This window comes from Neobacillus dielmonensis (assembly GCF_000612665.1).
GTDB classification, from domain to species: Bacteria; Bacillota; Bacilli; order Bacillales; family Cytobacillaceae; genus Neobacillus; species Neobacillus dielmonensis.
Genome location: NZ_HG942051.1, coordinates 1 through 55,387 on the forward strand (window position 1 = coordinate 1; position 55,387 = coordinate 55,387).

The 55,387-nt window shown below is 39.4% G+C and carries 70 protein-coding genes, 2 tRNA genes and 2 other annotated features (1 of these 74 cut by a window edge); of the genes, 18 read left to right on the forward strand and 54 right to left on the reverse strand.

The features are described from left to right. Positions 1–122: 122 nt before the first annotated feature. The gene (locus tag BN2425_RS08050; protein WP_042457408.1) at positions 123–326 is read right to left on the reverse strand and encodes a DUF6501 family protein; all 204 of its coding nucleotides are present in this window, start codon (positions 324–326) and stop codon (positions 123–125) included. Positions 327–551: 225 nt separating this feature from the next. Here BN2425_RS08050 and sda point away from each other — a divergent pair, with 225 nt between their 5' ends. Then, positions 552–677, forward strand: a complete 126-nt coding sequence (gene sda, locus BN2425_RS08055; RefSeq protein ID WP_406603187.1) for a sporulation histidine kinase inhibitor Sda — start codon at positions 552–554, stop codon at positions 675–677. 58 nt (positions 678–735) lie between these two features. Here the strand turns inward: sda and mnmH are convergent, their stop codons facing one another. The 9 genes from mnmH to trpE all read right to left on the reverse strand — a co-directional run bounded on the left by mnmH (position 736) and on the right by trpE (position 8,969). Further along, positions 736–1,809, reverse strand: a complete 1,074-nt coding sequence (gene mnmH / locus BN2425_RS08060; RefSeq protein WP_042457413.1) for a tRNA 2-selenouridine(34) synthase MnmH — start codon at positions 1,807–1,809, stop codon at positions 736–738. 183 nt (positions 1,810–1,992) lie between these two features. Continuing rightward, the gene (locus tag BN2425_RS08065) at positions 1,993–2,436 is read right to left on the reverse strand and encodes a hypothetical protein (RefSeq protein ID WP_042457416.1); all 444 of its coding nucleotides are present in this window, start codon (positions 2,434–2,436) and stop codon (positions 1,993–1,995) included. 141 nt (positions 2,437–2,577) lie between these two features. Beyond that, positions 2,578–3,363: a tryptophan synthase subunit alpha gene (gene trpA, locus BN2425_RS08070; protein WP_042457419.1), complete on the reverse strand. Its 786-nt coding sequence runs from the start codon at positions 3,361–3,363 to the stop codon at positions 2,578–2,580. Continuing rightward, the gene (gene trpB / locus BN2425_RS08075) at positions 3,356–4,567 is read right to left on the reverse strand and encodes a tryptophan synthase subunit beta (protein WP_042457421.1); all 1,212 of its coding nucleotides are present in this window, start codon (positions 4,565–4,567) and stop codon (positions 3,356–3,358) included. The genes trpA and trpB overlap by 8 nt, the downstream gene beginning before the upstream one ends. Continuing rightward, entirely contained in the window at positions 4,564–5,187 is a 624-nt protein-coding gene (locus BN2425_RS08080; protein WP_042457424.1) for a phosphoribosylanthranilate isomerase, read from the reverse strand. Before BN2425_RS08080 ends, trpB begins: the two co-directional genes overlap by 4 nt. After that, entirely contained in the window at positions 5,184–5,975 is a 792-nt protein-coding gene (trpC, locus tag BN2425_RS08085; protein WP_042457427.1) for an indole-3-glycerol phosphate synthase TrpC, read from the reverse strand. The genes BN2425_RS08080 and trpC overlap by 4 nt, the downstream gene beginning before the upstream one ends. Then, positions 5,976–7,001 (reverse strand): anthranilate phosphoribosyltransferase, encoded by a 1,026-nt coding sequence (gene trpD / locus BN2425_RS08090; protein WP_042457430.1) that lies wholly within the window; start codon positions 6,999–7,001, stop codon positions 5,976–5,978. Then, a complete protein-coding gene (locus BN2425_RS08095; RefSeq protein WP_042457433.1) occupies positions 6,973–7,584 on the reverse strand; it encodes an anthranilate synthase component II in 612 nt (203 codons plus the stop codon). The genes trpD and BN2425_RS08095 overlap by 29 nt, the downstream gene beginning before the upstream one ends. Further along, positions 7,581–8,969: an anthranilate synthase component I gene (gene trpE / locus BN2425_RS08100; RefSeq protein WP_042457436.1), complete on the reverse strand. Its 1,389-nt coding sequence runs from the start codon at positions 8,967–8,969 to the stop codon at positions 7,581–7,583. Before trpE ends, BN2425_RS08095 begins: the two co-directional genes overlap by 4 nt. A 60-nt stretch (positions 8,970–9,029) precedes the next feature. Next, positions 9,030–9,276: a binding site (T-box leader), on the reverse strand. A gap of 41 nt (positions 9,277–9,317) precedes the next feature. Further along, positions 9,318–9,566 (reverse strand) — a binding site (T-box leader). A 186-nt stretch (positions 9,567–9,752) separates the two neighbouring features. Here trpE and BN2425_RS08105 point away from each other — a divergent pair. The 3 genes from BN2425_RS08105 to BN2425_RS08115 all read left to right on the forward strand — a co-directional run bounded on the left by BN2425_RS08105 (position 9,753) and on the right by BN2425_RS08115 (position 11,312). Further along, on the forward strand, positions 9,753–11,045 hold the full coding sequence (locus BN2425_RS08105) for an MFS transporter (protein WP_042457439.1): 1,293 nt from the start codon (positions 9,753–9,755) through the stop codon (positions 11,043–11,045). A gap of 92 nt (positions 11,046–11,137) precedes the next feature. Continuing rightward, positions 11,138–11,211: transfer RNA gene (locus BN2425_RS08110), tRNA-Gly, on the forward strand. Between the two features lie 9 nt (positions 11,212–11,220). Then, a tRNA-Ser gene (locus BN2425_RS08115) sits at positions 11,221–11,312 on the forward strand. 48 nt (positions 11,313–11,360) lie between these two features. Here the strand turns inward: BN2425_RS08115 and BN2425_RS08120 are convergent. The 4 genes from BN2425_RS08120 to BN2425_RS08135 form a co-directional block, all read right to left on the reverse strand. Further along, positions 11,361–12,260: a 4Fe-4S dicluster domain-containing protein gene (locus tag BN2425_RS08120; RefSeq protein WP_042457441.1), complete on the reverse strand. Its 900-nt coding sequence runs from the start codon at positions 12,258–12,260 to the stop codon at positions 11,361–11,363. 70 nt (positions 12,261–12,330) lie between these two features. Beyond that, positions 12,331–12,918 (reverse strand): DMSO/selenate family reductase complex B subunit, encoded by a 588-nt coding sequence (locus BN2425_RS08125; RefSeq protein WP_042457443.1) that lies wholly within the window; start codon positions 12,916–12,918, stop codon positions 12,331–12,333. A gap of 12 nt (positions 12,919–12,930) precedes the next feature. Then, entirely contained in the window at positions 12,931–15,324 is a 2,394-nt protein-coding gene (locus BN2425_RS08130) for a DMSO/selenate family reductase complex A subunit (RefSeq protein WP_074433025.1), read from the reverse strand. A gap of 1 nt (position 15,325) precedes the next feature. Then, positions 15,326–15,979 carry a TorD/DmsD family molecular chaperone gene (locus tag BN2425_RS08135; protein WP_052352810.1) on the reverse strand — a complete coding sequence of 218 codons (654 nt, stop codon included), beginning with the start codon at positions 15,977–15,979 and terminating at the stop codon, positions 15,326–15,328. A 207-nt stretch (positions 15,980–16,186) separates the two neighbouring features. On the opposite strand from BN2425_RS08135, the gene BN2425_RS08140 reads away from it, so the two are divergent. Then, complete coding sequence (locus BN2425_RS08140; RefSeq protein ID WP_042457445.1) at positions 16,187–16,474, forward strand: DUF6509 family protein; 288 nt, start codon at positions 16,187–16,189, stop codon at positions 16,472–16,474. Positions 16,475–16,512: 38 nt separating this feature from the next. On the opposite strand, the gene BN2425_RS08145 is transcribed toward BN2425_RS08140, so the two are convergent. From BN2425_RS08145 to ku, 3 genes are all read right to left on the reverse strand, one after another. Next, positions 16,513–16,782: a cold-shock protein gene (locus BN2425_RS08145; RefSeq protein ID WP_081798030.1), complete on the reverse strand. Its 270-nt coding sequence runs from the start codon at positions 16,780–16,782 to the stop codon at positions 16,513–16,515. Between the two features lie 17 nt (positions 16,783–16,799). Beyond that, positions 16,800–17,000, reverse strand: a complete 201-nt coding sequence (locus BN2425_RS08150) for a cold-shock protein (protein WP_042457452.1) — start codon at positions 16,998–17,000, stop codon at positions 16,800–16,802. A gap of 190 nt (positions 17,001–17,190) precedes the next feature. Next, a complete protein-coding gene (gene ku / locus BN2425_RS08155; RefSeq protein WP_042457455.1) occupies positions 17,191–18,090 on the reverse strand; it encodes a non-homologous end joining protein Ku in 900 nt (299 codons plus the stop codon). Positions 18,091–18,218: 128 nt separating this feature from the next. Here ku and BN2425_RS08160 point away from each other — a divergent pair, with 128 nt between their 5' ends. Next, positions 18,219–20,051, forward strand: coding sequence for a DNA ligase D (locus BN2425_RS08160; RefSeq protein WP_042457458.1), 1,833 nt, complete (start codon positions 18,219–18,221; stop codon positions 20,049–20,051). Between the two features lie 11 nt (positions 20,052–20,062). Here the strand turns inward: BN2425_RS08160 and dapF are convergent, their stop codons facing one another. The 4 genes from dapF to BN2425_RS08180 form a co-directional block, all read right to left on the reverse strand. Next, positions 20,063–21,046, reverse strand: coding sequence for a diaminopimelate epimerase (gene dapF, locus BN2425_RS08165; protein WP_042457460.1), 984 nt, complete (start codon positions 21,044–21,046; stop codon positions 20,063–20,065). A gap of 78 nt (positions 21,047–21,124) precedes the next feature. After that, positions 21,125–21,907, reverse strand: a complete 783-nt coding sequence (locus BN2425_RS08170; protein ID WP_042457463.1) for a hypothetical protein — start codon at positions 21,905–21,907, stop codon at positions 21,125–21,127. A gap of 105 nt (positions 21,908–22,012) precedes the next feature. After that, positions 22,013–22,867 (reverse strand): patatin-like phospholipase family protein, encoded by an 855-nt coding sequence (locus BN2425_RS08175; protein WP_042457627.1) that lies wholly within the window; start codon positions 22,865–22,867, stop codon positions 22,013–22,015. 129 nt (positions 22,868–22,996) lie between these two features. After that, positions 22,997–23,320, reverse strand: a complete 324-nt coding sequence (locus tag BN2425_RS08180) for a DUF4870 domain-containing protein (RefSeq protein WP_042457466.1) — start codon at positions 23,318–23,320, stop codon at positions 22,997–22,999. Positions 23,321–23,779: 459 nt separating this feature from the next. Between BN2425_RS08180 and BN2425_RS08185 the strand changes: the two genes are divergently transcribed. After that, on the forward strand, positions 23,780–24,340 hold the full coding sequence (locus BN2425_RS08185; protein WP_042457469.1) for a GNAT family N-acetyltransferase: 561 nt from the start codon (positions 23,780–23,782) through the stop codon (positions 24,338–24,340). Positions 24,341–24,410: 70 nt separating this feature from the next. On the opposite strand, the gene BN2425_RS22715 is transcribed toward BN2425_RS08185, so the two are convergent. Together BN2425_RS22715 and BN2425_RS08190 are read right to left on the reverse strand one after the other, a co-directional pair. Then, a complete protein-coding gene (locus BN2425_RS22715) occupies positions 24,411–24,569 on the reverse strand; it encodes a hypothetical protein (protein WP_195891914.1) in 159 nt (52 codons plus the stop codon). Positions 24,570–24,662: 93 nt separating this feature from the next. Beyond that, positions 24,663–25,436, reverse strand: a complete 774-nt coding sequence (locus BN2425_RS08190; protein WP_042457472.1) for an SDR family oxidoreductase — start codon at positions 25,434–25,436, stop codon at positions 24,663–24,665. Positions 25,437–25,613: 177 nt separating this feature from the next. On the opposite strand from BN2425_RS08190, the gene BN2425_RS08195 reads away from it, so the two are divergent. From BN2425_RS08195 to BN2425_RS08215, 5 genes are all read left to right on the forward strand, one after another. Then, positions 25,614–25,856: a spore germination protein gene (locus tag BN2425_RS08195; RefSeq protein ID WP_042457475.1), complete on the forward strand. Its 243-nt coding sequence runs from the start codon at positions 25,614–25,616 to the stop codon at positions 25,854–25,856. Positions 25,857–25,874: 18 nt separating this feature from the next. Continuing rightward, positions 25,875–26,117, forward strand: a complete 243-nt coding sequence (locus BN2425_RS08200) for a spore germination protein (RefSeq protein ID WP_042457479.1) — start codon at positions 25,875–25,877, stop codon at positions 26,115–26,117. A 21-nt stretch (positions 26,118–26,138) separates the two neighbouring features. Continuing rightward, positions 26,139–26,615: an Hsp20/alpha crystallin family protein gene (locus tag BN2425_RS08205; RefSeq protein WP_042457483.1), complete on the forward strand. Its 477-nt coding sequence runs from the start codon at positions 26,139–26,141 to the stop codon at positions 26,613–26,615. A gap of 75 nt (positions 26,616–26,690) precedes the next feature. After that, complete coding sequence (locus BN2425_RS08210) at positions 26,691–27,152, forward strand: Hsp20/alpha crystallin family protein (RefSeq protein ID WP_042457486.1); 462 nt, start codon at positions 26,691–26,693, stop codon at positions 27,150–27,152. A gap of 9 nt (positions 27,153–27,161) precedes the next feature. After that, positions 27,162–27,545, forward strand: coding sequence for a hypothetical protein (locus BN2425_RS08215; RefSeq protein WP_042457487.1), 384 nt, complete (start codon positions 27,162–27,164; stop codon positions 27,543–27,545). 72 nt (positions 27,546–27,617) lie between these two features. On the opposite strand, the gene BN2425_RS08220 is transcribed toward BN2425_RS08215, so the two are convergent. Then, positions 27,618–28,079: a FixH family protein gene (locus BN2425_RS08220; protein WP_042457490.1), complete on the reverse strand. Its 462-nt coding sequence runs from the start codon at positions 28,077–28,079 to the stop codon at positions 27,618–27,620. Between the two features lie 145 nt (positions 28,080–28,224). On the opposite strand from BN2425_RS08220, the gene BN2425_RS08225 reads away from it, so the two are divergent. Then, positions 28,225–28,470 carry a hypothetical protein gene (locus BN2425_RS08225; RefSeq protein ID WP_042457493.1) on the forward strand — a complete coding sequence of 82 codons (246 nt, stop codon included), beginning with the start codon at positions 28,225–28,227 and terminating at the stop codon, positions 28,468–28,470. Between the two features lie 73 nt (positions 28,471–28,543). On the opposite strand, the gene BN2425_RS08230 is transcribed toward BN2425_RS08225, so the two are convergent. The 3 genes from BN2425_RS08230 to deoD all read right to left on the reverse strand — a co-directional run bounded on the left by BN2425_RS08230 (position 28,544) and on the right by deoD (position 31,898). After that, positions 28,544–29,365, reverse strand: coding sequence for a hypothetical protein (locus tag BN2425_RS08230; protein ID WP_042457496.1), 822 nt, complete (start codon positions 29,363–29,365; stop codon positions 28,544–28,546). Between the two features lie 144 nt (positions 29,366–29,509). Next, positions 29,510–30,973, reverse strand: coding sequence for a lmo1851 family serine protease (locus BN2425_RS08235; RefSeq protein WP_042457630.1), 1,464 nt, complete (start codon positions 30,971–30,973; stop codon positions 29,510–29,512). A gap of 217 nt (positions 30,974–31,190) precedes the next feature. Further along, positions 31,191–31,898, reverse strand: a complete 708-nt coding sequence (deoD, locus tag BN2425_RS08240; protein ID WP_042457499.1) for a purine-nucleoside phosphorylase — start codon at positions 31,896–31,898, stop codon at positions 31,191–31,193. A gap of 229 nt (positions 31,899–32,127) precedes the next feature. Between deoD and BN2425_RS23325 the strand changes: the two genes are divergently transcribed. Next, complete coding sequence (locus tag BN2425_RS23325; protein WP_264757802.1) at positions 32,128–32,256, forward strand: hypothetical protein; 129 nt, start codon at positions 32,128–32,130, stop codon at positions 32,254–32,256. Between the two features lie 73 nt (positions 32,257–32,329). On the opposite strand, the gene BN2425_RS08245 is transcribed toward BN2425_RS23325, so the two are convergent. From BN2425_RS08245 to BN2425_RS08315, 15 genes are all read right to left on the reverse strand, one after another. After that, entirely contained in the window at positions 32,330–32,650 is a 321-nt protein-coding gene (locus BN2425_RS08245; protein ID WP_042457501.1) for a YodL domain-containing protein, read from the reverse strand. A gap of 115 nt (positions 32,651–32,765) precedes the next feature. Further along, entirely contained in the window at positions 32,766–33,536 is a 771-nt protein-coding gene (locus BN2425_RS08250; protein ID WP_042457503.1) for a sporulation protein, read from the reverse strand. Next, entirely contained in the window at positions 33,523–34,335 is an 813-nt protein-coding gene (locus BN2425_RS08255; protein WP_042457506.1) for a serine/threonine protein kinase, read from the reverse strand. The genes BN2425_RS08250 and BN2425_RS08255 overlap by 14 nt, the downstream gene beginning before the upstream one ends. Positions 34,336–34,341: 6 nt before the next feature. After that, on the reverse strand, positions 34,342–34,524 hold the full coding sequence (locus tag BN2425_RS22855; RefSeq protein ID WP_074433026.1) for a hypothetical protein: 183 nt from the start codon (positions 34,522–34,524) through the stop codon (positions 34,342–34,344). 157 nt (positions 34,525–34,681) lie between these two features. Then, positions 34,682–34,855, reverse strand: a complete 174-nt coding sequence (locus BN2425_RS08265) for a YozD family protein (RefSeq protein ID WP_074433027.1) — start codon at positions 34,853–34,855, stop codon at positions 34,682–34,684. 336 nt (positions 34,856–35,191) lie between these two features. Then, on the reverse strand, positions 35,192–35,887 hold the full coding sequence (locus BN2425_RS08270) for a hypothetical protein (RefSeq protein WP_042457509.1): 696 nt from the start codon (positions 35,885–35,887) through the stop codon (positions 35,192–35,194). Positions 35,888–36,013: 126 nt separating this feature from the next. After that, positions 36,014–36,235 carry a YozE family protein gene (locus BN2425_RS08275; protein WP_042457513.1) on the reverse strand — a complete coding sequence of 74 codons (222 nt, stop codon included), beginning with the start codon at positions 36,233–36,235 and terminating at the stop codon, positions 36,014–36,016. A gap of 99 nt (positions 36,236–36,334) precedes the next feature. After that, positions 36,335–36,622 (reverse strand): YokU family protein, encoded by a 288-nt coding sequence (locus tag BN2425_RS08280; RefSeq protein ID WP_042457516.1) that lies wholly within the window; start codon positions 36,620–36,622, stop codon positions 36,335–36,337. A gap of 15 nt (positions 36,623–36,637) precedes the next feature. Further along, a complete protein-coding gene (kamA, locus tag BN2425_RS08285; protein ID WP_042457519.1) occupies positions 36,638–38,035 on the reverse strand; it encodes a lysine 2,3-aminomutase in 1,398 nt (465 codons plus the stop codon). Positions 38,036–38,166: 131 nt separating this feature from the next. Beyond that, positions 38,167–39,555, reverse strand: a complete 1,389-nt coding sequence (locus tag BN2425_RS08290; protein WP_042457522.1) for a sigma-54 interaction domain-containing protein — start codon at positions 39,553–39,555, stop codon at positions 38,167–38,169. Positions 39,556–39,617: 62 nt separating this feature from the next. Next, positions 39,618–40,472: a putative beta-lysine N-acetyltransferase gene (ablB, locus tag BN2425_RS08295; RefSeq protein ID WP_042457525.1), complete on the reverse strand. Its 855-nt coding sequence runs from the start codon at positions 40,470–40,472 to the stop codon at positions 39,618–39,620. Between the two features lie 69 nt (positions 40,473–40,541). Continuing rightward, entirely contained in the window at positions 40,542–41,831 is a 1,290-nt protein-coding gene (locus BN2425_RS08300) for a peptidase (RefSeq protein WP_235714585.1), read from the reverse strand. Beyond that, positions 41,831–42,496: a 3-oxoacid CoA-transferase subunit B gene (locus tag BN2425_RS08305; RefSeq protein ID WP_042457527.1), complete on the reverse strand. Its 666-nt coding sequence runs from the start codon at positions 42,494–42,496 to the stop codon at positions 41,831–41,833. The genes BN2425_RS08300 and BN2425_RS08305 overlap by 1 nt, the downstream gene beginning before the upstream one ends. Continuing rightward, positions 42,481–43,173, reverse strand: coding sequence for a CoA transferase subunit A (locus BN2425_RS08310; protein WP_042457530.1), 693 nt, complete (start codon positions 43,171–43,173; stop codon positions 42,481–42,483). The genes BN2425_RS08305 and BN2425_RS08310 overlap by 16 nt, the downstream gene beginning before the upstream one ends. Then, the gene (locus BN2425_RS08315; protein ID WP_154663478.1) at positions 43,174–44,532 is read right to left on the reverse strand and encodes an aspartate aminotransferase family protein; all 1,359 of its coding nucleotides are present in this window, start codon (positions 44,530–44,532) and stop codon (positions 43,174–43,176) included. It lies immediately after the preceding gene. A 200-nt stretch (positions 44,533–44,732) separates the two neighbouring features. On the opposite strand from BN2425_RS08315, the gene BN2425_RS08320 reads away from it, so the two are divergent. Next, complete coding sequence (locus BN2425_RS08320; RefSeq protein WP_042457533.1) at positions 44,733–46,094, forward strand: TrkH family potassium uptake protein; 1,362 nt, start codon at positions 44,733–44,735, stop codon at positions 46,092–46,094. 40 nt (positions 46,095–46,134) lie between these two features. Here BN2425_RS08320 and BN2425_RS23510 read toward each other — a convergent pair whose 3' ends face one another. After that, positions 46,135–46,308: a YjcZ family sporulation protein gene (locus BN2425_RS23510; protein WP_074433028.1), complete on the reverse strand. Its 174-nt coding sequence runs from the start codon at positions 46,306–46,308 to the stop codon at positions 46,135–46,137. A gap of 118 nt (positions 46,309–46,426) precedes the next feature. On the opposite strand from BN2425_RS23510, the gene BN2425_RS08330 reads away from it, so the two are divergent. Continuing rightward, the gene (locus tag BN2425_RS08330) at positions 46,427–47,032 is read left to right on the forward strand and encodes a DUF502 domain-containing protein (protein WP_042457536.1); all 606 of its coding nucleotides are present in this window, start codon (positions 46,427–46,429) and stop codon (positions 47,030–47,032) included. Positions 47,033–47,042: 10 nt separating this feature from the next. Here BN2425_RS08330 and msrB read toward each other — a convergent pair whose 3' ends face one another. From msrB to BN2425_RS08355, 5 genes are all read right to left on the reverse strand, one after another. After that, positions 47,043–47,483, reverse strand: coding sequence for a peptide-methionine (R)-S-oxide reductase MsrB (msrB, locus tag BN2425_RS08335; protein WP_042457539.1), 441 nt, complete (start codon positions 47,481–47,483; stop codon positions 47,043–47,045). Next, positions 47,473–48,018: a peptide-methionine (S)-S-oxide reductase MsrA gene (gene msrA, locus BN2425_RS08340; protein WP_042457542.1), complete on the reverse strand. Its 546-nt coding sequence runs from the start codon at positions 48,016–48,018 to the stop codon at positions 47,473–47,475. The genes msrB and msrA overlap by 11 nt, the downstream gene beginning before the upstream one ends. Before the next feature lie 143 nt (positions 48,019–48,161). After that, entirely contained in the window at positions 48,162–48,740 is a 579-nt protein-coding gene (locus tag BN2425_RS08345) for a YpmS family protein (RefSeq protein WP_042457545.1), read from the reverse strand. A 5-nt stretch (positions 48,741–48,745) separates the two neighbouring features. Then, positions 48,746–49,570 (reverse strand): SGNH/GDSL hydrolase family protein, encoded by an 825-nt coding sequence (locus BN2425_RS08350; protein WP_042457546.1) that lies wholly within the window; start codon positions 49,568–49,570, stop codon positions 48,746–48,748. A 111-nt stretch (positions 49,571–49,681) separates the two neighbouring features. Next, complete coding sequence (locus BN2425_RS08355) at positions 49,682–50,260, reverse strand: SCO family protein (protein WP_042457549.1); 579 nt, start codon at positions 50,258–50,260, stop codon at positions 49,682–49,684. A gap of 165 nt (positions 50,261–50,425) precedes the next feature. On the opposite strand from BN2425_RS08355, the gene BN2425_RS08360 reads away from it, so the two are divergent. Then, complete coding sequence (locus BN2425_RS08360; protein WP_042457552.1) at positions 50,426–51,316, forward strand: MBL fold metallo-hydrolase; 891 nt, start codon at positions 50,426–50,428, stop codon at positions 51,314–51,316. An 80-nt stretch (positions 51,317–51,396) separates the two neighbouring features. Here BN2425_RS08360 and BN2425_RS22990 read toward each other — a convergent pair whose 3' ends face one another. The 3 genes from BN2425_RS22990 to tatA form a co-directional block, all read right to left on the reverse strand. After that, positions 51,397–51,537 (reverse strand): hypothetical protein, encoded by a 141-nt coding sequence (locus BN2425_RS22990; protein ID WP_319922069.1) that lies wholly within the window; start codon positions 51,535–51,537, stop codon positions 51,397–51,399. Between the two features lie 549 nt (positions 51,538–52,086). Next, positions 52,087–52,824, reverse strand: coding sequence for a twin-arginine translocase subunit TatC (tatC, locus tag BN2425_RS08375; protein ID WP_042457555.1), 738 nt, complete (start codon positions 52,822–52,824; stop codon positions 52,087–52,089). Between the two features lie 114 nt (positions 52,825–52,938). Further along, positions 52,939–53,133 (reverse strand): twin-arginine translocase TatA/TatE family subunit, encoded by a 195-nt coding sequence (gene tatA, locus BN2425_RS08380; protein WP_042457559.1) that lies wholly within the window; start codon positions 53,131–53,133, stop codon positions 52,939–52,941. Positions 53,134–53,446: 313 nt separating this feature from the next. Between tatA and BN2425_RS08385 the strand changes: the two genes are divergently transcribed. Next, positions 53,447–53,668: a hypothetical protein gene (locus BN2425_RS08385; protein ID WP_042457562.1), complete on the forward strand. Its 222-nt coding sequence runs from the start codon at positions 53,447–53,449 to the stop codon at positions 53,666–53,668. Positions 53,669–53,734: 66 nt separating this feature from the next. Here BN2425_RS08385 and BN2425_RS08390 read toward each other — a convergent pair whose 3' ends face one another. From BN2425_RS08390 to BN2425_RS08400, 3 genes are all read right to left on the reverse strand, one after another. Then, the gene (locus BN2425_RS08390; RefSeq protein ID WP_042457565.1) at positions 53,735–54,226 is read right to left on the reverse strand and encodes a dihydrofolate reductase; all 492 of its coding nucleotides are present in this window, start codon (positions 54,224–54,226) and stop codon (positions 53,735–53,737) included. Beyond that, complete coding sequence (locus tag BN2425_RS08395) at positions 54,223–55,017, reverse strand: thymidylate synthase (protein WP_042457568.1); 795 nt, start codon at positions 55,015–55,017, stop codon at positions 54,223–54,225. Before BN2425_RS08395 ends, BN2425_RS08390 begins: the two co-directional genes overlap by 4 nt. Positions 55,018–55,160: 143 nt before the next feature. Further along, positions 55,161–55,387, reverse strand: the end of a protein-coding gene (locus BN2425_RS08400) for a TerD family protein (protein ID WP_042457571.1). The gene runs 352 nt beyond the window's last position; 227 of the gene's 579 nt are visible here — the last part of the coding sequence; its start codon lies off the right edge, out of view; its stop codon occupies positions 55,161–55,163.

The following is a 55,387-nucleotide window of genomic DNA, read 5'->3' on the forward strand; positions in this document are numbered from 1 at the left end:
CTATTGTTAATGATATTATATCATATTAACGCGGTGAACTGTTAAAGTAATTAGATGTAATAAGAGGCTGCCGAAGGGTTTTTCGACAGCCTGAGGCTGACATAAGCGTCAGCCTTTTTCTTCTAGGGGTCTACAAAATACTCCTTATAAAAACCGCCCACTTTACCGGAATTATCAATAATATAATAGAACTCTTCTGTTTCGTTTTTCACATCATAAACATGTCCTTCTGTTAATACATTATTCACAATGTATTTCTTTGCATTGGTATGAACACACTTGACCTTTTTAATTGTTTCCCGCTCACGCCATGTTAAATGAATCATTATGACCACCGTTCCTTTATTTATAATCCAGTATCTAGTATAAACAATTGAATCCGACGGAGCAACTATTCATTCCTTTTTCAAGAGTAATGTTCCCAATGAAACATTTTGACAATATCATGAAAAACTTGCAAAAAAGGTTCTCAAAACAGTGAAATTCCATTACAATATTAAAAACTGAATATTCAATCCATTTTCCAAGGAGGCATTCTCAAGTTGAAAATTATGAGTAACGAGCAGTTGATTGTTTCGTATCGAGATGCATTGAAATCTGGTAAGGAAAAGGAATGGATAAAAATATTAAAAGAAGAAATTGAACGTCGGGGTTTAAAACCTTTTAAGAATCGATAGCTATGACAAATAACGTAAACAAACCGCTATTCAATTAGCGGTTTGTTTACGTTCATCTCTAGGACTGAGGTACTCCGATTACTGGTTTAAACCCCAATTCCTCTAATTTCACCACAATTTTTTTAGTGGCATCTTCCGGATCTTGTGCGAAAACATCATAGAACTCGCCTTGATAATCCTGTCTTGCATAATCGTACCGCGGGTCATAATAGTACTCAAGTAGGAGTGGGATTAAGGCCTGATAATCGTGCGCGTTCACTAATTCTGCCATCCTGCTTCTCATTTCCACATTTTTAACTCTCTTTAACACTCTTTCCATACTAACAGCAATCTTTTCATGATACCAAGACTCATGCTGATAGGGTAGTACATATTCATCCACCAGCAACCTCACCCTTTGCTCAAGTGGAGTGTGGATATATATGTTAACCCCTTTAAACTTAATATCCATTAATTTCTCGGGCTGTACTGCTTTTCCAATCCTTTTGCTCTCCGCTTCAACAAGAAAATAATTTGAGCCTGCGATGTCTTGTAGTCCTTTAAACAGCAAGGAATCGAAAGTTTTTTGGTTATGGCCTTCCCCTAAACCGATCGTTCCAAATATCGAGCCGCGATGTCCCGCCATTGCTTCTAGATCAAGGATTGGATAACCCTTTTGTTTCAAAAGCTTCAATACTTCGGTCTTGCCAACCCCTGTCATACCGTGTAAAACAACAGCTTTGTCGGGAATTTGATCTTCCATTATTTCTAGAATATAATGTCGATAGGCTTTATATCCCCCAATCAATTTCCACGCGTAAATACCGGCAAATTCCAAGAAGGTAACAACCGCTTTGCTGCGCATCCCCCCACGCCAGCAATGGATGACTAACTCGCCTTTATCCGAGTAGGATTTTATGGTCTCCATCATTTTGGGGATTTTAGGAGAGACAATTTCCATAGCTCTCCATTTCGCTTCACTTTGTCCTCTTTGTTTATAAATAGTCCCTATTTCCTCCCGTTCAGAATCAGTGAACAGTGGAACATTAATTGCACCAGGTATGGCACCATCCTTGTACTCAACAGGAGAACGGATATCAATGATAATTGGGTTATCTATTTCAAATAAGTTTTCAACAGGTAGTTCTTTCATTTTGATTTCTCTCCTAAGAATTAATCCAACACAACTAAAATATCGATTAAAACGAACAAAACTTCCACACAAGGGAAGTTTTGTCAAAAAAACTGTTTATCAATCAGTGTACGTAAAATTATTATGTTCTTATTATATAGGAGTTAATCAACTGTTTCAAGAGCTTGATACCTCTTAACGAATTTAGACCTGCTCAAGACCAAAAGGAGCCCCGATTAATTTTTCAATCGACTTGCACAGCAGAACCCAATTGCTTGGGAAACACTCTATACCATTACTTTGATAGACCTTTACCTTTGTTTCAAGCTCTACACTCCAATACTTTCCATCTAATATTATTCCATCCTCCTTATAATAAACCGAGTCCCAACTCCAAATATCAAAATTGTATAATTCTCTTTTAAACGTTTCAACACTGCCTGGCAGTCCTAGTGGAAGATTCTCGGAGGAGGGCTTTGAATCGCCAGGGGATCTCCAGACAACAAAAACAAAACGCTTTTTTAAAAAGTCAATCCGAACTTGTTGGGATTCTCCCCCAAACCGCTCAACTTTTACAGTTAAACTCTGAAGAACTCTGGATGGCGGGATGGAAGTTCTCCGGCCGTTTTTGTCAAATAGTCCGTTCATATTACACCCTCCAAACTTTACAGATTCGATACCTTGTTAGTCAAAATTATAGTTAAGATTGCTCGAAACGGCTGTAACAAAAAGCACGTTTGGTGAAGTTGTAAGAAAAAGGTCTACTCCTATACCAGAGTAGACCTTTGCTTAAATATTGGCAGAAGACTTTTTATAAGCCGACATAAAATCTTCCAATTCTTCCAGTCTGTTTTTTGATAATAAGTCAACAATTTTACTTCCGACTACCACACCATCACAGTATTTAGTCATCTCGGCAATTTGTTCGTTATTAGAAATGCCAAACCCTGCAACAACTGGGATTGGGCTCACTTGTTTTACTGAGGATAAAAATGTACTTAATCCACCGTCAAACTCACCTCTAGCACCTGTTATCCCTTTGACGGTTACAGTATACAAGAAGCCATTTCCTCTATTGGAAATTTCCTCGACCCTTTTGATTGGCGTTGTTGGGGTCACAAGCCTAATCAATTCAATTCCAGCTTCTGCAAGCTGCGGTGCAATGATTTCTTCCTCTTCAATCGGCAAATCTGGAATAATGCATCCGTCTATCCCTGCAGTTTGAGCAGCTTCAACAAAGCGATTTATTCCATAAGAATAAATAGGGTTTAAATAAGTCATGAGAATAATAGGGATATGAAGGTTTGCTTTTGCCTTTGTTAACTCGACAAGAATGTCATTAAGACTCGTTCCATCTTTTAATGCTCTGATACCAGCTTGTTGAATGGTGGGTCCATCCGCTACAGGGTCAGAAAACGGCACTCCCACTTCTACAGCGGTTGCATCTAACCTTTCCAATAATTGAAGACGTTCAACAAGGCAAGACAAGCCGCCATCCCCGGCCATGATATATGGAATAAATGCTTTGCCGTTTGTTTCTGTTAACCTTCTGAAGGCTTGTGTAATCCTATTCATTTGTTACTCCCCCTTGCAATCTTGTTTTTACCGCATCAACATCTTTATCTCCTCGTCCCGATAAGCAAACCACCAAATTCTGGCCTGGCTCCATTTCTGCTGCAAGCTTAATCGCAAACGCAACGGCATGCGCACTCTCTAGTGCCGGGATGATCCCCTCAAGTTTCGATAAGAGCTGAAATGCATCTAGAGCTTCCTGATCGGTAATCGAATGGTACTGGGCACGGCCGCTATCCTTTAAATAACTGTGTTCAGGTCCGACACCAGGATAATCTAATCCTGCCGAAATTGAATGGGCTTCCTGGATTTGGCCGTCTTCATCCTGCAACAAATACATTAACGCTCCGTGTAGCACCCCCGGCTTACCCTTTGTTAAGGAAGCCGCGTGGAATGGAGTTTGAATCCCTTGACCAGCAGCTTCCACTCCGTATAAACGAACCTGCTCATCTTTAATGAATGGATAAAACATTCCCATTGCGTTGCTTCCCCCGCCAATGCAGGCTACTACAGCATCTGGAAGCTTTTCATTTCTTCCTAAGAACTGTTCCCTTGTTTCCTTACCAATCACGCTCTGAAAGTCCCGGACAATCATCGGGAATGGATGAGGGCCCATGACTGAACCTAGTAAATAGTGTGTATCATCAACATTTGCCACCCAGTAACGAAGAGCCTCATTTACTGCATCCTTCAAGGTTGCACTGCCGGAAGTGACACTGACTACCTTCGCTCCCAACAGCTCCATCCGAAACACATTAAGTGCCTGGCGTTTGATATCTTCTTCACCCATAAAAACGATACATTCTAAGTTGAGCAAAGCACAAACAGTAGCGGTAGCTACCCCATGCTGTCCAGCGCCTGTCTCAGCTACGACCTTTCGTTTACCCATCCGGACTGCCAGCAGCGCCTGGCCAATTGCATTGTTAATTTTATGAGCCCCCGTATGATTTAGATCCTCACGCTTTAAATAGATATGGGCTCCCCCCGCATATTTCGTTAGATTTTCAGCATAGTACAATGGGGTTTCCCGGCCGACATATTCCTTTAGCAGATCCTGAAACTGTTTTTGGAATTCTGGGTCCGCTTTTGCTTCTCGATAGGCGCTTTCTAACTCCATTACCGCCTTCATCAATGTTTCCGGGACAAATCTCCCTCCAAAAATGCCAAAATGCCCTGTTTCGTCTGGTAATGTATAAGTGCTCTTCATCTTACTTCCTCCTGTCTTGAACTTTTAGCTTGACTAATAAATTTTTTTATTTTGTTCAAATCTTTGATTCCATCCGTTTCGACCCCGGAACTTACATCTACCATATACGGGTTGATCATCTTTATTGCCGACTCTACATTATCTGGGTTAAGCCCGCCGGCAAGAATCAATTTCTTTTCCTTTAACACATTGGTATCAACCTGTTTCCAATCAAATGAGGTGCCATTGCCTCCCCTGTACTTCCCCTTAGGACCGTCCAACAAAAGAAACTCACTAGGGTAGGTATTCAATTCAGCCAGTCGTTCATTGTTTTGAAAATTTATAGCTTTTATAACCGGCAAGGTCAGCGACTCACACATTTCCGCTGTTTCCTCCCCGTGCAGCTGGATATGGGTCAGTCCAACAAACGCGGCAATTCTTTCAATTTCCTCTCCAGATTCATTCACAAAAACGCCAACTTTGAACACTTCTTGGGGCAATCTGTCAATAATCGCTTTTGCTGTTGTTTCTGCCACTTTCCGCTTACTTTCTGCAAAGACAAAGCCGATGGCATCTGCCCCGTATTCAGCTGCTTTAACCCCGGTTTCTACATCTGTGATCCCACATATTTTTATTTTCATTGTTTCGCTCCTTCAGTTAATGACAGGCGAAAATCTGAAAAGGTCTGTTTAACATCAGCACTCTTCATAAAGGCCTCACCGACTAAAATGCCATTTGCCCCTGCCTCTTGGACCCTTTTTACATCAGCTTGTCTGTGAATACCGCTTTCGCTGATTAAAAAAGCGCCAGAACCTTTCACTTGTGCTGCCAGGTTTTCGGTTACATCAAGGGAAACATTAAAGGTTTTTAAATCACGATTATTGACTCCTATTAACTCAGCCCGGGTTTTCAGGGCAATATCTAGTTCCTTTTGATTGTGTACTTCCATCAATACCTCTAAATCTAACTTTTTAGCATAAAGGTAGAGTTCCTGTAAGGTCTCTTCATGTAAGGCTGCCACTATTAACAGAATAATGTCGGCACCATGTGATGCGGCCATATCAATTTGTAATGGGTCGATGATAAAATCCTTACAGAGAATCGGCAAATCAACCGATTCTCGAACAGCCGCCAAATCAGAGTAGGATCCTTTAAAAAAAGTTTCATCAGTTAAAACGGAAATAGCTGAAGCACCATAGCTTTCATACTTAGCAGCCTGTACTTTCGGTTCAACAGCATTATTGATAATCCCTTTTGATGGCGATGCCCGTTTATATTCTGCAATAATCGAAATTTCCTCTGCCTTTTGTAACTTTTCTATGAAAGAATGCTTAACACGTGGCTTTCCTGTGAATGGTAATCCTTGTTCGCGTAGCCGTTTGAGTTCTAATTTCTTTTGTTCAATAATTCGATCTAGAATGGTTTCCATCTATATAGCCTCCCTTTGTACTGCCTGGGATTTTTTTATCAAAACAGCTAGTTTTTCATAGGCTGCTCCCGAGTCTATGACTTCCGCTGCTGCTTTTATTCCGTCCGTTATCGTTAAGGCTTTTCCCGCTGTATATATGCCAAGGCCAGCATTAAGTAATACCGTATCGCGGTAGGCGCCCTTTTCCCCTTTTAAAACATTTACCAGGATATCTGCATTCTCCATGGCATCCCCGCCTTTAATGAATTTGTTATCGTATACCGGCAATCCAACTTCCTCCGGTTGAAAGGAACGACTGGTAATCACACCATCTTCTAAAATCGTTAAATGGTTTTCTCCTTGCAGGGAAGCTTCATCCATATAGCCTGCTCCGTTTAAGACAACAGCTCTTTTACGTCCCAATTGCTTTAATACTTCGGCGAATACGTTCAACAGGTCCCTCCGATAAACACCTAGTAATTGATAATCTAATGAAATAGGGTTGGTCAGTGGACCAATAAAATTAAAAACTGTAGGGATTTTTAATTGACGTCTAACCATAGAAACCTTCTTTAGCTTTGGATGCACATTGGGAGCAAATAGGAAGGCAATACCAATTTCCTCCAGTAATTCTTCAATGCTTTCCGCGGTTAAATTTAAATTAACGCCTAAGTGTTCAAGAACATCGGCACTGCCTGTTTTGCTTGAAATACTTCTGTTGCCGTGTTTTGCCACTGGAATACCGGCACCAGCTATGACAAAGGCTGAGGTTGTGCTTACATTAAAACTTGAAGAGCCATCTCCACCTGTGCCGCAATTATCGATCGCTTCCGGTAATTTCTTTGTAAAGGAAAGTGTCTTTCCCATTAATGCTTTAACGATTCCTACGATTTCATCCACTGTTTCTCCTTTAGATTTAAGTCCCATCAAAAAGGCAGCGATTTCCGATTCCGATACTTCTTCACCTAAAATAAAGTCCATTGCCTCACGCATTTCACTTTCTGAAAACGATTTTTGTTCAGCTAATTGGAGTAAGTAATTTTTCATGTTTCTTCTCTCCCTCGATTTCAAATAAAAAGTTTTTTATGATTTGTTTTCCATCAGGAGTCCCAATCGACTCGGGATGGAACTGCAGGCCATACACAGGATATTGGACATGTTTGACTGCCATTATTTCTTGGTCGTCCAGCGAATAGGCGATTGCTGTCAATTGCTTTGGCAGAGTACTGCTTTCAATAATTAAAGAATGATAACGCATAACCTCAAGCGGTGAGGTTAAATGGTTAAAAACTCCAGTACCATTATGATGAATCAGGGAAGTTTTCCCATGCTTAACTTGAGATGCCCGCTTGATTTCCCCGCCAAATGCTGCTCCAATCGCCTGATGGCCTAGACAAATTCCCAAAATTGGAATTTCTTTAAAAAAGGTTTGGATTAATTCAATACAGATACCGGCATCCTCCGGTCTTCCTGGTCCAGGGGACAGGATAATGGCTGTCGGATGCAAATTTCTTATACTATCTATAGTCAGTTGATTGTTTCGATAAACAGCGGCGGTTTCCCCTAACTCTCCTAAATACTGATAAAGATTAAATGTAAATGAATCAAAATTATCTATGAGCAGAATCACTTCGGCACCTCCAAAAACGATCTCAATTTACTCAAGGTTTCTTGATACTCCGATTCAGGAACAGAATCGTAAACGATCCCGGCACCTGCCTGGATATAAGCATGATGATCTTTTAAAATCATAGTTCGGATGGCTAAGGCAAAATCCATGTTTCCATTTGCTGATAGATAGCCAATGGCACCTGAGTAAAGTCCACGTTTGGATTTTTCAAGGGAATTAATAATCTCCATTGCCCTGACTTTCGGAGCACCAGAAACGGTTCCTGCCGGCAAACAGGCTGCTAGGGCGTCAAGAGAGGTTTTATCGGACTTCAGCCTGCTGCTAACTTCTGATACAATGTGCATCACATATCGGTATTTTTCTATTGCCATATATTTTTCTACCTGAACGGATCCGAACTCACTGACCTTTCCAAGATCATTTCTTCCTAGATCCACCAGCATCTTATGTTCTGCCAGTTCCTTTTCATCCTGTAACAATTCCTGTTCGATCGCCTGATCTTCTGCACTCGTTGTTCCTCTTCGTTTTGTCCCGGCTATGGGGTTGGCAATTACCGTTGTTCCTCTCGTTTTAATGAGGCTTTCTGGTGATGAACCAATCACGGTATAAGCTTCAAATTCGATATAAAACATATAGGGGGTTGGATTATTTGACCTATGACTTCGATATAAAGCTAATGGAGATCCGGTGAAGCCCGCCTTCATCCTTTGCGATAATACCACCTGAAAAATATCACCTGCCAAAATATGTTCTTTTGCAATTTTGACATTATCTATAAACGTTTCCTTGGTCATTTCTGATTGGAACTCCGAAAATTCGTATGATTGCTCCTCTTGATCCTCAAAGGGCTGCTTAAGTTCAAACAAAAGCTGGTTTAGCCTATTTTGAATGCTTGCATCACTACTGTCTGGTAAAAGCGGGATACCAAACAGGAACACCTTTTCCTCCAAATGGTCAAATACGACCATTTCTTCATAGAACATGAGATGAACGTCAGGCATCGATAATCCATTCGGAAATTCCTCTCCAATCTGTTCATATTGCCGAATAATGTCATAACCCACATATCCAATTGCCCCACCTGTGAATGGAAATGGAATTTCATCGGTTTTCAAATCGGGTATTAGACTCTTCACTATTTCAAGCGGATTGCCAGTTAAACTCTGTTTCTGTCCATTTCTAAAAATGAGCTGATTTCTGTCTCCCTGGGCAATTAATTCAAACGCTGGATCTGCGCCTATAAAGGAATACCTCCCCGAGTCATTATATTTATGGGAACTTTCTAATAAAAACTTTTTCTTGCCGCTGACTTTTTGCAAAATGGAAATCGGCGTTAATACATCACCGCTAATCTCTTTAAAAAAATACCCTGTCTTTGTCTTCATACAGCCACTCCTTTCGAAATAAAAAAATCGTCCTCTACATGCCCAGATATTTCTAGGCATATAGAGGACGATTTTAAACGTGGTGCCACCTCTGTTCGAAGCAGTTATTCCTGCTTCCTTTTTCAGATACTGAACAAATACGATCAATATCCTATCCTTTTAACGGCGGAACTCCGTGTATCCCTACTAACGTTCAGGATACCTCTCACAAGCCCATTCCACAATTCCGTTCATATCGGGCTCTCACCTGTCCCCGATTCTCTGTGAAGAACTAAAAATGTGTACTCTTCTTGTTCAACGATTTTTCATGATTATTTATGGAAAAATAAAAAAGGGTCCTCCATCCTCAAAAAGGACGGAAGACCCGTGGTGCCACCTTCATTAGCTAAATCAATAGCTCACTTTACCGATATCGAGCAAATGCTTAATATCTGTCTCATGTAACGATGAGAATTCGCCAAAGCCTACTAATCCCGATTGGATGGTTCGGTTTGGAAGCTCAGAAGTCCATTCACTATTTCATCAACACTGATTTGCACCAACCATCAGCTCTCTGAAGAATCTAAAATAGTTACTACTCTTCATCATTGCCATACTTTAATTACGTTTTATTGGTTTCAATATTATTAAAGTTTTTCTTCAATGTCAAGTGTCTTGTTTAAATTTTCTAAATTAACATAATCTTTCAATGCCATTAAAAGGATACTCTGCTTTCCGTTTTTTTTTCTTTAAAAAAGTCCATATTAAAGGTACAACAACAATGAAAGCGGGATAGATAGAAAAATGGAGCATATCGAACGTTTATCGAATAACCCACCAGCCGCTAAAAGCAAAAACTCTGAGAAAGAGAAAGGCCATAAAAAGTCGAGTGAAATCTCAAAGCAGAAGTGGGCCATTCTTTCAATATCATCTATTCCATTGGTGATGACTTTAGGAAATTCAATGTTAATTCCCGTTCTGCCTGCTTTGGAGGAAGAGTTGGGAGTTACATCTTTTCAATCAAGTTTAGTTATTACAGTGTATTCAATAATTGCGATTTTGCTGATTCCTGTAGCAGGGTATTTATCTGACCATATCGGCAGAAAAAAAGTCATTATCCCCAGTCTTATTATTGCGGCTGCAGGGGGCCTTATTTCTGGTTGGGCTGCCTGGAAATTAGAGAGCGCCTATTGGATTATATTAGCCGGTCGTGCCCTTCAAGGGGTAGGGGCAGCTGGTGCGTTTCCTATTGTGCTTCCACTGGTAGGAGATATGTTTAAAAAAGAGGATGACGTTAGTACATGCTTAGGTTTGATTGAAACATCAAATACATTTGGAAAAGTATTAAGTCCCATTTTTGGAGCTTTTTTAGCTGGATTTGTTTGGTTTTTGCCTTTTTTAGCTTTTCCTGTATTTTGTGCTATTTCGGTTATTATGTTAGTTTTTCTTGTAAAGTCTCCTAAGAAAAAAGAAAAACCGATACCTTTTAAAGATTTCATTGTAAATGTCAAAAAAACATTTACGGAAAACGGCCGCTGGCTGTATGCAATTTTCTTCATTGGCGGAATTCTGATGCTGGTACTGTTTGGAATACTTTTTTACCTCTCTGAAATCTTTGAAAAAGAGTATGAAATAAAAGATATAAAAAAAGGATTTTTCTTAGCTTTGCCCCTTGGGGCTCTTTGTTTGTCATCCTTTATCAGCGGGAAGTTAATTAAAAAGAATAAAATTCTAATGAAATGGCTGACATTTTCCGGGATTTTAGCTGCTGCCTTGTCAATCGCTGCCTTGTGGTTTTCGATCAAGTTATGGTATATGCTTTCGATGTTTTTAATTGCAGGTGTAGGAATAGGTATTAGCTTGCCAAGTTTGGATGCCCTGATCACTGATGGTGTTGAAAAAAAGGAACGGGGGACCATTACTTCTATTTATAGTTCGATGCGTTTTATCGGAGTGGCAGCGGGGCCACCAATTATTGCATTATTAATGAAATATTCCACCCATTGGATTTTTATTTTGTTAAGCGGCTTATCAATCCTTGCTGCCATTGCTACATTATTGGCAGTCAAACCACCACCGAAAGAAGAAGCGTCATGAAGAGCTGAAGTTTCAGCTCTTTTTTCTAATACGTGAATTTTTTTCTTTACATCTCGACTTATTATGTTATAATAATAATCGTCCTTGATGATGCGGGTGTGGTTTAATGGTAGAATTTCAGCTTCCCAAGCTGACGGCGGGGGTTCGATTCCCCTCACCCGCTCCATAAATTTGTGGAGGAGTACCCAAGTGGTTATAAGGGGGCGCACTCGAAATGCGTTAGGGCGGGCAACCGTCGCGTGAGTTCGAATCTCACCTTCTCCGCCATCCATACATAGATTTTGTAAAGCACCAGTCATACTGGTGCTTTTTTTATTATCCTATTGGGCTTAACCACTCAGGATTCCTCTCTTTACAAATATGACAAGCATGCTCACCGTTATGGAATGATGGGAATACTGTCCCGCATTTCTGGCATGTGTGGTAAATCACCGCTATTGAGCTGATTGCCTTTTTCTTTATCTCAGGAATGATCCGTAATGCAGATTGTGGACAGAGATCGGTACAATCCGTACAATTAACACACTTTCCATGGTCAATTTGCAGTGCTGAATCCTCGAGGAGAAACACATTTTGTGTGCAAAAATGAAAACAAGCTTGACATAAGCTACATTTCTCTACGTCCACTTGCACGGTATAAAATTGGTAATCGGAAAAATAATTTGTTAAAATCCACTCACCCGATTGGATTTTCCAAGCAGCAGGCGATAAGTCCTTACCTAATTGCCTGCCTTGCTTTTTAATGAATGAAAAGAGCTCACGTTTCGATAAGTTTCCCCCGTCAGGACCGGTAACCGTAAATGGCCTTTCTTCTAATAAAACCAGTTTTTGATTTGCCTCTTCAATGGCTGAAGTCCATTGTTCGTTTAATCGGGAAACAGTCATAATTGTTTGTATTCCTTTTTCTTTGTATATGAGGAGTTCTTTATCCGAAATCTTATATTGATCACTATATTGTAAGCTCCTGTTATCAAATATCCTTAATACTGAAATGCCTTCAATAGCAGACAGCGGACAGGAAACCATACAGTCGCCACAGCTATTGCATAAATCCAAATCAATGTGGATTTCTTGACCTTCAATAGAGATGGCTCCAGTTTTGCAAGCATCTAAACAAAACTGGCAGCTGGACCTGTGGTTTCTCTTCCGGGAGCATCTTTTTGTAATTTCCATATCAACGTGCATGCTTTCCAGCCATTTTGTTAATATAGACATGTTTACACCTCGTTAAAAAAGGGCTGCAGGCTCCAATTTCATCCTGCAGCACCCATCATTCTTCTTATACTCATGAACTTGACAGTCTTGCATCTTTATGAGGGGTAATTACCAGATTGGGATTTGTGATAGTGTCACTTGGCATCCCTTTAATTTGACTCACATTTCCATATTTTTTCCTCAGCTCGTCGATCGGGCCGAACTCAATCGCCCGCATCGGACAGGTTGCCACGCATACCGGATCCTCGCCTTTTTCTTGAAGATCGATACAAAGATTGCACTTATTAGATTTAAAAACCTTTTTATTATATTGGGGGGCACCATAGGGACAGGCTTTGACGCATAACTGGGTTCCTTGGCATATCTCTTGGTCAATCGTCACCACACCATTGTCTTTATCCTTAAAGATTGCTCCAACCGGACAGCTTGGAAGGCATTTTGGATTGGTGCAATGGTTACAAGAAATACTATAATAAAACGCCTTGATGTTGTGAACAATACCACCGCCGGGCTGTTCCATAAAACTTCCATTTTCATAGGTATAGACTCGCCTAAAGTTAATCCCCACATCGAGATTATTTTTATCTTTACATGAAACACTGCACGCTTTACAGCCGGTGCAAAGGCTCTGATTTATATAAAATCCTAGTTGCCCCAATCTCCTCACTCCCTATGCCTTTGTTACTTCCACCAAATTGGTTAGTTGCGGATTAGCTTTTGCCAGAGGTGTTGGCCGTTGGGAGGTTAACACGTTTACTGCCCCCCGTTGGTCAATGCCATTTTTATCAGGGGAATACCACCCGCCTTGAGGTATGGCACAAACCCCTGGTGTAATTCTAGGCGTTACCTTGACATCAATAACGAGTAACCCCCGATCATTAAATACTTGGACACGATCACCATTTTTAATACCGCGCTGTTCCGCATCCTTCGGGTTCATCCACATTTCTTGTTTGGCCGCTTCATCAAGCCATTCCTGGTTATCATAAGTGGAGTGACATCTCCGCTTGTAATGCCAGCTGGTTAATTGTAATGGATATTTATTGGTTAGCGGATCCTCCGGGCCTTCCCAGGAAGAAATATATCGACCAATTGCTGGAATTTCATCATGCTGATTCATATCCCATAATGCTTTTGAAAATAATTCAATTTTTCCGGATGGTGTTTGGAATGGATGTTTAACGATATCCTCAATCTGTTCTTTGAATGCCACCAGCGGCTCATCAAATTTAAAATGGTGTACACCCATCTTTTTGAACTCTTCATATTCAGGGAATTTAGGATCTATTTCCTTTCTTGTCCGCTCAACACTTTCCTTTACAATATCAAGAGTTGTTTTCCCTTCCGTAAATTGCTCTTTCATCCCAAGTTTTTCAGCTACTGCGGCAAATACATCATATTCATCACGGCACTCATATAACGGTTCGATGACTTTATTCCCCAAAATGACATAGTCGCCTCCTCCCCATGGAAAGCCAATATCATGCCGTTCAAAAAACGTAGTTCCTGGCAATAAGATATCGGCAAATTTAGCACTAGGGGTCATAAAAATATCACTTGCCAGAATGAATTCTACTTTAGATTCATCCTCGAGAAGCTTGGTTGTTTTATTGATATCAGCATGCTGGTTAATCAATGCGTTTCCTGCCAAGTTTACGATAAGCTTTATATTAGAGTTTAATCGGTCCACACCTTGCAAACCGTCAGCTGCTGTCATTTCCGTCCCTTTTTCTACAGCCATCGTCCACAAGAAGCATGGAATTGAAGCCTTCACAGGATTTTGGTATGTTAATGGTTGGATCATTTTGGTGCGGCTCCAGCTGCCTGTGCCGCCTGCCCAGGTACCGAGTTTGCCGACATTTCCAGTCAAACATGCAAGCTGTGCTCCGCCGCGCGTAAATTGCTCACCATACGCCTGGCGCTGTGCCGCCCATCCTTGAATCAAAGCTCCGGGCTTCGTGGTTGCATATTCTCTAGCCAACTGTTTAATTTTATCCGCTGGAACCCGGCAGATTCTCTCAGCCCATTCCGGTGTTTTCGGAACTCCATCTTGTTCCCCTAGCAAATAACTTTTCACAGACTCGATCCCCGGAACCCCTTCTGGCATGTGATCCCTATCAAACCCAATGCAGTACTTGTCCAAAAATGCTTGGTCATGTAACTGTTCTGTGACAATTACATAGGCCATTGCATCCATAAGCGCTGTATCGGTAGTCGGAAGGATTGGAATCCACTCATCAGCAAATGCAATGGCTGTATCAGAGTAGCGAGGGTCAATTACAACTATTTTTGCTCCATTCTTCTTTGCCTGCATTAAATACTCCCGATAAGGTGTGGAATAAATCATCTCGGAAGGATTTTGGCCCCATAAAATAATGTATTTCGAATGCAGTAAAGAATCAAAACTGCTTCCTGTCATGTTGGTACCATATGTATAAGGTGTTGCAGCCTCGGCAGCTCCTGCGCTGTAGTCGAGTCTGTAGTTAAGAAATCCTCCTGTAAGCGATAATAATTTTCTGGCTGAATTTCGACCGCCATGGAGACCGCTGCTTTGGCCAGTTGCATAGTTTACATACCTGGATTCCGGACCATAGGTATCGCCGATTCGCTTAATTTCCTTAGCGATCGTTTCAATAGCTTCGTCCCAAGAGATTCGCTCAAATTTTCCTTCTCCCCGTTTTCCCACCCGCTTCATTGGGTATTTTAACCTGTCTGAATCGTAAAGCATTTTCCGGTAATTCCTGCCTCTTACGCAAGCCCGCAGCGGCGGTGTTGACGGGTCTCCGCCTATTTGGGTATCCGTACTAATCCTCACTACTTTTCCATCTTTTACATGGGCTTTAATGATACATCTGCCACCGCAGTTTGTTATGCTGCAGGTAGAGACGATTTGTTCGGTCTCTTTTGCACTGACAGGTTTCGTTTCGCCCTTCTTCTCAACTAGCATTTTAGTCCCTATCCCACCAGCAATAGCGGGTATGCCAATAGCCCCAGACCACTTTATAAACGACCTTCGCTTCATTTTATTGGTTAATAGATTTTTAAATGGATTCTGTTCAGACATATTATAATGCCTCCCTTGCCTGAGTAAGTGTCTCCAAATCGAACCAGCAAAAGTCTCTCAGAAGCATGGCCGCTCCCGAATAGAAAGGGCTGGTTGTATTTTGAATAATTCTTTCACAAAATTGTGGGATCCAACTCAATAGGTGTTCCTGAAGGAAGTCAATCTGTGTTGTTAACAAGTTTTTTAGATATTCCAAATCTTTCTTTAGCAAACTTTGTTCTGATAGAAAGACCATAAATTCTAATTCCAATGACAAATGGTCATCTGGTTCCTTGTTCTCCATTTTATTCTGTAGACCAAATTGATAAAATAGCTCTCTAATTTGAATCATGCAGTCCTCAAACAGCAGATGATCTTGACTACGGTAGTAAGATTCCCAAGGTGGGGCGCTCATTCCCGGACCGATAAATAGCCGATGAAACTCTTCGATTTGTTCATGGATTAGCTGTTTAGATAAATGATGAAAAAATTGCCTTAGTTTTCTTCCACCATTTTTATGAACTTCCTCCAATCCATTCATATCAATTTCTCTATTTAAATCCCCAAAAAGTGGATTTGCTTTGGGTTCTGTAAACAATAAAGCAAGAAACTGATAAAAATTTCTCCTTGATAATAAAAAGGGCTCAAAGTCCCTTATTTCTCCAATGATGGTCATATATCTCCCTCATGTATTATTGTCATTTGTTCCTCTTCATCTTATCGTAACGCTTAAATTAGGTGTAATAGAATGTGCAATATTTCACATATTTTTCAAATCTTTTGTTACAAAATTGCAATAATTTCATTTTCGATACCATTCTGTTTTTTTTATCGTAAAAAGATGTGTATAATAAAAACGATAAAAAAGCAAAGGATGATTTAATTGAATATATCTGGGCATTCAGTTGAAAAACTGGTAGATCCATTCGGGCTTCTTTCTGGTGACCGCTATGAATTTTTCCTAGACCTTGAGGTTGACGAAGAAGATGAGCTTTACTCAGATAAAGGAGTTGGCTTACGGGTTTTGTTTGTTGTGGACAACGATGTGATGAAAATTTCTAATTATCATTTTTATGAAAAAGAGACAGAAGAAGTTCTCGATTTTGAACTTGAGGAAGATGAGGAACAGCTCGTTTTTGATTATTGTAAGGATCATTATCTGGAAGATTAAAGATTAAAAAAAAAAGCAGGTGTTACCCTGCTTTTTTGCTAGTATGTTTTTTGGCTGTGGTTGTTTATCACCTGGAGTTCCTTGGTGGTTAATATCATTTTACTATTACATATAGGACATAGGGGTTCTGCACTGCTTTTAAAGTTATCTCGAATCCAGCACTTACACACAGTTGAACTGCAAACCCAAACCTTCGTTTCTTCCAATTTGATTTCCTCTGTATTTCTCCTGCCAAAAGTCAAAATTCTCTCCCCCTTTAGGATCAATCTCACACAGTCACTAAAAAAGCGATGCCAAATCAAAAGCATCACTTTCACTAGATCAATTAAGCAATTTTCACGTTGGAAGCTTGAGGGCCACGAGCACCTTCAACAATTTCAAATGTTACTGTCTGTCCTTCGTCTAATGTTCTGAAGCCATCAGATTGTATGGCAGAGAAGTGAACAAATACATCTTGACCTCCATCTGCTTCAATGAAGCCAAATCCTTTTTCTGCGTTAAACCATTTTACCTTACCGTTTTTCATAAAATAAAACCTCCAAAATTTGTTTCACTTTAAGTTGATCTACATTTAATAATAAAAGCCGCACTACACGGGTGGTCATTAGACATCCCCCACAAATCGTGCAGTACGGCGACTAATCCTATAAAATATTTAACGAACTAAAAGCGTAATTTAATCCTAACACACTTTTTACCAATTGTCAATGAGAACCCTAGGCCTCTTTCTTAACCTTTGCAGGTGCTTTTTTTCTCGGGGCCGCTTTTGCAGGTTTTGCTGCGGCTTTGGGAACGTCTGTACCTGTTGCAACCTTGCGTCCTTCTGTAGATGCTGCTTTACCCGGCTTGGTTCGATCTATGGAAGCCTGAAGAGCTGCCATTAAATCAGTCACATTGGAAGGTGTATCTTTTGCTGCAGCTGTAACGAATTCTTTCCCTTGTCGTTTTGATTCAATCAATTCTAGTAATGCAGTGCGGTACTCATCTGTATACTTTTCAGGTTCAAACTCTGAAGTTAACTGGTCAATGAGCATGATGGCAGTGTCCAGTTCCTTCTCGGTCACTTTATCCTCTGCAGGAACATTCGGTACGTCACTTGCTTTTCTCACCTCATCAGGATAATGGATGGTTTCCATGACTAATGTGTTTTCATAAACCCGAATGACCGCAAGCTGCTCTTTAGAACGAATCACGATTTTGGCCAGACCTACTTTTTGAGACTCCTGAAGAGCTTTCCGCAAGAGGGAGTAAGCCTTTCCTCCCCCCTCATTTGGCGACATATAATAACTTCTCTCATAATATATGGGGTCAATTTCTTCCATTTTGACAAAATCAATAATTTCTACCGCTTTGTCTTCATTTTCCTTGCGCAGTTTTTCTAAATCTTCCTCATCTAAAACCACGAATTTCCCTTTTGTATACTCATACGCTTTCACAATATCTTCTGGTTTTACTTCTTCTTCACAAACGGTACAAACCTTTTCATATTTAATCGGGGCATGACATTTATTGTGCAAAGTTCGTAGCTTAATGTCTTTGTCTTCTGTGGCAGTGTGAAGCTTGATTGGAATATTCACCAATCCAAAACTGATACTGCCTTTCCACATTGTATGCATGTTTAAGGTCTCCCATCTTTTTATTTTATTTTGTGCCGCTCACTCGATGGCATTCCTACAATCAGCTGGAAATGGATGATTGTCAAGTTATGAGCCAAAATAAAAATAAAACAAAGGGGAAATGTCTAATGAAACCAATGCTGCCAACGCTTACGTTTGAGCGCCCCATCAAGAAGGGATGGGTATATGAGGTTAAATATGATGGATTTCGAGCTATATTGGAGTGGAATTACCAGGGAATTGATTTAATCAGCCGAAACGAAAAGTCCTTGCTTGAGCAATTTCCAGAAATAAAGAGCTTTATACTATCCTTGGAGGACAAAATTAAGCCGTTTCTTCCTTTGCGGCTCGATGGCGAGTTGGTTTCACTCGAAAACCCATGCAAAGCAAACTTTTCTGCTATTCAAACTCGCGGTCGCTTAAAAGCCAAGAAAAAAATTAAGGAGCTTTCGGAACTTTCTCCTTGCCGGCTAATGGTCTTTGATGTCCTCATTTTAAAAGGGAAACCCTTGCATACTTTTTCTTTTCAACAACGCAAAGAAATGTTGATTGATTTCTTCGAATCACTTGGTCTTGAAACAACGGCTGAACCGGCCAGCCATCAGTTGTTGCAGCCTGTGATCCCCCATAACGATTTTAACGAGTTATGGGAGAAAGTAGTCCTTTATGATGGCGAAGGTATTGTGGCTAAAAACAAAACCAGCGTATGGGAGGAAGGTAAACGTTCATCGAATTGGCTAAAATACAAAAATTGGAAATATGTAAGCTGCTTTGTCACCTCATTTGATAAAACCAACGGTTATTTTTATGTAGGAGTCTATAAAAACGAACAGGTGACTACTATTGGGCAGGTGCTGTTTGGTTTTAAGCCCGATGAAAAGCATGCACTTGGACAGATTGTCAAACAAAACAAAATTAGTGAAGATCAGCAATACATTTATGTAGAACCTGCCATTTGTCTGGAGGTCAAATACCTGGAATTGTACGAAAACCAGCTGCGAGAACCTCATTTCCATCAGTTTCGTTTTGATTTACAGCCATCAGATTGCACGTATGATCATTTTATTTTCCAACAGAAAAATTTGCCTGAAGAACTTGAAATCACTCATCCGGAAAAACCGCTTTGGGAACAGCACGCCATTCGTAAGGCAGACTATATATTATATTTAAGGGAAGTATCACCCTATATGCTGCCTTTTTTAAAAGATCGACCATTGACCGTGATCCGCTTTCCACATGGAATGTTTGGGGAAGCCTTTTATCAGAAAAACTGTCCGGACTATGCTCCAGATTTTGTCCATACTTATGCAACAGAGGACATCAACTATATTTTATGCAATAACCTGAAAACGCTGATTTGGCTTGGAAATCAGTTGGCGATTGAATTTCACGTTCCGTTTCACACCATTTATAGTCAAGGTGCCAGCGAAATCGTTTTTGACCTGGATCCTCCATCGATTGACGACTTTTCTTTGGCTGTGAAAGCTGCCCTGCTGATTAAGGAGGTGCTTGACCAGCTAAAGTTAATTGGTTTTGTCAAGACATCCGGAAATAAAGGGTTGCAAATTTATCTGCCACTACCAGAAGGAAAATTTACTTATGATGATACAAGACTTTTTACCAGCTTTATGGCAGAATATTTAATCTCGAAGGACCCTGATTCGTTTACTATTGAGAGAATGAAAAGAAACAGAGGAAACAGGCTGTATGTTGATTATGTACAGCACGGGGAAGGAAAAACGATCGTTGCCCCCTATTCTATGCGGGGAAATGACCATGCCGGTGTGGCCACACCGCTTTATTGGGACGAGGTGAATGAAAAATTAGAGCCAAGAAATTTCACCCTAAAAACAGCCTTACAGCGGATTAAGCACCAAGGGGACCCATTTAAAAATTACTTTCAAACAAAGGAAATCCAGCCATTTGCACCCGTTTTGGAAATTTTAAAAAAACAAGGATAAGGAACAGGTCCTTATCCTTCTAGGTTTGCCATTAAATACTCCTGTACCTCTGATTGCAATCTATTATAGGAACTTTGTTCTGCGAGGTCTTTTTTGCTAAGAACCGCAAAAGCCCCCTTATCAAAATCGACATCTACACTTGCATTAAATAAATAGGTGGCATTTCCGATTAAATCAATCCGATAATTCTTACCTTGTTGATGAACAATGCACTTCACTTTGCCACCATTGTTATAAACGTCGATTGCTGTCTCAAACTGATTTAGCTGCTGAAGACAAGTGACAAGCGACGAAGCCGACATGGCTGTACCACAAGCATTCGTAAATCCGACACCCCGTTCAAAAGTTCTGACATAAATTTCACCAGTCTGAAGTACCTTTACGAAGCTAACATTCACCCCATCAGGAAATAGCTGATTGGGGCCATTCACTTTTTCACTTAGTAGTTTCTGCGTATCGCTTTTTAAGGTAACCGTATCGACCAGTGTAATCAAATGTGGATTGGGTACAGCTACAGCTGTAAACTCCAATTCCTCTGACAGTTGAGGAATACGTTCATTCATCAATACCGGCTGTGGCAGATTTAGCGGCAAAGCCTTTAAATCAAATAATACCGGAGAAATTTCCACCTGATATGTTTGAATATCCGGATAAAGTTCTTTATACTTGCTGACTTTTAAGTCTGCTTTCATAGTCTCCACTACTGCATGATCAAGACCTTTCGATTCACATAGATAACGTGCTGCCAATCGTAATCCATTTCCGCACATCGAGGCTTCGGACCCGTCTGCATTAAACACTCGCATTTTTCCGTCAGCCCGTTCACTGTTCATGATATATAAAACTCCATCTGCTCCTAGAGATGTTTCCCGATTACATAATAATTTTGCTAGTTCGGACCTTTCCGTTTCTGTAAATGAATACCCAGTAGTGAATTCATCTACTAAGAAAAAGTCATTGCCTGAACCATGTCCCTTAATGATGTCTAGTTTCACTGAATTAACCCCCGTAGCCTGTTTTGAATGTATAGTCTATGATACCAAACAATTAGAATTTGGAAAACCTAAAGACTCCTATCTTTCCACAAAATATTCCTGTATTAAAAACGCCATTCCAAGCAGCTTTTCCGAATCAGGCAAATCTTTTTGGATCGACAAGACTGGTGTATTTGCATCAGGAAATATCGCACTCCACTCCAACGGCATCCACCCGCGTCTAAGCCTCACCACCTCATGATGATTCTGATTTAAAATTTGTTCATCCATAAACATGGAGGAGCCTTCCACTGAACCAATCACTTTACGCTCCTTATCTAGGATTTCTCCTTTAACTTTTTTGCGCACTTTCCGTTTCTCGAAGGAGCCAATATGTCTCAGATTCTGGTCGTAAACGTTAATACGTTTTCCTAGATGTTGGTACAATCCAATTAATTCTTCCTGTTGATTATAAAGGGCAAATGCTTTAGGAACTCTCCATTTCATGAATCCTTTTTGTGGGTATTTTTTTATCACACCAGCTAACATCCCGTCTGGGAAATATAACTGCAACTTTGGCAGCTGGCTGTTTTGGTATAATACCAAAAGCTGGCTCGAATCAAATACAGTACTGTTGCCATTTTCCTGCTTTGCTTCTTTCTTGATATTCTTGCCAATCCTAATCGACTGTTTCATGCGGTAAAGATAGATTTGAAAACAAATAATGCTATAAAGGAGAAACGGAATAGTAAGCTTCATTATATCCGGGTCGTTAAAAATAGCCAGATTGCCAGCTGCTATTAATAGAGAAGGAATCAATGATGCGATACTATCATTCAGACTAATTTTGGCTACTTCTTGATAATAATGATTTATTTTCATCTAGAATACTCCTTATCATTCCTCTTATACTACTCTATTAACTTATGTAACAAAAAATGATAGGAGTTTTCCAAGGAGCAAAAAAAAGAAGAGTCACCTCTCTTCTTAGGATTGAATATAGTTCACGATCTTATCTTTCATGGCTTGTGCATCCTTATAGCCTTGAGTATATAAATCCTCCAATTTTGCAGGATTCCTTTCCATTCTTCCGACCGACAAGGGTTCAGTTGGACGGATAATTAAGACATGCCCTTGTTTTTCTTCTTTCTCAAGATAGGCAAGTGTCTGATTATAAGCCAGATACCGCTCTTTCAAGGCCATTTGCAACCCTTCATAACGAGGATATTTACGCTTTACAAGGAAGTGAAATTTGGATGGCTTCTTTCGATAATCGGCATTTCTGGTGAGAATAACAATATTTTTCGCATAGCCATCTCTCTGCGCTTTTTTAATGGGAATTGGATCACTAATACCGCCATCAAGCAAAGTTTTATTTTGAAATTGAACCTCTGGAGCAATGAATGGAAGCGAACTAGAAGCCCGCAATACTGTTAATAAGTCGGTTTTGTAATCTTGCTTTTTAAAATAAACCGGCTCTCCTGTTATACAGTCAGTCGTTCCCACCACAAACTCAGTAGGACTACTGTAAAAAGTATCATAGTCGTAAGGAACGTGCTGGTTTGGGATTTCATCAAAAATAAAGTCCATGCCAAAAAACTGCCTGTGTTTAAAATAGTTCTTCCAGGATATATATCTGGGATCAGATGCATATTTTATATTAACCGTTTTATTTCTCCCTTTTTGCTTGGATAAATACGATGCAGCATTGCATGCCCCTGCAGAAACACCAATCACATAAGGGAAAAACAGATTTTCTTCTAAGAAGAATTCCAGAATCCCAGCAGTATAAACTCCGCGCATTCCTCCACCTTCCAAAACTAAACCGACTTGTTCTGCCATTTTTTTCGTCCTTCCTTTTGGTTGGTAATAATAGACCATTATAGTCGATTCATCCTGTCTTTGAAAACTAAATTGATTGTAAGCAGAAAAATAGACTGACCCATAGGAGTCAGCCGAACAAGTAAAGATTTATTTAATTAACCGAAAAATCAAAGGGAACCGATATTCCTTTCCTTCAAAAGCTTTAACTGCTGCAATGATATTAAAAACGAATGCTGCAATCCCTACCACCCATAGTAAGAATATACCGATAAGGAGTATTACTAAAATACCACTTACGACAGAATAAATAAAATAAGAGATCGTGAAATTAAAGTATTCCTTCCCATGGAAATCTATAAAGGCGGACTCATCTTTCTTTAACAGCCAGACAATCAACGGACCAATCACCGGGACAAAAAAATTTAGAACATACATGACTGCAGCAAGAATCTTTTCTTCTTTGGTAACCATTCTTAGGCTCCCCCCTTGGGATTTTTAACTTCTTTCTTTTAATGTACGTAAAGAACTGCTAATAGTTTCATAAATTCCTTTATATTCTTATGCTTAGTTTTTTTATACTCCAATAATTTCTCCCCCAATAATATTCATTAAAAACTATGTAGAATTATGAAGAAAAATGGAAAAATTTTTAACAAAAACTACACAAAAAAACTATTTTCTTTTTCAATTTTTTCTTGTATGATACTTTAGGTGACTATTAATTTACGTAATACTTTGGAGGTTTACAACTCTGTAATGTAATGCCGCTAAATCCAAAATAAAATAGGGAAGGCAAATGGTGCGCCACCAGTAAATCTGGTTCTAGTGGGTTCGATTCCCACCCCGAAATTTTTTTTAACTTTAAAAAATTTCGTGGGTGGGCCGTTTCTCTTTATGTGGGATGGTATGCCCCAAATCGGAGGGATATTCATGCTCAAGAAACGTGATCTATATGATAGCCGCGAATTGTACGAACTAATGACGCATCCAGATGTCTTCCCTTTTGTACGTCAAAAAGCTTATTCTTATGAGGAATTTATCTTTATCACTAAGCAGACGATCGAAGCAGAAGAACAAGGACAGTTAATTTCTCGGACCATTCTTGATGAGTGGGGTACACCAATTGGCACTATCAGTTTATTTGATATTATCGATAATGCAGGATTCTTAGGAACCTGGCTCGGAAAGTCATATCATGGAAAAGGGTATAATCAAGCAGCAAAAGCGGCATTTTTCCAAGAACTTTTTTACGAAATTGGTATCGAAACGGTGTTTATGAGGATTCGTAAAGAAAATATCCGTTCAATAAAAGCGGCAGAAAAATTGCCATATGTCATTAAGGCCAATGAAACTAGAAAAACCCTTTACGAGCAACTAAATGCAAATGGAGACATTTACGATTTATATGAAATCCCTAAAGACCTGTATACCTTCCATCTGCAGTGGAGCACTCCTGAAAGTGATACAGAGTCACATCGTTTAGAAGCATAGATTTATATATACCTGCAAAAAAGCAATCGGTTATGAAAACCCGATTGCTTTTTAGTCGTTATATTAATTGTTATTCGACTAAATTTTGGTCAACTACATCGCTGACCTCACTTATTCCCATTTGGAGCAAAAAATCACTTAGTTCCTCATTTGTCAATGTTTCAAAACGTCCATCATGGAAAAAAATTTGGGTTTGATTGGGATTAATGCGGTTGAGGTTAAAACTCATTTTCTTTGCTCCCTTCCATTGATATTTACTTCCTATTATCAACGGTAAAAAGCTCTTTCATACAACATTAACTAATAGCGCAAAAAGTTGACATTACATTTTGAAAACTTTTCCTAATACATCGGTCCCTCCTGTTACAGGAATCACACTGCCAGTAATTAAATCGGACCGCTCATCTATTAAAAACGCAATCACCCGAGCAATGTCTTCACCAGTCCCTTGTCTTTGCATTTCATTGCCAGCATGCAAATTGTCAAGGGCTTCTTTGATGTTTTTCTCTTTCCAATCATGTGTGATATCTCCAGGACAAACCATGTTGGCTGTAATCCCATATTGCGCTTCTTCAATCGCAATCGTCCTTGTCAGGGAAACCAAGCCAGTTTTTGCCGCAGCAAACGCCGAACGGTACACCCATCCTGGGGCAGTTTCTACTCGGTCATAACCCATGGTGATAATCCGGCCCCATTTGTTCCTCCGCATTACAGGAATGACTAGCTTTGACAAATAAAATACAGCACTCAAGTTCCCTTGTATTAGATAATCCCATTCCCCAAATGAGTAATCGGCCATCGTTTTTCGTTCATGTATGTATGGTCCTGCATTATGAATGAGTACATCCACTGATTCATAAGTAGAAAGAGTCTCGTTTACAAGGCGGATACAATCCTCCTTGTTGACCACATCGCCTTGTACAGCTATGTTTTTGGTGCCATAGTGGTTAGATAAATCCTTAGCTAAAGAATTTGCCTCTGATTCGCTTTGACGATAATTAATCACAAGTTGATAGCCCTTATCAGCAAGCAACATGGCTGTTTTTTTTCCAAGTCCAGAGGCTCCCCCAGTTACCAACGCCGTTTTCATCTTCATTAGCCATCACCCCTCTTTTATCAAATTTTAGCCTTGTTATTATGTTAGAAAGTTTCCATGTCAGATGCAAACATTAATCATTTTTCCCTCACCTTGTCTCACACTGCTTAATAATTAATTAACCTATGGGCATTTATTTGCATAGTATAGGTTAACAAATTAAAAGGATGTGACAGGATGCAGACTGTAATAAACATTTTCAGCTTGAAAATTAACAGCGTATCTAACAATGGGTCTGTCAACATCGGAGAAGCACTTCATAATGCTCATACCGCTAACTCGAAATCTCAGGGACAAAATACATCTTATGGAGACTTTGCCCCGCCAACTGCAGCCATGGAAAATGCCTTTATAGATCCGGATCTCAATGATATGGGAGATATCGCCAATCCGTCCAATGTTTTTTCTAATCCGATATAAAAGGACTGAAATAAAAATATGCCTTTTCAAATAAATATTTTTAACTTTAAAAATAATGCCATCAATAATAACGGAAATATTGATTTCGGCCCGATTGTGCACAACTCCCATACTTCTAACTCTAAATTAGTTGGAACCAATGCAGCATTTGGTGATTTATCACCAGCAACCTCTTATCATGCAAATGGCTATGTAGACTTCGATGTAACAGACCAAGATCAAATTGCCAACCCATCTGCACCAGTATCAAATCAATTTTAACTGCTGAAAGGATGAAAAGCTATGTTCCCGTGGAACATTTTCCCCTTCAATAAAGACATGAAAGATGCATTACAAAAAATGAAGCCGGAAGAAATTGATAAATATGTACAGGACATTATTTCTAAAGTGCTTCCAGCCAACATGGGAGGGATGATGAACCCACAAGAAGTTTTTAGGGGGTTCACTAATCAACCTAGCCAAGGTTCAACAAATCCTGGAAAAATAAATTCGGCAGCTTTTGAAACGCATGATTACGTTTTTGTACGAATTTCTATTAAAGATGAAGCATGGATTAAAAAACTGAAAATTTACCATACATCTAATCAGTTGATTGTCGAACATGTCCCAGAGGATGGTGACAAGAACACTATCACCCTCCCGGCCATTGTGAAAAAGAAAGGTGCGACAGCCAATTATAAAGATGGCATCCTTGAAGTAAAAATCCCCAAAAATGTAGATATGCAATTTTCGCAAATTGACGTGACAGAAATTTTATAGACGTCATTTTTTTTGCATGTTTTCACTAACTGCTAATATGATGAACTAACGGGCTAATAACGAGAGGTGAGCAAGATGGAGCTCGAAAAATACAAAAAGTGGATGGAAGCTGCCCAACAGTTTCAATCAGAAAGTTTTTGGAATAAGATATTTGACAGTCCCAATTTAAAAAATCCACCTTTAACTCCAATAAAAATGTCTGAATTGATTCCAAAATGCGATTTATATGAAAGCGAGGAATACCTGATTGCCGAGATCGAACTTCCAGGTGTACCAAAGGAATCTCTTCATATTTCTGTTCAACGCCAGCTCCTTGTTATTACCGGTGAATTTAAAACACTTAAGGTAAACCATAAGTATCATTTAAAGGAGCGGCCTAACCATCAATTCAAGAAAGAATTAACTCTCCCCTACCCGATCGATGTCAAGGATGTTAAATCAGAACTTCGTAATGGTGTTTTATTCATTGTCATGCCATTTACAATGGATGATATGGAAACCATTCCAATTGAGTTGAATGATTCAGCAGCAGAATAGAGGGGTATTATGCGTGTTTGGTTTCGTTTTTTCACCAAGAACAACGCCCTCGAAACGAAGATTTGTGAACTAGAAAAAAAACTGGCTGTTCTAGAAACAAAGGTAAACATAGTTAAGGAAAAAGAAGCTAAGCTTCCAGACAAAGAACCAGAACCTGATCCCATCCCCTCCATCCACGTTGAAAATTTAACAGTCGAAAAAATCATTATTGAACATTTGGATTACGCAAATAATTTTGGCCAATTAGGAATTAAAGAATTAACCGGTAAATTAAATATCGGAACTAGCTATGAAGGTGACTTCTCCAAGGAATTTGATAAAAAAGTGAATGAATTAGTTCAAAATAAGCTAGGCAATGAGCCTAGGGTGAATTTAAAACCAAAGAAAGAGTAAGAGGCCGGCTCTTATGATTGAAGCATTCACTTAGAAGCCAGCCTCTTTATTTTTGTCTATAAGTGTCCCGGGTTAATTTCCGTGACCCTCCATGTCCATCCCTTCCATAGAATCCGACGATTTACCATCCTCAGGTTCACTAGGTTCCCCTATAATAAACTCTTTTTTAGGCATATTGTGCATATCCCTTGCTGTGACGTGAGAAATAATATAATACGTTCCATCCTGTGGAAAACTCTTTTCCAGTCGATAAATACCATTTTCAGCATGCTCTATTTTTATTTTTTCATGATGTTCATCTTTCGCACGCCAAATTTCGAATTTTACTTCATCCGCATCGGTAACCGCCTCGCCTCCCTGCGTTACTTTTGCTTCGAACGTAACAGGCTGATTAGCAGTTGCTTTTTCAGGGGTAATCGATAGTTTCACCTCTAGCAATTCGGGAACATCATTTTTCCCTTGGTCGTCCTTATTGCAGGCAGCCATTAATCCTAGCAAAAATAAAACCATTATGCCCAAAAGTAGTTTTTTCATTTTTCTCAATCCTTTGCCTTTGCTATATTTTCCACATAGTGTCTGATCATGATTACGTTATCAGCTGTTCCTCATATGCATTGTTACATATTTATCATCATTATTGCAAAAAATAGATTTTACTACTATATGAAAGGAGATTACCATGTCTACTCCGTATAGATGTCCCAATTGTAAAACCAATCGTAGCCGTTTTAATATGATTCAACAAGTATCTCAGTCAGTGAGGCTTGATCCCCGATCCGGTGAAATCATTCGGGAGTATGCTGAAAATGAATTAGAGCCCTTTCATCTGAGATATAATGGTCCTGCCTATCGGATACAATGTGGTTCCTGCGGTTTAATTGAAGATGAGCGGACATTTATTAAATTTGGCGAACAGCCAATTTAGTTTATCTTATTATTTCATAAAAACACCTTTACTCAGGAGTGAAACTCGACTAGGTAAAGGTGTTTTTCATTGCTTATAGCAGATTATTTTCTTTTAAAAAGGCAATTGAATCTATCTTCCACGAACCCACTGGTGAAAACCTGACCATATGAATGGTTCCCTTATAGGACACGGCTCCCATGTTTTTGACAAACCAATCCACTTCAATCGGTACTTCCAGATAGAGTTCTGATGTCAGGTCTTCGGGGGGAAGATACTCCATTCTTGTGATTCTTGCATTCTCCACTTTCTTTAAAATCAGTTTCCAGTTTACGTCTTGTAATGATGCTTGTGAAGTTATAAAGGAATCCTGCTGTTTGTAACCGGCAATGTAAGCCTCAACGACTTCATATGGGTTTGCCTTGTCTAAGTAATCATCCAATTTCCCCGAAGCTTTGTAAATCATCAACATATGTGACAAATCCATTCTATTCGTTCGATGAGTAGTACTGCCATAAAAGTGAATACAAAAGTGGCCGGGAAAGTTATTATCAAGAGTACCAGCTCCATGTGGCATTCCGTGCATGGAAGCGGCTATCCTCTGTTTCTTGTGGATGACAACGATCGCTCTGCGCTTCCAGCTCCATTTCCCTCCGTATATTTGTTTCATCACTTTGGTATCCTTTGCAGTTAAAGGTTGAACATCTGCATGGTGACTGCCTGCTCGCCGCTGTACATTGAATTTTTTTCCTGTTTCAAGATCATACACCATAAATTTAGTGTATTTAGGCAAAATTTGATTAACCTCATCCCACTCAAGCATTTCATTTTTGTTAACTAATGCTGCATTTACTTTCGAGAACTGGCCATAAAAGAGGGAATAGAAAAGAAATAGTAGAATAAACGTTTTTTTCATCAACATTCCCCCTCTCTTAAAAATACCTCATTAATAATTAAAGATTTACCTTTATATAGGAAATTCATGCATCAAATGACCAATTCAACCTAAAAAGGCTCAATTCCTACTGGAATCGAGCCTAATTTCTGGAAATCCAAACGATTATTTCATTTCCTCTTTTAGTACTTCAACTGCTTTTTGCAGCTGGGTATCATTGGTCTGGATTTTTGTCCTTAATAGTTCCATTAACTTCATGGTACTATCTCCCTTTAGAACACCATCTGCCGGCAGGCCGTTATCATTTTGAAAGGCAACAACGGCAGCTTTTGTTTTGTCATCAAAGAAGCCGTCTTCACGACCAGGGTCATACCCTAACGCTGTTAGCATTTTTTGGGCAGTCTGTACCTCTGTAGAGGAACTGGAAATTGACAGTTCTTTATCCGGATTTATGATTGAAAGTGAAGCGTAATCAGGTAACGCTACTTCTACATCTGGTTTAATCCCTTTCTTGTGAATCCAATTACCATTCGGAGTTAACCACTTGGCAATGGTAAATTTTAAATTGGAACCGTCTGTGAAATTAGACGCCGTTTGAACAGTACCTTTTCCGAATGACTTTTCGCCAACAAGCTTAACTCCTGCTGACTCTCTAACTGCCGCCGCAAAAATTTCTGAAGCACTTGCACTTCCTTTGTCAATCAATACAACTAACGGCAGGTTAGGATTTCCTTTATTTTCCGAAGCAATCTCTTTTATTTTCCCATTTCGGTCTTGTTCTTTTACGATGATTTTTCCTTCAGGAACAAACATACTCGAGATACTTACGGCTTGATCCAATAATCCACCAGGATTTTGCCTTAAATCTAGAACAAGCCCTTTCATCCCTTTGCCTTGGAGGTCGTTTAAAGTTTTTACTAACTCTTTTGATGTATTTGTCGAAAAGCTAGTGATTTGAACCTTTGCAATTCCATCTTCCACCATTTCACCATAAACTGTCTCAATAGGAATTTCATCCCGAACAATAGGTACCGTTAATGGCGTGCCGGAGCCTGACCGTTGAACGGATAACTCAACCTTTGTCCCCTTTTTACCGCGAATGATGGTTACAGCCTCTGATGAATTCATTCCCTGCAAGCTCTTACCGTCCACTGAAAGAATGATGTCATTTGGCTTTAGTCCTGCCTTTTCTGCTGGTGAACCTTTGATTGGAGATACAATCACGATATGTCCGTCTTTTTCCTGGATTTCAGCCCCAATTCCTTCGAAAGATGAGGAAATGCTGCTATTAAAGCTTTTTGCTTCTTCTTGGCTCATGTAATCGGAATAAGGGTCATCTAAGGATTCTACCATGCCATTTATTGCCCCGTTAATCAGTTTTTGCTCGTTCACTTTTTTGTAATAATCCTTATTAATCGTATCGAATGCTTCATATAATTTTTTAAACTCACTGCGTTCACCACTGACAGTTACAACCTTCTCGTCCCCAAACGAAAGTGCTACTGCCGTAATCCCCGCTGATAAAAATACAATAAGAAACAGAAGCATGATAAAGTGGAATTTTTTCAATCGAATAAAATTAGACTTAACCTCTGTTATTTGTTCTTGAGCTGGTTTTTCCTGTTCCATTTTCTCTTCTTCCAACGCCTTCACCACTTTCATTCACAAAAAAATTAAGATTAGAGCCTGCTGCTAATGTGTGGGTAAAGTCAACACGAATCTTGGGACATTCTATTTTAATTACCCTTAGTGTTTAGAATAACATCTTTTTAATAAAATTAACAAAGAAAAGTTAACGATAGACAAAAATCAAAAAACCACTTCCAAACGGAAGAGGTTTTCGTTTTTAGGATTCACTAACAGCGGCTTCCAACGCGACTTCAATCATATCATTGAAAGTAGATTGTCGTTCCTCAGCGGTTGTTTCTTCGCCTGTGATGATATGGTCACTGACGGTTAAAACGGTTAATGCTTTACGCCCGAATTTGGCGGCTAGGGTATATAAAGCTGCTGTCTCCATTTCGACTGCAAGAATTTGATATTTAGCCCACTTTTCGAGCTCAGCATTATCATTATAAAAAGAATCTGCTGTAAACACATTACCTACCTTTAAATTTAGCCCCTTTTTGACACCGGCATCATACGCCTTTTTTAGCAGTTCAAAATCAGCGGATGGAGCAAAATCGACATGACCAAACGTCAATCGATTTATATTAGAATCCGTCGAACTTGTCATAGCCAAAATAACATCACGAACTTTGACATCCTTTTGAATAGCACCACATGTTCCCACACGAATAAGGGTTTGAGCATTATAGCTGTTGATTAGTTCATTCGTATAAATAGAGATAGAAGGGACACCCATTCCTGTCCCCTGTACGGAAATTCTTTTTCCCTTGTATGTACCGGTAAATCCGTACATGTTACGGATTTCATTATAACAGAAAGCTCCTTCTAAAAAGTTTTCGGCAATATATTTAGCACGAAGCGGGTCACCAGGAAGAAGTACAGTTTCCGCTATTTCATTATCTTTTGCACCAATATGTACACTCATTTTAAAAATCCCCCCATATATTTAGTACTTTTACTATTTTGTACCATAGACACTATACCATAAACATTTTTTCGGGAAAACCATTAAGCCAAAATGACATGATTTTTTAAGATTATGGAACACTATCCTTAAACTCAATATGTTCTTGAGTTACATTTGATATGAGTGATCATTAGGACAGGTAGATAAAAGGATAAATTATTATTACTAGCGTATTGGAGGATGAAACATGGGAAAAAAACATCGCAGCCGAATCAACGCACCTAAGAAGAATAATCATGTACCGCCTGAAGCGATTATTGCAGAACATGAAGCCCATGCAAAAGAATATTCAGCTAGTGGGGGGCGCAAGCGCTAGAAAGTAATTAAAACCATTTAAAAAGGAGTCGGCATCGTCATGACGGCCCAGACTCCTTTTTTCAGTATATTTATTATTTGTGGTTGGGAAATAAGATAATTCGATTGATGGGAACCCATCCTCCAGGCTGCAGCTGGTAATAATATTGCCCGCTACGTCCTTCATCTATTAATACAATATCTCCCGTTGAGAGGAAACGTCCCTTATAATTAACAGGGATTCTATCTGTAACGTTAAATCGGCTGAATGTTTCCCGTAAGCAGTGTTCACGGCTTACCGCTGGGACGAACGTCCGATATACTTGTTTATGCCCCTTTTTTTCGCGTTGCTTTGGAGTTTGAAAGATCGTCACATCATATTGAATAGTACTTTTTCTAGTCAACGCTTTGATCATATAAACCCTCCAATTATTAGAATTAATCATCTATTCTATTAATTAGAGATACCAATTGTCGAATCCTTCATAGAAAATTCACTATTTTTGTCGAAACTCAAAAAAAATGAAAGTTTTAGGAATATTGTTGAATGAAACTGTGCAGTTTATGCTGCATGGAGGGAATATCTGAAGCTGTCACGGTCATTCGTATATTTGTCTCATCTGCCCCGAGAGCCTCGGAGAATAGCCCCGCAAGTCCCCTTGCTCTGCGGTCCACCTGTACCATTAAATCAAGCGACCCATTTCTTGAAGGAAAAAAGATGATTTCCAATTCGTCAAGTCTGCCACGAAAAGGACCGGAGACCGGTACAAATTCAAATTCTTGAACAAAGGGTAACCTTCCGCGTAAACGTCTAGGAGCCTCCTCGCAATCTGCCTCACGAATTCGGAACCCAAGGCTGTCTACAGCTTGAAACACAGACGACATTAACGGATTGGGGACCACTTTTAAATAATCTTTGTCACTCGGATCCGCACCGCCTTTTATATCAAGACCTGTGGTAATCCAGACCTTCGACCGTCCTATCGATAAAGGAGTATCGTATGGTAGCTGAAAGGTAAATGGAAGGTCTTTTGTTTCATTTATCCGAATTAAAAATGGTGTTGTCAGTCTAAATCTGTCAATAATCGCATTTACTGAATACTTTCGATCATCCGATTCTCGCAAATAGGTAGTATTTAGGTTTAAATAGATTTCATCCACTTGCTGATCCACTTTACCGCCTCTAATAGCAACAACTCCTTTTACGGTCTCGCCCGGCATATACGTATCCTTTTCGAGTTTCGTATCCACTGTGGCAGCACCAATTCCCACACTTGCAAAAACTTTGTTAAAGAACGACATTATTTTTCCTCCTTAATAAATGGATAACCTTTTGGAGATCCGTTTTAATTTGAGCGCAATTTTGATAGGCATGGTCAATTTGCAATAGTCTCCTAATTAGTTGCTTAGTTTCTGAACAGATGTCCAGCTCTTCTTCCCAGCTTTTTTCCTTCTTATCATCAGGAACTTCAAAATTGGAATATAGCAAAAATAGTAGGAAATGTCCTAGTCCATAGAAGTCTGCCTGGACATTTACTTGTTTCCGAATATCCTTTTCCCGGTTTAAGCCTGTATACAAATACCTAGCCAGCCCTAAATCAATCAGGCGGATTCGATGATCACTGTATAAGACATTCGGAATTCGAATATCTCTGTGTATTATGTTCTGTTGATGAAGATACTCAATTTTCTCCAACAAATCTTCAGCAATCAACAATACGTCCAGTTCCGATACTTTCCATCCATCAAAAAAAATAAGCTGCTCAAAGTTTTTTCCATTAATAAATTCCATCGTATAATATGGGGTGTTTTTATATGTACCTCCCTCAAAATACTTTGGGAAACCGGGATGACCGATTGATTTTAACAGATTCTGCTCTGTTTCAAATCCTTTTCTGCCTGCTTTCGTTGTTCTCTTATGAAGACGCAGAGCCTTTAGAACCTTAGTTTGGCAATTCACAGTGTCCGTGACTAAATAACTATAGCCATAGCCGCCTGCGCCTAGCAGATTGACTACTTGGTAGCGGTCGTTAATTATTTCCCCCTTTTTGAAGGGGCGTTCAAGAAAATGACAAAAAAATAAAAGCAGTTTTTTGATCATAAGCCATTAACTGCTAAAAAAGCTTGACATAAAGCTTGAGCCTTTATATTTCTTTTTATAATGGTGATGTCCCAGATGATTGTACTTATGGGATTTATGTTTCTTCCACGAATCACTTGAAGACCCATAATGATTGTGATTATGGTGAAGCTTGCTCTTGATGATAGATTTAAGAATTTTTTTAAACATAAATATCCCCTCTCTTCTTTGTTCATATATACGAAAGGGTGAACAAAAGGTTTCTGTTTTTATAAAGAATTTTTTATACCATATAAAAAACGAGCTGATTTGCTCGTTTTTTCACTCATCTATAGATAGGAAGTTGACTTCCAGTTAGCAGAGGTGGTCAATCTTCCCCAATTTCCTCATCAATGATGCACTTTTCAATTAAGTATTCAAACGTGATGTCTGCCAGTTCTTCCAATTCTTCCTCGCTAGGAACGTATCCCCTTTTCACAAGCTCATGAAAGAAAAATTCCGCTATTTCTTCGGTATCAATAAATACTTCAATTTCTCTCAAGTAATCGCCCCCTTTATACAGAATGTATGAACGGCATTCATTTTTCATGCTAGTTTCTTTGACATGCCGCTCATAATGTAAACTTTCTCTACTCTCCTGAAACATATGGGTATTTTTGTTTGCAGACAGGCATAGGATGGATTAAAAGAATTTTCCTGAGGTGAGATTATGTCCAATTTTTATTTAAAACTTGAGGCTTGGGTCGAAGATGTTAATAAGGAGGATGGAGTGACCCTCCAATTCTTTGAAAAAATAATTAATAAAATGTTTCTTGTCATTAAATGGGCTTTTGTTCCATACCTTTTTTATTTGTTCGTTACTCTCCTCAGTTGAATGCTATACATGACTTTTGCCATCGTTACTGGTTAATCTTTCCAGCTTCTTAAGTATGACCCGCATAACCTGGTAATATTCCTGGTCATGAAATAATTCATATAGAATACGATAATCATTGAAAATATCTAATAGATGGTCGATTAATTGCTTTTTTTCTTTCACTCGGATTATTTCTTCCATTTCCGATTTTCTTAGCTTGTTATTATGCTTTGGACTCGGTTTATTTTTGTCTTGTTTATTCACTAAGTACAGCAGACCGAGCTTTTGGATAAATGTGTCAGCACTTTCTGCATCAGCAACTAGCGTCAATTCTTCCTCACCCACTTCAAGCCATTCGCCATCACTAATTCTTGAAAGTTCATAAATAACATCTTCCCATGCATCCTCTTTATATCGCCAAATCTCCGTCCGAAAACCTATGACCTTAAATAAATCGGCCCCGTAGCCACTTACTTGAACAAGGTCACCGATAAAGAACTTATATTCTATATCAATTTGCTCTTGCTCCATTGCCTTTCCTTCATATTCAGATAGCAGCTGCAATGCTGACTCATTGAATAATCCCTGCCCCTTATTCACCTCATAAACATAATCGCTTTCAAGCCATTTTACATCCGTTACCTTACCCACTGTTCCATAGACGGTAATGACCACCGTATCACCAATTTTATATTTTGGTTTTTTTCTGCCTGCCATTTCCTCCCCTCCCTTAAGGTTAGTCGAGTTAATTGATTACAATAGTATATGCGGAGGGATCATTTAAGCGCACGGCCATTTTATCAATAAAAAAACCGCCTCCTATGGAGACGATTCTACAATTGTCTACTCTTCCGACTGGATATATAGCTGCCATGCTTCATCAAAAATGGACATCGACTCTAAATAGTCACCGCTGAGTTCTAGGTATGAACTTAATTCATGATAGTCACTTGAATGTTTCGGAAAGCTGTGGTCTGAATAGGCATAGTTGGCAAACACACTAATATTATCCTTTGGTTCAGGATGTCGATATTTCATTAAAAAGTGGTAAAATGATTTTCTCATTGTAAGCGCCTCTCAATATACAATTACTGTTAATGTATCACTATAGACGATATAGATGCAATCGTCCAATTTGTTGCTTGTGGATAAATTACCAGTGAGCTACTCCGATAAGAAATCAAAATAATTTTTCTTCAGTAATCTTGGAAGTGCCATTAGTTCTTGATAGCTTACGACCTTCCCGATTTTTTTACAATCGATAAGAAACAATTGGTCCTCGATTTCTTTAACTGTTCTCTCACTTTGATACACCATCGAGCAGTCAGGACAGGATAGCGTTGGAGTTTCTTTGATTTCAATGGCACTGGTTCCATCTGGAAGTTCCCAAAAAACCGAACTCGTTATGGCCGTTATTTTTTTACTATTACACCATTCACAGGTATGATTCAATACTTCTCCTCTCCTTTAATCCGATTTCGTTTCTTTTTTTGTGAGTGCTTGATATTTTTTTTCCTTTAACTCATCTCGCTTGCCTCGCTTATCCTTTAACGTTTGATGGTCTGGATTTTGATTGTATTCCCTACGCCGGTTTAACCGTGATAATCCTTCCGGAACAAGATTAAACTGCTGATCATTCATTACTCCGGCAATGCCGTTGACCGATTTGTAATTGTCCATTTCAGGGTAGATTTCCTTAAAATAGCCATCTGCCCTTCCTGGAACATAATTTTCAGGTTCAGGGTAAGAGGTAATGACTCCCTCGAAATTTCGTAAGATCACCTTTTCGGGGCTTTGCGAGATTAAATAGTTCGGCTGCAAAGCGATTTTCCCGCCACCGCCTGGGGCATCGACTACAAAAGTAGGTACCGCATAACCGCTCGTATGCCCACGAAGCCCTTCAATGATTTCGAGTCCCTTCGAAACTGGTGCGCGGAAGTGACCAATACCTTCAGACAGATCGCACTGGTAGATATAATAGGGGCGAACACGGATTTTGACTAGGTCATGCATCAGCCGTTTCATAATTGGGACACTATCATTGATTCCAGCAAGAATAACAGATTGATTTCCTACCGGTACACCGGCATTGGCTAACATCTCACATGCCCGTTTCGAATCTTCTGTTATCTCAATGGAAGTATTGAAATGAGTATTTAGCCATATGGGATGATATTTCTTCAGGATATTACAAAGGTCCTCGGTAATTCTCTGGGGAAACACAACAGGTGCCCTCGTGCCAATCCGGATGATTTCCACATGGTCAATGTCCCTGAGATTTTTTAAAATATATTCTAATATATTATCATTAATTAATAGCCCATCCCCTCCAGAAATTAGTACGTCCCTTACCTGTGGTGTCTGACGTATATAAGAAATGGCTGCATCAAGCTGTTTTTTGGGGACTCCCATTCCGATTTGCCCGGAAAAGCGTCTTCTTGTGCAGTAGCGGCAATACATGGAACATTGGTTGGTCACTAGAAATAGGACGCGGTCCGGATACCGGTGGGTAAGCCCCGGAACCGGGGAATCTTCGTCTTCATGCAGTGGGTCTTCTAAATCATATTTCGTTTTATAGATTTCTTTGGAAACAGGAACTGACTGCATGCGAATTGGACAGCGCGGATCATCCGGATTCATTAATGAAGCATAATAGGGAGTGATATTTAATGGGATCGTTTTGGTGGAGATACGGACACCTTCTTCCTCATCCGGTGTGAGATTTATAACTTTCTTTAAATCCTCAAGCGTACGGATGGTATTGGTCAACTGCCATAACCAATCATTCCATTGCTCCTCGGTAACATCCTTCCATAACTCTATGTCTTTCCAATGCCTTGTTGGCTTATATAAGAACTGCTTCATGCTAACTCCTCCTAATTTGCCTTTACTAAATAATATGCAAGAATCGTGCCAAGGTGGAAATAAACAAAAAGTGTTGGGATCGAGATGTCAGCGAGTTATATATAAAAAATAAGTGCCGAATATTCGGCACTTCATATCATTTTTTTGAGTTTATATTGTAAGGTTTGCCTGGGGATTTCTAGAATTCTAGCAGCTTGGTTAATATTGCCTCTACACAACTTCATTGCCTCCATAATCAATTTTCGTTCCAAATTCATTACATTTTTTCTTAATGATAATCCTTCCGAATCGACAGTATCTCTGTTTGAATTTATCTGGTGCTTTAACATCACGGGCAAGTGTTCAATTAACAATCTTTCTCCCTCACAGACATTTACCATATACTCAATTGTGTGTTTTAATTCACGTACATTTCCCGGCCAAGAATACTCTTCGAAAAATTTCTTAAGCTTTTTCTCCATGTCTTTAACTGATTTCTGTAACTTTTGACCAAATTCTCTTATGAAAAGGTCGGATAGAAATAAAATATCTGATTTTCTCTCCCTTAATGGTTGAAGGGAGAAACTGAACACATTTAATCGATAATATAAATCAGACCGAAGCAGTTTATCTTGTAGAGCCTGTAGAGGAGGGACGTTGATAGCAGCAATCACCCGTACATTCACGATTGAACTTTCCAAGCTTCCTACCCGTCTAATCAGTCCATCCTCCAACACCCTTAGAAGTTTCGCCTGCAATTCAATGGGCATCGCATGCAGTTCATCGAGGAATAAAGTGCCGCCATCCGCCAATTCAAATAGCCCTTTTCGATCAACGGCTCCTGTATAACTGCCTTTTACAGTGCCAAAAAGTATGCTTTCAAGCAATGTTTCAGGTATTGCAGCACAATTTTGGGCAATAAATGGCCCGTTGCTTCTACTTGATTCATGATGAATTCCTTGCACCAACAACTCTTTTCCCGTGCCAGACTCTCCATAGACCAGAATTGAAGACTCCGACTTTGCCAGTTTTTTGGCTTCCTGCTTCATTTTTTCAAAATTCGGGTCGTTGGTCTTTAAATCCTCAAGTGTATAATTGACATGCTTTGGTGTTTTTTTTCTTTTTCCCTTATTTACTTCCTTTTGCAGGTCGAGCAATCTCTCTGCGAGAAGTTTCATCCTGGAGTAATCTTTTGCAATCTCAACAGCGCCGACAATTTTCTTTCCAATAAATATGGGCAAGGTCGTATTAATGGTATCAATCCTGGCTCCATGTAAATTAACATAAACCTGTGCCTGATTGTAAATGGGCTGTCTGGTGGCCATTACTTTTAATAAAGTGCTTGACTGCTCTGATAAAGAAGGAAATGCTTCAAATAAATGTTTTCCAAGTACCTCCTCCACTTCCATACCATCATGCCTGGCAGCAACCGCATTATAAAAAACTGTTTTTCCTTCGGTGTTGACCACATGGATTCCCTCATCAATACTATTTAATATGGCTGTCAAAACTTCTTTGGTTAAAGCATTTTGCTGCTCCATATTTTAACCGCCTTTTCGGAATAGCTTTAAGTGCCGAAAAACTGTGATAAGGCGCCGAAATTTCAGCAGGTTGATAAATCTTTTACCCACATATTCATATCTTCTAGCTTGTCATAAATATAACAATTGTTCATTAACCTTCCGCGATAAGAATATTCTAACTGGAAAAGGGCTGCATTCATGCCAAAAGATAACGCTCTTGCAATTGAATAAGCACAAAAAATCCCCTTCCTTTGCAATTCCTTCTCAAGTGCATTTAATAAAAATTTCATTAAGCCAAACTTTCTGTGCTCCGGAAGTGTGGCACAATCTGTCAGTTCAGCATTCTTATAAAATAAATTCACCTCCGCTGAAGCAGCACTGACTATCTTTTCTTGATGGAAATATGCATAATAAATCGTCCCATCCTTCATGGTTTTACTAATATATTTCGGGTCATGTAAAGGAGTTGGATATATTTGGAAAACCTTGCTGTAAAGCAAAGCAAGTTCAGCTGCTGAGCTTTCCTCAACCCTTTTTAACACATATTCTTGCGGAACCAAGGGCCTTTGATTAGTAGAGCCTAACTGACAAACACTATGAATAATTTGATCTTCTGTAATCCAATAATCACTTTTCTTACGATCTGCCGTATAGAATTTAGAGAAAAAATAAGCATGGGAACCGAGAAAATATCGATCGATCATGCCCTCTGGTTGAAGTCCAAGCTCATAGAAAGTGCTGACATCTTCGTTCCGCCCTTTAACAATTAGTTTATCAGCACGATGTTTTATCACCATGTCTTCTACCATTTGTAACAATGCCTTGGTATTCCCTCGGTAATCATCGATTCGTATTCGTTTATTAAATGGATCGAGGAAGATATCTGCAGTAAAATCACGTTCCTTGACACAAACTGTTTTTGCTAAATGCGTCATTGTTACCCCCCTTTATAAAATGTGCCTATAACAAATAAGCCTGGCCATGCGTGAGCCAGGCACATACCGCTAGTCTTCACATCCACACCAAGCTATGATTGTCAGGGCAATGATTTCGCTGGCGGTAAACATATCTTCCAAAATAATATGCTCATTTGCATCATGAGCAACCTCAGTGATGCCCGGTCCAAATACGACAACCGGTGTGTTACCGACCGATGAAAGTATTCCTCCATCTGTTCCCCATGGGCTAGCTTCTATCATTGGGGCTTTCCCCATTACTTGCTTAAAGCCTTTAGACAACTCTTGCATCAAGGGGTGACTTGTTTCTAATTTACCAGGCTGCCATCGACCTCCAAACCATTCCAGGGTCAGTGGATGAAGAACGAACCATTCATCCTGTTCATTAAGCTCCTGCAAACAATTTTCCATCTCTTGTTGAGCGGCAGCAATGGTTTCATCTGGGGCTACTCCCATTCGCCCCTCGATAATCGCCTTATCCGGAACGGAGGAAGGCCAGTCGCCGCTTTGAATTTTCCCAATATTAATCGGAATGGGGATCGATATATTCTCGTACAAAGGATCGTTGATGTTGGCATTTCTGTCCTTCTCCAACTGCAGGAGTCGCTCTATGACCCTCTGAGCCTTTTCAATCGCATTAACTCCTTCGTATCTGGTACCCCCATGGGCTGCCTTTCCGGACACCGTAATTCTAAACCACATCGAACCTTGCTGTTTGGGGAATAGCTTCATATTGGTCGGTTCAGGAATCAATGCACCATCCGCCTGATATCCTCTTAACACTGCCGCAAGAGTACCGGCACCGCCGCTTTCTTCCTCAATGACACTTTGAAATATGACGTCTCCTTTTAACTTTACTCCGGTTGCGACAATTGATTCCAATGCCATTAATAACGCAACGGTTCCCCCTTTCATATCTGTGGTTCCTCTCCCATAAAGCTTGCCTGACTCAATCCAACCGCTAAAGGGATCACGGTCCCAATTGTTGAGGTCACCAACCGGCACGACGTCAATATGCCCATTTAGGATGAGCGACCTGCCTCCCCCAGTCCCTTTTAACACTGCGACAAGATTAGGATTTCCTGCAAAACTGGAACGGTCACAGCAATAGGCTGGATGTTTAGTCAGTTCATCCCCGCCAATTTCCCAAATGTCTAATGTTAAACCAAGTTGCCGGCATTTTTCAATAAGTATTGCCTGTGCGCTGCTTTCATTTCCCCGAGTACTGTTTTCACGGACCAGTAATTGTAATAATCTTGCCCCTCTTGCACGATTTTCCTTCAGCCAGTTTCTTATTCGCCCTTCATCCTTCATCAAGCAGTCCACTCCTTTAGACATTAGTAAGCAATTCTCCTGATATTTTTACTCACTTGAAACACGGCTTCTGTTTTTGACCTAACCGTCTCCAATTCAAATGGAGGAAAAATTTCTGTCAGGATGAGACCGGCTTCGGTTACTTGAAAAACGGCTAATTCTGTTACAATCATGTTTACCGTGCCCGAAGATGTTAATGGCAGCGTGCATTTTTCCACTATTTTTGGACTTCCATTTTTATCACAGTGATTCATGAGGACAATGACCTTTTTCGCCTTTTGGGCAAGCTCCATCGCCCCGCCCATTCCTGGCACTTTTTTCCCCGGCACAATCCAATTGGCTAAATCTCCTGATTGACTAACCTGAAGGGAACCTAAAATGGTTAGATCTATTCTGCCGCTGCGGATTATCCCAAACGCAATAGAACTGTCACAATATGATCCCCCACTGTTTAAAGTCACCGGAAATCCGCCTGCATTACATAAATTCTCATCTTCGTCCCCACTATTAGGGCTTGGGCCCATTCCAACAATCCCATTTTCAGCGTGGAACATGACCTTGATATCCTCTGGCAAGTGATTGGGAACGAGAGAAGGAATGCCAATTCCGAGATTGACAACCATGCCTGTTTTAATTTCTTCAGCAGCTCTTTTTGCTAAGCGATGGCGAGTTTCTATTCCCAAGCCCATTTCCAATTGACCCCCTTTGATGGAATAACATAATCGACAAATACCCCAGGAGTAATAATCTCTTCTGGACTTAAACTCCCAAGAGAAACAATTTCTTCAACCTCTGCGATGGTGATTTTGCCGGCCATTGCCACCAGGGGGTTGGTGTTACGGGCACTTTTGTCATAGATTAAATTCCCGTACTCATCAGCCTTTTTAGCATAAACAATGGAAACCTCTGCAGTTAGCGCTGTTTCCACCAGATACTTTTTCCCGTTTAGTTCAACTAACGGTTTATCTTTGGCCACTATTTCATTATCGGTTCCGATATCCGATAAAATTCCGGGAAGGCCTACGCCACCGGCCCTTATTCGCTCTACAAGGATTCCTTGTGGAGAAAATTCAACATCTAGCTTCCCTTCGTGCATCAGACGGCCGGCAATAGGATTGGATCCGATATGGGATGCGATGACATTGTCGACCCTGCCATTGCTGACTAGTTTGCCGATTCCGATGTCTGGAAAGCCAGTATCATTTCCAATTAACTTCAGATGTTTTACCTTCTTTTCTAATATTCCGCCAATAAGTCCCGGTGGTGAACCAACACCACCGAATCCACCAAACATCAAAGTCATCCCATCATGAAAAAAATCCAGCACCTGGTCTAGTGTAGTAACTTTATTAAAAGGATTTTCCATTTACCCTTCACCAGCCATTTCCTGTTCCTTGAGTAGATTGGCAAAGACTTTAAAGGCTTTCGATAATAAATCAACTAATTCGTCAATTTCTGTCTCTGAAATTGTTAATGGCGGTGATATGATAATGGCATCACCGTTTACTCCGTCAAGACCTGCACCTGCCGGGTAAACAAGCAGACCTTGTTCCTTGGCCAAGTTTATGATTTTCTGGGTTACCGATACATTTCTTGCGAACGGCCGCTTTGTTTTGCGGTCCGAAACAAATTCAATCCCGAGAAGCAGCCCTTTGCCACGAATATCACCTACAAAGGAAAACTGGTTCTTTAACTGTTCGAGGGCATTCATCAGATAAACAGATTTAGATTTTACTTGACTCATAAGATCATTTTTTTGCAGATATTCCAAAACAGCTAAGGAAACTGCACATGATAAGGGGTTCGCGCTTAATGTATGTCCGCTCATCACTGATTTTGATCCATTTAGAATTGGCTTCATCACTTTATCACTGGCAATTGCGGCAGCAATCGGCGTGTACCCTGCACCCAGCCCTTTTCCAACTGCAACGATATCAGGAAGTACACCCCAGTGTTCACAAGCAAGCATCGATCCGGTTCGTCCAGACCCTGTCATTACTTCATCGGCGATAAAAAGTATTTCATATTGATCACAAATTTTTCGGATGGTTTGAAAGTAGTCTTTTGGGGGAGCGATGGCACCGCCAGCCGCACCGATAACCGGTTCAGCGATAAATGCAGCGACTTGTTCGGCACCTATTCTTTGAATGGCTGTTTCCAATTCTCTTGCACATAGATAATCACAGGAAGGTGCTTGAAGGTGGTAGGGACAGCGGTAACAATAAGGAGGATGGATAGTGGGAAAGTCCTCAAGCAGCGGGACAAATCTTGCTCTTCTGCCGGTATGGCCCGACATAGAAAGTGCACCTAGTGTAATGCCGTGATAGCTTACCCATCTGGATAATATTTTTGTTTTAGTGGTAATTCCCTGTTCTTGCCAATATTGAATCGCCATTTTCATGGCTGTCTCAGTAGCTTCGGAACCACTGTTGACAAAAAAACTCCAGTTCAAATCTCCGGGTGTCAGGCAAGCAAGCTTCTCTGCTAAACGTTCTGCTGCCTTACTGGTAAATTGCGAGCGGTAAACAAACGAAATCTTTTCTGCCTGTTCCTTGATTGCCTCCAATATTTCCGCCACTCCATGACCGATATTGGCGGTTACAGCACCAGATGATCCGTCCAAGTATCTTTTTCCATTTTCGTCATATAAATAAACTCCTTTTCCATAGGCAATGACAGGGTAAACCTCATCAAGCATCGGCTTTATTAAAAAAGAATGTGCCACAAAGAACACCGCTTTCTTTTATAAATAATGAGTTGTCATAGAAATTGTATGATGGAGACTATTGTTTCTTTCATGTAATTGACAGTAAACAAAAGAAAAAGTACCCACGAGGCTTGCCAGCCTATTGTCCTTACCAAACTTTTACTTTTTGCTGCAATTATTATAGAATTACAGGGAGATTCGTTTAAGGAAGGGAAGAAATGAAAACAGGAAGATCATTGCAGACAAAATCAAAGGAATTATCAGCTATCCAATTAATTGTCATCTTTTACATGTCCGCGTTAATTGTATCCACTTTATTATTATTATTACCATGGGGGCATCGGCCTAATGCTAGTATAAGTTTTATTGATGCATTATTTACCTCTGCGAGTGCCATCAGTGTCACTGGTTTAAGTGTGATTTCAATAAACGATACCTTTAACAATTTTGGCATCTTTTTATTATGTGTCATTCTGCAGCTTGGCGGATTAGGTGTCATGTCTTTAAGTACCTTCTTGTGGATTGTAGTGGGGAAAAAAGTGGGTCTTAGAGAGAGGCAATTAATCATGATTGACCAAAACCAATCAAACCTATCGGGGTTGGTTCATTTAGCAAAGAGAATATTAATCATGATGTTTTCAATTGAAATTCTTGGTGGCATTATCCTAACCATCGCTTATATGGACTATTATGATACTTTTGCCGCTGCATTAAAACATGGGCTTTTTTCTTCCATAAGTGCGACAACAAATGCAGGTTTCGATATTACAAATGCCTCTCTTATTCCTTTTGAGAATGATTATTTTATCCAGTCCATCATTATGTTTTTAATTATTTTTGGGGCCATTGGGTTTCCTGTTATTATTGAATTTTATGAGTTCTTATTAAACTTACGAGTTAAGAAAAAATTTCATTTTACACTTTTCACCAAACTAACAACCACTACTTTTATAATTGTGACAATACTTGGTGCTATTATCATCTACCTATTGGACATGGACCATTTCTTCAAGGACAAAGATTGGCATGAATCATTCTTTTACTCTTTATTTCATTCCGTAACTACCAAAAGTGCCGGGCTAGCAACGACGGATATCAATCAATTTACGGCAACGAATCAGCTGTTTTTGGCAATCTTAATGTTTATCGGAGGGTCGCCAAGCAGTGCCAGTGGCGGTATTCGGACGACTACATTTGCCATAGCCCTGTTAGCGGTGTTTTTTTACGCACGAGGAAAAGGGTCAATTAAAGTATTTAAACGTGAACTTAACACCGATGATGTGTTTAAATCTTTTATTGTGATCACCACAGGAGCTTTGCTGTGTTTGTCATCCATTATCATTCTTTCAATTTCTGAAAAAGGCACGATGATGATGATTATCTTTGAGGTGGCCTCTGCTTTTGGAACCAACGGTTTATCGATGGGACTAACCCCTAGTTTAACAACCTTCGGAAAACTGGTCATTATTCTGTTAATGTTTATTGGACGAGTGGGGATTATTACTTGCTTGTTGCTGTTAAGGGGTAAAGGTAGTAAAGAAACCTTCCACTACCCGAAAGAAAAAGTAATTATTGGATAAAAAAAGCTGTCTCCGATACATGGAGACAGCTTTTTTTATATTAATAAGCCCAGCTTGCGCCAATGATAATTAATAAGATAAATAGAACAACAATTAACGCAAACCCGCCAAATCCTGCACCAAATCCAAAGCCTCCATAACCAAAACCGCCTGCTGGATAGCCAAATCCGCACCCACAGCCATCATGGCCAAATCCGTAACCATATCCATACATTTGCATTCACTCCTCTAATATTTGTTTCATTTCCCTGTTAGATTATGTAATAGGTGCTTGACCTGTATGTGCAAACGCCTATATTATTTTAGAGACAAAGTGAAAGACAGGTGAAATCATGAAGACAATCATAAGAAACTTTCTCAATGGAATCCTGACCATTGTTCCAATCATTCTCGTCATTTATGTAATATATAAAACGTTTTTATTTTTGGATGGCTTGCTTGGAAACACACTGAAACCTTATTTCAGAGATGACTATATTCCAGGGATTGGGCTGCTAACCACGCTCATTTTAATTACTGTGTTAGGCTGGATGTCCACGAAGTACATAACAGGAAAAGTAATCAAATTGATTGATTACCTACTTGACCGGATACCTGTAGTAAAAACAATCTATTCGGTCATCAAAGATACAATTCAATCGTTCCTTGGCGATAAAAAGTCTTTTTCGAAGGTGGCACTTGTCATGATTCCTGGTACTGAGATGCGCAGCCTTGGTTTTATTACATCGGATCAATTGGAGGATTTTTATAGCCCCTTAAAAGATTATGTTGCGGTTTACGTGCCGCAAACCTTTCAAGTAGCCGGCTTCACGTTTCTGATTCCAAAAGATCAGGTAGAAATTATTGATGTGAAACCGGAGGATGCAATGAAATTTATCCTCTCGGGTGGAATGACGTCCACTTCCCTCCATAAAAGTGAAAAAATAAAGAGCCGCTGATGTGCGGCTCTTATTTTCCTTCAAATAATTTGAGATACTCCCCATACCCTTCTTCTTCTAGCTTATCCTTTGGAATAAACTTTAGTGCAGCAGAATTTATGCAATATCTTAATCCTGTGGGGTGAGGCCCATCATTAAACAAATGCCCGAGATGGGAATCTGCAGACTTGCTCCGGACCTCTGTCCGAACCATAAAATGGCTGAAATCATCTTTTTCTAAAATTTCTTCCTCTTCAATTGGTTTCGTAAAACTAGGCCAGCCACAGCCGGCATCATATTTGTCTAAGGAACTGAACAAAGGTTTCCCAGAAACAATGTCAACATAAATTCCGTCTCTTGTTTCATTCCAATATTCATTGCGGAATGGCGGCTCAGTTGCGCTATTCTGAGTCACTTCATATTGAAGTTCAGTCAAACTTTTTTTTAGTTCCGCAGTATCCTTATTTGCCATGATTCTGATTCCCCCAATTTGCTTGAATAAACCCCGCCCGGCCAGATCCTATCTGATATCGCTGGTAATGCAATGGATTCTTTTTATAGTAGTGCTGATGATACTCCTCAGCAGGATAAAACGGTTCAGCTGGCAGGATTGGAGTCACAATTGGTTTATTAAACTTTTTACTATCGGCTAATTTCTGTTTGGATTCCTCTGCAAGTTTCTTTTGGGCATCGTTATGATAAAAAATTGCTGTTTGGTAAGATTGGCCCCTGTCATAAAATTGGCCGCCTGGATCAGTAGGATCAATCTGCTGCCAGTATAACTCAAGTAATTTTTCGTATGGAAAAACATCCGGATTGAACGTAATTTGTACTGCTTCATAATGCCCCGTTGTGCCAGAACATACCTGTTCATAAGTGGGGTTCTCAACAGTGCCGCCTGTATAACCCGAAATGACGCTGAAGATGCCTGGCTGTTCATCAAAAGGCTTGACCATACACCAAAAACAGCCGCCGGCAAATGTGGCTAAATGCCTCTCGTTATCCATATTACCACCCCTTTTGTAAAGATAACCTATCTAGTTTGAGTATACAGAATCGATAAGAAAAAATAAAATCTGCAGACCTTTTATGGATGCTGAGAATCGGAAAAGCCAAACCAGTTTCTTGGTTTGGCTTCTGAAGTGCATAACTATTTAACTGGAACTAATATAGTAAACGCAATATCATCCTTTTTCAGGTCGAATTTATCTGCCTTTATTTTCATATCACTTTTGAGTTTTAATTGCTGCATATGAACATAAATCATTTGGTCATCCGATTTAATCTCTACTCCATTCGGCAACTTGTAATTCTCACTAATAAACCTAAGTACATACGATATGGGAATCGGCAGTCTGCCAATTGACATTGATTTTTGCCTTAACCTTAAATCACCATTGTTGAGCGCATCCGGTTCAAAGGTTAATTTCATATTCACTTTATCATTAAATACTGGAAGAGTACCGTATAACTCTACTTCATCTCCGAGCACCACGCGATAATCGACGGCTGACCCAGACGCTTCTTCCTGTAAATAGTGATTGATTAATTTGTTTAAGTCATATTTGTTTGAGTTCACATGAAAAGAAACGTATTCACCTGACTGTGTCGCCGATTTATTGTTTTTTGTTTCTTTTGGCGGACTGAGAGCTAATGAGAATACAATAATTGCTACTAAAAGATTAATTCCCAGTAAGGCAAGGAAGCCGATTTTCCATTTGTTCTTCATACAATCTAATTCCCCTCTGTAGTAACCATATAAGGCTTATTCTCAATCGCAGGTAAGACTTGTTCTTCCATTGTTTTATTGAGTCGGCCTGCTATAAGCTCATAGCCTTTATCATTTGGATGAAAGTTATCAGTGTATAAAAGATTTTCGTTTGTTTTTTCGAACAAATCTTCAATATCAACAAAATACGCATTAGGATAGTTTGCAATCACCGACTGCCCTGTTTTATTCCATTCAGCGACGATTTCATCCAATTCTTTTATATCTGAGAACCACTTAGAAAAAGGATTATAAAGGCCTAGCAACACGATCGAGGCATTGGGGTTTTCCTGGACAACTGTATCGATAATTTGCGTTAAATGATCACGGTAATTTTCTTTTTCCTCCATAAAGTCAGCTATTTGAAGATCTGAAAAATGATCCTTCACAACCTTCATAATATCATTTCCGCCTATCGTTAGTATAACCAAATCCGCCTTTTGAATGGCCATTGTCATTTCTGTTGAATTCAGCCGCTTAAGCAGCTGGGTGGTTCGGTTCCCCTTCACACCATAGTTTAAAAAATCCACCTCATTAATTCCCTTAGAATTTTCAAGCATAGATTTCAAATATGGCAAGTAACCCCCTTGACCCGTGCTATCTCCAATCCCTTCAGTCAATGAATCACCCGCTGAAACAATTGTTAATTGCCTTGGAAAAAAATCAGCAGGTATAGGGGCAAATGTTTTGCGTACTGTCTGCTTCTCTTTGTGAAGTGCAACTGGCTCAGACTCACTGCAGGAGCTTAATACAAAGATAGAGAGAATTAGAAGGGTGATTAATTTTTTCATTTGATTCACCTTCCTTCTAAACTATTTTTATTATAACATGTCTGGAAAACATACAAAGTTATTCTGTACTTTATCCTATTCTTGGCAAAAAAAATAGACCCAATAAACGGTCTATTGTAATGCCTTGATATCATGAATGATTTCATCATAAGGAACATTTTTATATAGATCATAACTTTTCTTGATTTTCCCATCCTGACTGACAAGATAAACAAAAGTTTGATGAATGACCTGATTGCCTTCTTCCGGTTTTTTCACTATTGTTTTAAAAGTTTCTCTAGCATAGGACTCAATAAATTCCTGTGAGTAGCCTGTTAAAAAGGTCCAATGGTTTAAATCTGCTTGGAATTGCCCAGCGTAACGTGTCAGGACCTCTGGCGTATCTACCGAGGGATCAACACTAAAGGAAACGAATTCTACGTTATCTAAGCCTTCATCCTTTACCTTTTTTTGCAGATTGGCCATATTGGCCGTCATTGGAGGGCAGACATCGGCACAACTGGTAAAAATAAAATCAGCAATCCAGATCTTCCCCTTTAAATCTTTTAAACCAAGAGACTTATTTTCATGAGTAGTGGCTGTAAAATCTTTAACCGGCCAATCGACAGCATTTTCAATCTTGTTCCCCCCACAGGAAACCAACAATACGGAGGAAATAATTAATATGAGCATGGAAATTCGGACTTTCATATCTTCACCTACAGCTTGTTCTATTTACCAAACTCAGTTTACCAAAGTTTCTCTAATGATGAAAGGAAAACAGGTCAAAAGAGTGTTTTCGGAAAAAAATTGTTATGGTATAATGAATGAGCATTCAGTCATATTTAAATATATTTCAAGAAAGAGGTGATGATAATGCATCGAATAGGTCCACTTTTCATAATTGAAGGACCAAACCAAAGTAAGGTCCCCTATTCACGCAGCTTATATGTGAATTGTTCAGAAAAGGTACTGATAGATACGGGTGCAGACCCACAGGAGCTTTTGGATCTTGACCATGAACATGGAGTCGAGTTAATTATTAATACTCATTATCATCCCGATCATACCCTTCACAACCACCTATTTAAAGACACTGTCAAATTAATAAACCCCAAAGAGTATGATTCATCCCGTACCATAGAAGGTGTGGCCCGATTGAATGGGGTTTATCAGGAATGGGGGGAAAAAGGGGTTAAGCTGTGGATGAAGACCCTCCCGGAAGAGTGGTCCAAAAATCTGGGCGAGATTTCCGGCGCGTACCAGTATGATACTGAATATGTTTTTGGGGATATTAAAGTTCATTTCTTACATACTCCCGGACATACCAGCGGTTTTTCTTGCCCCTATTTTCCGGACTTGGGTGTAACTTTTGTCGGTGATTATGATATGACTACGTTTGGTCCGTGGTATAACGGCAGTGATGGCAGTATTGAGGATTTCATTATTTCTGGAAAAAGGCTGCTGGAACTTGATTGTGAAACTTATATTACAGGACATCAAAAAGGAATCTTTACCAAGCAGGAGTTTAAACAGGCCATGAATAAATTTTTGGCTGTTATCGAACGTCGGGATCAGATTATTGAACGATATGTTCTTCAAGGGATGAATTTTAATGAGCTTACTAGTATTGGTATCTTCTATCCAGCACATATGCTAGATGGCCAAATTTTAAAAACATGGGAACGAAGCGGGATTCGCAAGCATCTAAAACGTCTAGGATATACTGTATCTGAAACCACACAAGAATTAATGAAAACAAAATAGGATGGAGGTTTCCTTCTCCTGTTTTATTTATTTAATAACGTTCTTTATTTTCTAGCAAATTCTTGGAAACCTGGTTCCTGTTAATCAAGGGGCGTTTCTAATAATAGTCGCCCTTTTTCTTTTCCTATGATGGATCCGATAACACACGCCTGTGTTCCTTCAGGGTATTTCTGCAATATTTCTAACACTAACTGTTTCTCACATTCTGAGCAGATAATGATGGCTTTCCCTTCATTGGCTAAGTATAGTGGATCAAACCCTCAGCAGGTCACAAACGCTCATTTGCGTATTATACCCAGGCTTAAGTTGGCCATTTTTCATATGATCTTCTTTCATTCACATAAAGGTTGAGTCTTTGTCCGTTTTGGAATTGCTGTTCCGGTCGGAAGAAGTGTCATTTGGATGTTATAATTTTCTGTAGTAGTCATTTGATTACACATAAAAATCGTCCTTTCTGAAATGTTGGTGTAGTAACTTTCATTTTACAAGAAAAGACTTTTTTGTGTTTTTTTAAAATTTGGCTATTTGGAGCCCAAAACTTATAGATTGCACCCTGTTGATTGGAACGGAAGGCGCGAAGACTCCTGCGGGATGTAGAGATCTTGGGAGACCCCGCAGGCGCAAGCGCCGAGGAGGCTCCCGGAACCTCCCCGCGGAAAGCGAAGCGCCTGGAGCGCAAATCAACAGGCCAAATCGAACCAGCCAAAAAATATAAAAAAGGGGGCTATCTAAAGTCAGTTACCTAACTATTTGGACAGCCCCTTCTTTTTTTATGCTTCTATTAACTCTTCTTCTTGTTGTTTCTTCAGCTTTTTACGATACACAAATTTAGACAATGTAATACTAATCTCATAAAGAAGCAGCAGCGGAACCGTTACTATAAAATCAGACATAAATTCTGGCGGCGTAATAACAACCGCAATAATCACTAAAACGAAATAGGCGTACTTGCGAATTTTCGCTAAAACAAAGGGGTTAATAATTCCAAGCGACGTTAAGAACATTACAACTGCCGGCAATTCAAATAAAACGCCAAATGGCAGACTCATGTTCAATATAAAGCGAAAATAGCGGTCAGCCGTGAAATTAGTCACAAACATGTCTCCGCCCATGTTCACCAAGAACTTTAAGACCATCGGGAAAATAATAAAATAACCAAATGAAAGTCCGATGATAAATAATATGAATAAAGCTGGTATATAAGAAAGAGTGATCCTTCTTTCATTCGGTTTTAATGCTGGCTTTACAAACAACCATATTTCAATTGCAAGAACTGGAATGGTTCCAGCAATTGCGACTACAGTGGCAAGCATAAAATAAATCCAAATAATATCACTTGGTCCCAAGACCATTAATTTAACGTCCAAATCTCTTACAAACCACTTGTAGATATCATCAACATAAATAAATCCGACGATAAAAAAGATAACAAAGGCAATAGCAGTTATAATAATCCGTTTGCGCAATTCCTCAAGATGATCAACTAATTGTAATTCTTTATCTTCCATGTACTTCCCCTGCCAATTTCAGTGGTAAAAATTATATCAGTCTTAATCAGTTTTCACACTTAGTAATAGTTTTAAATCCGAGAAGAAAAGGTGCAAGACTCGGAATCTTACACCTTATTTAGTCAATTTTTTCTTTTCTTCTTCGATGTCTCCCATAACATCATCTGTCAGTTCACGGGTTGATTTTTTAAATTCCTTTAAGGTTTGTCCAAACGCCCGCCCAATTTCCGGCAATTTCTTTGGTCCAAAAATAATGAGAGCAAGAGTTAAAATCAATATTAAACCTGGTATTCCAATGTTAGAAAACATAATTAACATCCCCTTAATAATGGTTAATAAGCCTACTCCAATTATAGTATTGAAATAGTAATTTGGGATAAGATTTCAAAATAATTCATAGTAAATTCACAATATCAAATTAAATAGGAGCAATTCGGTAATTTACTCTTTTATACAAGTTAGTAATCTCTATAACAATTTAACAATAACTACTAGGTAAGTCAATGTCCATTTAGATAAATGAATTTTTAAAGTATTTTGACAACTGTTTTTTCCATGCATATAATTAATTCTAAAGTAACATATACTAAATTGGAACCTTACATGGATAGGAAGTGATTGGATGGAATTTTCACTCTTCAGTTTTGACGGTGCTCTACCAGTAGAAGTAACAGTTGATGAGGACAATGGCAGGTATACGATTCGTAAAAGCGACACCAGTGGAGAATTCTTTAATACTCCAAAAGAATTAATAGCCTGGATTAAGGCACATTTTCATGAAGAAGAATTTTGCCATCCAGACGAATTCCGAATCATGCTGAAACAATTAGCAGAATATGAATGATTAACAAAGGATCATCAGCAGGTGTTTATTTCCTGCTGATGGATATTAAGTCAGCATCAATGCTCGTTAATAAATTTTGCGCTCGTAAATTTTAAACTCATAGTCATATGGGTTTTTTTCATTTTTTATACCTTTTTGAGAGGAGATAAGTTCCCATTCACTTAATGTAAATAGGGGGAAGAAGGTATCCCCATCAAACGCTTCGTTAATGTATGTTATATAGAGACGGTCCACATAAGGAAATGTTTCCTTGAATATTTCCGCCCCGCCAATCACAAAAACTTCCTCGCTGATTTTGCTACTATACTGAACGAATTCTTCTATAGAGGAGAAAACGGTGCATCCTTGACATTGAAAGTCCTGCTGTCGGGTAATAACGATATTTTCCCTGCCTGGAAGTACACGTCCAATAGATTGGTGGGTTTTCCTCCCCATCGCTATCGGGTGCCCCATCGTAACCCGCTTAAAGAACTTTAAATCTTCCGGAAGATGCCAAGGAAGCTGATTATCTTTGCCAATTACATTATTCTTGTCCATAGCTAAGATAAACGAAATCATACACTAACTACTCCCTTAATAGGTGGGTAAGGATTATAGTCTTCTAATGTAAAATCATCATAGGAAAAGGCAAATAAATCGGTAACCTGAGGATTTAGTTTCATTTTTGGCAATGGCCTTGGCTCTCGTTCTAACTGCAGTTTCACATTATCTAAATGATTTTTATAAATATGAACATCCCCAAAAGTATGGATAAATTCTCCAGGTTCCAGGTTGCATACTTGGGCAACCATCATCGTTAACAGTGCATATGATGCAATATTAAACGGAACTCCTAAAAACAAGTCCGCTGACCTCTGATATAATTGGCAGGACAGTTTTCCATCAGCCACATAGAATTGGAACATACAATGGCATGGAGGAAGGGCCATTTTATCTATGTCAGCAACATTCCAAGCGTTGATCAATAATCTTCTTGAATTTGGGTTGTTTTTTATTTGGTCGACTAATTGACTTATCTGATCAACTGTTGTTCCATCTGCACCTGTCCATGACCGCCATTGGTGACCATAAACCGGTCCAAGCTCACCATTCTCATCGGCCCATTCATTCCAAATTCGAACTCCATTTTCCTGTAAGTACCGAACATTGGTATCCCCATTTAAAAACCATAGCAATTCATAAATAATTGATTTTAAATGCAGTTTTTTGGTTGTCAGGAGTGGAAAACCCTCTTGCAGGTCAAATCTCATCTGATACCCAAAAGTGCTGATTGTACCAGTACCCGTACGGTCATCTTTTATCACGCCATTTTCTAACACGTGCTTGCATAAATCTAAATATTGCTTCAAGATACGACACTCCCTACACTATTCATATCTTCATATTTTAACACAGATTACGGTTTAAAAAGTATGATAAAATTACACTAATAAAAAAGAGACTGAATTTCAGGTCAGTCTCTTTTTGTAAAAAATACCTCTAAATCATCACATTAAACTTGCAATCCAAAATTACGGCACAGTGCAGCCAGACCGCCAGAAAAGCCACTGCCAACAGCATTAAATTTCCAATCTCCGTTATGACGGTATAGTTCACACACAACGACAGCTGTTTCAACAGAGAAATCTTCTCCTAAGTCAAATCTTAATATTTCTCGATTAGTCTCTTCGTCAACAACCCGAACAAAAGCATTGCTCACTTGACCAAAGTTTTGACTTC

Coding starts and splice junctions, on each gene's coding strand:
- BN2425_RS08050 (WP_042457408.1), bottom strand. CDS start 326: ATGATTCATTTAACATGGCGTGAGCGGGAAACAATTAAAAAGGTCAAG.
- sda (WP_406603187.1), top strand. CDS start 552: ATGAGTAACGAGCAGTTGATTGTTTCGTATCGAGATGCATTGAAATCT.
- mnmH (WP_042457413.1), bottom strand. CDS start 1,809: ATGAAAGAACTACCTGTTGAAAACTTATTTGAAATAGATAACCCAATT.
- BN2425_RS08065 (WP_042457416.1), bottom strand. CDS start 2,436: ATGAACGGACTATTTGACAAAAACGGCCGGAGAACTTCCATCCCGCCA.
- trpA (WP_042457419.1), bottom strand. CDS start 3,363: ATGAATAGGATTACACAAGCCTTCAGAAGGTTAACAGAAACAAACGGC.
- trpB (WP_042457421.1), bottom strand. CDS start 4,567: ATGAAGAGCACTTATACATTACCAGACGAAACAGGGCATTTTGGCATT.
- BN2425_RS08080 (WP_042457424.1), bottom strand. CDS start 5,187: ATGAAAATAAAAATATGTGGGATCACAGATGTAGAAACCGGGGTTAAA.
- trpC (WP_042457427.1), bottom strand. CDS start 5,975: ATGGAAACCATTCTAGATCGAATTATTGAACAAAAGAAATTAGAACTC.
- trpD (WP_042457430.1), bottom strand. CDS start 7,001: ATGAAAAATTACTTACTCCAATTAGCTGAACAAAAATCGTTTTCAGAA.
- trpE (WP_042457436.1), bottom strand. CDS start 8,969: ATGAAGACAAAGACAGGGTATTTTTTTAAAGAGATTAGCGGTGATGTA.
- BN2425_RS08105 (WP_042457439.1), top strand. CDS start 9,753: ATGGAGCATATCGAACGTTTATCGAATAACCCACCAGCCGCTAAAAGC.
- BN2425_RS08120 (WP_042457441.1), bottom strand. CDS start 12,260: ATGTCTATATTAACAAAATGGCTGGAAAGCATGCACGTTGATATGGAA.
- BN2425_RS08130 (WP_074433025.1), bottom strand. CDS start 15,324: ATGTCTGAACAGAATCCATTTAAAAATCTATTAACCAATAAAATGAAG.
- BN2425_RS08135 (WP_052352810.1), bottom strand. CDS start 15,979: ATGACCATCATTGGAGAAATAAGGGACTTTGAGCCCTTTTTATTATCA.
- BN2425_RS08145 (WP_081798030.1), bottom strand. CDS start 16,782: ATGCTTTTGATTTGGCATCGCTTTTTTAGTGACTGTGTGAGATTGATC.
- BN2425_RS08150 (WP_042457452.1), bottom strand. CDS start 17,000: ATGAAAAACGGTAAGGTAAAATGGTTTAACGCAGAAAAAGGATTTGGC.
- ku (WP_042457455.1), bottom strand. CDS start 18,090: ATGCATACAATGTGGAAAGGCAGTATCAGTTTTGGATTGGTGAATATT.
- BN2425_RS08160 (WP_042457458.1), top strand. CDS start 18,219: ATGAAACCAATGCTGCCAACGCTTACGTTTGAGCGCCCCATCAAGAAG.
- BN2425_RS08170 (WP_042457463.1), bottom strand. CDS start 21,907: ATGAAAATAAATCATTATTATCAAGAAGTAGCCAAAATTAGTCTGAAT.
- BN2425_RS08175 (WP_042457627.1), bottom strand. CDS start 22,867: ATGGCAGAACAAGTCGGTTTAGTTTTGGAAGGTGGAGGAATGCGCGGA.
- BN2425_RS08180 (WP_042457466.1), bottom strand. CDS start 23,320: ATGGTTACCAAAGAAGAAAAGATTCTTGCTGCAGTCATGTATGTTCTA.
- BN2425_RS08185 (WP_042457469.1), top strand. CDS start 23,780: ATGCTCAAGAAACGTGATCTATATGATAGCCGCGAATTGTACGAACTA.
- BN2425_RS22715 (WP_195891914.1), bottom strand. CDS start 24,569: ATGAGTTTTAACCTCAACCGCATTAATCCCAATCAAACCCAAATTTTT.
- BN2425_RS08190 (WP_042457472.1), bottom strand. CDS start 25,436: ATGAAGATGAAAACGGCGTTGGTAACTGGGGGAGCCTCTGGACTTGGA.
- BN2425_RS08195 (WP_042457475.1), top strand. CDS start 25,614: ATGCAGACTGTAATAAACATTTTCAGCTTGAAAATTAACAGCGTATCT.
- BN2425_RS08200 (WP_042457479.1), top strand. CDS start 25,875: ATGCCTTTTCAAATAAATATTTTTAACTTTAAAAATAATGCCATCAAT.
- BN2425_RS08205 (WP_042457483.1), top strand. CDS start 26,139: ATGTTCCCGTGGAACATTTTCCCCTTCAATAAAGACATGAAAGATGCA.
- BN2425_RS08210 (WP_042457486.1), top strand. CDS start 26,691: ATGGAGCTCGAAAAATACAAAAAGTGGATGGAAGCTGCCCAACAGTTT.
- BN2425_RS08215 (WP_042457487.1), top strand. CDS start 27,162: ATGCGTGTTTGGTTTCGTTTTTTCACCAAGAACAACGCCCTCGAAACG.
- BN2425_RS08220 (WP_042457490.1), bottom strand. CDS start 28,079: ATGAAAAAACTACTTTTGGGCATAATGGTTTTATTTTTGCTAGGATTA.
- BN2425_RS08225 (WP_042457493.1), top strand. CDS start 28,225: ATGTCTACTCCGTATAGATGTCCCAATTGTAAAACCAATCGTAGCCGT.
- BN2425_RS08230 (WP_042457496.1), bottom strand. CDS start 29,365: ATGAAAAAAACGTTTATTCTACTATTTCTTTTCTATTCCCTCTTTTAT.
- BN2425_RS08235 (WP_042457630.1), bottom strand. CDS start 30,973: ATGGAACAGGAAAAACCAGCTCAAGAACAAATAACAGAGGTTAAGTCT.
- deoD (WP_042457499.1), bottom strand. CDS start 31,898: ATGAGTGTACATATTGGTGCAAAAGATAATGAAATAGCGGAAACTGTA.
- BN2425_RS23325 (WP_264757802.1), top strand. CDS start 32,128: ATGGGAAAAAAACATCGCAGCCGAATCAACGCACCTAAGAAGAATAAT.
- BN2425_RS08245 (WP_042457501.1), bottom strand. CDS start 32,650: ATGATCAAAGCGTTGACTAGAAAAAGTACTATTCAATATGATGTGACG.
- BN2425_RS08250 (WP_042457503.1), bottom strand. CDS start 33,536: ATGTCGTTCTTTAACAAAGTTTTTGCAAGTGTGGGAATTGGTGCTGCC.
- BN2425_RS08255 (WP_042457506.1), bottom strand. CDS start 34,335: ATGATCAAAAAACTGCTTTTATTTTTTTGTCATTTTCTTGAACGCCCC.
- BN2425_RS22855 (WP_074433026.1), bottom strand. CDS start 34,524: ATGTTTAAAAAAATTCTTAAATCTATCATCAAGAGCAAGCTTCACCAT.
- BN2425_RS08270 (WP_042457509.1), bottom strand. CDS start 35,887: ATGGCAGGCAGAAAAAAACCAAAATATAAAATTGGTGATACGGTGGTC.
- BN2425_RS08275 (WP_042457513.1), bottom strand. CDS start 36,235: ATGAGAAAATCATTTTACCACTTTTTAATGAAATATCGACATCCTGAA.
- kamA (WP_042457519.1), bottom strand. CDS start 38,035: ATGAAGCAGTTCTTATATAAGCCAACAAGGCATTGGAAAGACATAGAG.
- BN2425_RS08290 (WP_042457522.1), bottom strand. CDS start 39,555: ATGGAGCAGCAAAATGCTTTAACCAAAGAAGTTTTGACAGCCATATTA.
- ablB (WP_042457525.1), bottom strand. CDS start 40,472: ATGACGCATTTAGCAAAAACAGTTTGTGTCAAGGAACGTGATTTTACT.
- BN2425_RS08300 (WP_235714585.1), bottom strand. CDS start 41,831: ATGTCTAAAGGAGTGGACTGCTTGATGAAGGATGAAGGGCGAATAAGA.
- BN2425_RS08305 (WP_042457527.1), bottom strand. CDS start 42,496: ATGGGCTTGGGAATAGAAACTCGCCATCGCTTAGCAAAAAGAGCTGCT.
- BN2425_RS08310 (WP_042457530.1), bottom strand. CDS start 43,173: ATGGAAAATCCTTTTAATAAAGTTACTACACTAGACCAGGTGCTGGAT.
- BN2425_RS08320 (WP_042457533.1), top strand. CDS start 44,733: ATGAAAACAGGAAGATCATTGCAGACAAAATCAAAGGAATTATCAGCT.
- BN2425_RS23510 (WP_074433028.1), bottom strand. CDS start 46,308: ATGTATGGATATGGTTACGGATTTGGCCATGATGGCTGTGGGTGCGGA.
- BN2425_RS08330 (WP_042457536.1), top strand. CDS start 46,427: ATGAAGACAATCATAAGAAACTTTCTCAATGGAATCCTGACCATTGTT.
- msrB (WP_042457539.1), bottom strand. CDS start 47,483: ATGGCAAATAAGGATACTGCGGAACTAAAAAAAAGTTTGACTGAACTT.
- msrA (WP_042457542.1), bottom strand. CDS start 48,018: ATGGATAACGAGAGGCATTTAGCCACATTTGCCGGCGGCTGTTTTTGG.
- BN2425_RS08345 (WP_042457545.1), bottom strand. CDS start 48,740: ATGAAGAACAAATGGAAAATCGGCTTCCTTGCCTTACTGGGAATTAAT.
- BN2425_RS08350 (WP_042457546.1), bottom strand. CDS start 49,570: ATGAAAAAATTAATCACCCTTCTAATTCTCTCTATCTTTGTATTAAGC.
- BN2425_RS08355 (WP_042457549.1), bottom strand. CDS start 50,260: ATGAAAGTCCGAATTTCCATGCTCATATTAATTATTTCCTCCGTATTG.
- BN2425_RS08360 (WP_042457552.1), top strand. CDS start 50,426: ATGCATCGAATAGGTCCACTTTTCATAATTGAAGGACCAAACCAAAGT.
- tatC (WP_042457555.1), bottom strand. CDS start 52,824: ATGGAAGATAAAGAATTACAATTAGTTGATCATCTTGAGGAATTGCGC.
- tatA (WP_042457559.1), bottom strand. CDS start 53,133: ATGTTTTCTAACATTGGAATACCAGGTTTAATATTGATTTTAACTCTT.
- BN2425_RS08385 (WP_042457562.1), top strand. CDS start 53,447: ATGGAATTTTCACTCTTCAGTTTTGACGGTGCTCTACCAGTAGAAGTA.
- BN2425_RS08390 (WP_042457565.1), bottom strand. CDS start 54,226: ATGATTTCGTTTATCTTAGCTATGGACAAGAATAATGTAATTGGCAAA.